This is a genomic window from Falsigemmobacter faecalis, from assembly GCF_003863335.1.
Classification (GTDB): domain Bacteria; phylum Pseudomonadota; class Alphaproteobacteria; order Rhodobacterales; family Rhodobacteraceae; genus Wagnerdoeblera; species Wagnerdoeblera faecalis.
In genome coordinates this window covers 112,506-160,719 of record NZ_RRAZ01000008.1, presented here as the reverse complement: position 1 = coordinate 160,719, position 48,214 = coordinate 112,506, and the positions used below count along the sequence as shown (strand labels likewise).

General features: G+C 63.7%; 37 protein-coding genes and 4 pseudogenes (1 of these 41 running past the window's edge). 15 read left to right on the top strand and 26 right to left on the bottom strand.

The window, feature by feature from the left end:
- Together EG244_RS21640 and EG244_RS07475 are read right to left on the bottom strand one after the other, a co-directional pair.
- A pseudogene (locus EG244_RS21640) lies at positions 1-669 on the bottom strand (IS481 family transposase); the annotation flags it as partial.
- 591 nt (positions 670-1,260) lie between these two features.
- On the bottom strand, positions 1,261-2,331 hold the full coding sequence (locus tag EG244_RS07475; protein ID WP_124964379.1) for a hypothetical protein: 1,071 nt from the start codon (positions 2,329-2,331) through the stop codon (positions 1,261-1,263).
- A 429-nt stretch (positions 2,332-2,760) separates the two neighbouring features.
- Between EG244_RS07475 and EG244_RS07470 the strand changes: the two genes are divergently transcribed.
- From EG244_RS07470 to EG244_RS07460, 3 genes are all read left to right on the top strand, one after another.
- The gene (locus EG244_RS07470) at positions 2,761-5,013 is read left to right on the top strand and encodes a TonB-dependent receptor (protein WP_124964378.1); all 2,253 of its coding nucleotides are present in this window, start codon (positions 2,761-2,763) and stop codon (positions 5,011-5,013) included.
- Between the two features lie 122 nt (positions 5,014-5,135).
- A complete protein-coding gene (locus EG244_RS07465) occupies positions 5,136-5,819 on the top strand; it encodes a Fe2+-dependent dioxygenase (protein ID WP_124964377.1) in 684 nt (227 codons plus the stop codon).
- 5 nt (positions 5,820-5,824) lie between these two features.
- A complete protein-coding gene (locus EG244_RS07460) occupies positions 5,825-6,937 on the top strand; it encodes an alpha-hydroxy acid oxidase (protein WP_124964376.1) in 1,113 nt (370 codons plus the stop codon).
- Between the two features lie 114 nt (positions 6,938-7,051).
- On the opposite strand, the gene EG244_RS07455 is transcribed toward EG244_RS07460, so the two are convergent.
- The 3 genes from EG244_RS07455 to EG244_RS07445 form a co-directional block, all read right to left on the bottom strand.
- Positions 7,052-7,408: a DUF983 domain-containing protein gene (locus tag EG244_RS07455; RefSeq protein ID WP_124964375.1), complete on the bottom strand. Its 357-nt coding sequence runs from the start codon at positions 7,406-7,408 to the stop codon at positions 7,052-7,054.
- 106 nt (positions 7,409-7,514) lie between these two features.
- Positions 7,515-7,760: a hypothetical protein gene (locus tag EG244_RS07450; protein ID WP_124964374.1), complete on the bottom strand. Its 246-nt coding sequence runs from the start codon at positions 7,758-7,760 to the stop codon at positions 7,515-7,517.
- A gap of 343 nt (positions 7,761-8,103) precedes the next feature.
- On the bottom strand, positions 8,104-8,823 hold the full coding sequence (locus EG244_RS07445; RefSeq protein WP_199737864.1) for a GGDEF domain-containing protein: 720 nt from the start codon (positions 8,821-8,823) through the stop codon (positions 8,104-8,106).
- Positions 8,824-10,292: 1,469 nt separating this feature from the next.
- Here EG244_RS07445 and EG244_RS07440 point away from each other — a divergent pair.
- Entirely contained in the window at positions 10,293-11,609 is a 1,317-nt protein-coding gene (locus EG244_RS07440) for an oligosaccharide flippase family protein (RefSeq protein WP_124964373.1), read from the top strand.
- 65 nt (positions 11,610-11,674) lie between these two features.
- Here EG244_RS07440 and EG244_RS07435 read toward each other — a convergent pair whose 3' ends face one another.
- From EG244_RS07435 to EG244_RS07420, 4 genes are read right to left on the bottom strand one after another with little or no spacing between them, the layout of a single operon-like run.
- Positions 11,675-13,489 (bottom strand): ABC transporter ATP-binding protein, encoded by a 1,815-nt coding sequence (locus tag EG244_RS07435; RefSeq protein ID WP_124964372.1) that lies wholly within the window; start codon positions 13,487-13,489, stop codon positions 11,675-11,677.
- Positions 13,489-14,367 (bottom strand): ABC transporter permease, encoded by an 879-nt coding sequence (locus EG244_RS07430; RefSeq protein WP_124964371.1) that lies wholly within the window; start codon positions 14,365-14,367, stop codon positions 13,489-13,491. The genes EG244_RS07435 and EG244_RS07430 overlap by 1 nt, the downstream gene beginning before the upstream one ends.
- The gene (locus EG244_RS07425; protein ID WP_124964370.1) at positions 14,367-15,320 is read right to left on the bottom strand and encodes an ABC transporter permease; all 954 of its coding nucleotides are present in this window, start codon (positions 15,318-15,320) and stop codon (positions 14,367-14,369) included. The genes EG244_RS07430 and EG244_RS07425 overlap by 1 nt, the downstream gene beginning before the upstream one ends.
- 34 nt (positions 15,321-15,354) lie before the next feature.
- On the bottom strand, positions 15,355-17,055 hold the full coding sequence (locus tag EG244_RS07420; protein ID WP_124964369.1) for a peptide ABC transporter substrate-binding protein: 1,701 nt from the start codon (positions 17,053-17,055) through the stop codon (positions 15,355-15,357).
- Between the two features lie 322 nt (positions 17,056-17,377).
- Between EG244_RS07420 and EG244_RS07415 the strand changes: the two genes are divergently transcribed.
- The 3 genes from EG244_RS07415 to EG244_RS07405 all read left to right on the top strand — a co-directional run bounded on the left by EG244_RS07415 (position 17,378) and on the right by EG244_RS07405 (position 19,870).
- A complete protein-coding gene (locus EG244_RS07415; protein ID WP_124964368.1) occupies positions 17,378-17,989 on the top strand; it encodes a cupin domain-containing protein in 612 nt (203 codons plus the stop codon).
- A gap of 46 nt (positions 17,990-18,035) precedes the next feature.
- Positions 18,036-18,380: a RidA family protein gene (locus tag EG244_RS07410; RefSeq protein ID WP_124964367.1), complete on the top strand. Its 345-nt coding sequence runs from the start codon at positions 18,036-18,038 to the stop codon at positions 18,378-18,380.
- Between the two features lie 65 nt (positions 18,381-18,445).
- Entirely contained in the window at positions 18,446-19,870 is a 1,425-nt protein-coding gene (locus EG244_RS07405) for an NAD(P)/FAD-dependent oxidoreductase (protein ID WP_124964366.1), read from the top strand.
- Between the two features lie 56 nt (positions 19,871-19,926).
- Here EG244_RS07405 and EG244_RS07400 read toward each other — a convergent pair whose 3' ends face one another.
- The 9 genes from EG244_RS07400 to EG244_RS07360 form a co-directional block, all read right to left on the bottom strand.
- Positions 19,927-22,074, bottom strand: a complete 2,148-nt coding sequence (locus EG244_RS07400; RefSeq protein ID WP_124964365.1) for a xanthine dehydrogenase family protein molybdopterin-binding subunit — start codon at positions 22,072-22,074, stop codon at positions 19,927-19,929.
- On the bottom strand, positions 22,071-23,036 hold the full coding sequence (locus tag EG244_RS07395) for an FAD binding domain-containing protein (RefSeq protein WP_124964364.1): 966 nt from the start codon (positions 23,034-23,036) through the stop codon (positions 22,071-22,073). Before EG244_RS07395 ends, EG244_RS07400 begins: the two co-directional genes overlap by 4 nt.
- Entirely contained in the window at positions 23,023-23,517 is a 495-nt protein-coding gene (locus tag EG244_RS07390) for a (2Fe-2S)-binding protein (protein WP_124964363.1), read from the bottom strand. The genes EG244_RS07395 and EG244_RS07390 overlap by 14 nt, the downstream gene beginning before the upstream one ends.
- An 8-nt stretch (positions 23,518-23,525) precedes the next feature.
- The gene (locus EG244_RS07385; RefSeq protein ID WP_124964362.1) at positions 23,526-23,783 is read right to left on the bottom strand and encodes a hypothetical protein; all 258 of its coding nucleotides are present in this window, start codon (positions 23,781-23,783) and stop codon (positions 23,526-23,528) included.
- 30 nt (positions 23,784-23,813) lie between these two features.
- Positions 23,814-24,782 carry an ABC transporter ATP-binding protein gene (locus tag EG244_RS07380; RefSeq protein WP_124964361.1) on the bottom strand — a complete coding sequence of 323 codons (969 nt, stop codon included), beginning with the start codon at positions 24,780-24,782 and terminating at the stop codon, positions 23,814-23,816.
- Positions 24,779-25,771, bottom strand: coding sequence for an ABC transporter ATP-binding protein (locus EG244_RS07375; protein ID WP_124964360.1), 993 nt, complete (start codon positions 25,769-25,771; stop codon positions 24,779-24,781). The genes EG244_RS07380 and EG244_RS07375 overlap by 4 nt, the downstream gene beginning before the upstream one ends.
- Positions 25,768-26,637: an ABC transporter permease gene (locus EG244_RS07370; protein ID WP_124964359.1), complete on the bottom strand. Its 870-nt coding sequence runs from the start codon at positions 26,635-26,637 to the stop codon at positions 25,768-25,770. The genes EG244_RS07375 and EG244_RS07370 overlap by 4 nt, the downstream gene beginning before the upstream one ends.
- Positions 26,630-27,625 (bottom strand): ABC transporter permease, encoded by a 996-nt coding sequence (locus EG244_RS07365; RefSeq protein ID WP_124964358.1) that lies wholly within the window; start codon positions 27,623-27,625, stop codon positions 26,630-26,632. The genes EG244_RS07370 and EG244_RS07365 overlap by 8 nt, the downstream gene beginning before the upstream one ends.
- 74 nt (positions 27,626-27,699) lie before the next feature.
- Positions 27,700-29,301, bottom strand: coding sequence for an ABC transporter substrate-binding protein (locus tag EG244_RS07360; protein ID WP_124964357.1), 1,602 nt, complete (start codon positions 29,299-29,301; stop codon positions 27,700-27,702).
- A 153-nt stretch (positions 29,302-29,454) separates the two neighbouring features.
- On the opposite strand from EG244_RS07360, the gene EG244_RS07355 reads away from it, so the two are divergent.
- On the top strand, positions 29,455-30,057 hold the full coding sequence (locus EG244_RS07355; RefSeq protein ID WP_124964356.1) for a cupin domain-containing protein: 603 nt from the start codon (positions 29,455-29,457) through the stop codon (positions 30,055-30,057).
- 361 nt (positions 30,058-30,418) lie between these two features.
- On the opposite strand, the gene EG244_RS21390 is transcribed toward EG244_RS07355, so the two are convergent.
- Entirely contained in the window at positions 30,419-34,174 is a 3,756-nt protein-coding gene (locus tag EG244_RS21390) for a Hint domain-containing protein (protein WP_124964355.1), read from the bottom strand.
- A 1,067-nt stretch (positions 34,175-35,241) separates the two neighbouring features.
- On the opposite strand from EG244_RS21390, the gene EG244_RS07345 reads away from it, so the two are divergent.
- Positions 35,242-35,553, top strand: a complete 312-nt coding sequence (locus tag EG244_RS07345; RefSeq protein ID WP_124964354.1) for a hypothetical protein — start codon at positions 35,242-35,244, stop codon at positions 35,551-35,553.
- A 9-nt stretch (positions 35,554-35,562) separates the two neighbouring features.
- A pseudogene (locus EG244_RS20895) lies at positions 35,563-35,994 on the top strand (NAD(P)H-dependent oxidoreductase); the annotation flags it as partial.
- Positions 35,995-36,101: 107 nt separating this feature from the next.
- On the opposite strand, the pseudogene EG244_RS07335 reads toward EG244_RS20895, so the two are convergent.
- Together EG244_RS07335 and EG244_RS07330 are read right to left on the bottom strand one after the other, a co-directional pair.
- A pseudogene (locus tag EG244_RS07335) lies at positions 36,102-36,807 on the bottom strand (IS5 family transposase).
- Positions 36,808-37,757: 950 nt separating this feature from the next.
- Positions 37,758-39,605 (bottom strand): BapA prefix-like domain-containing protein, encoded by a 1,848-nt coding sequence (locus tag EG244_RS07330; RefSeq protein WP_124964352.1) that lies wholly within the window; start codon positions 39,603-39,605, stop codon positions 37,758-37,760.
- A 459-nt stretch (positions 39,606-40,064) separates the two neighbouring features.
- On the opposite strand from EG244_RS07330, the gene EG244_RS07325 reads away from it, so the two are divergent.
- From EG244_RS07325 to EG244_RS07305, 5 genes are read left to right on the top strand one after another with little or no spacing between them, the layout of a single operon-like run.
- Positions 40,065-40,484 carry a hypothetical protein gene (locus EG244_RS07325; RefSeq protein ID WP_124964351.1) on the top strand — a complete coding sequence of 140 codons (420 nt, stop codon included), beginning with the start codon at positions 40,065-40,067 and terminating at the stop codon, positions 40,482-40,484.
- Positions 40,485-40,507: 23 nt separating this feature from the next.
- Positions 40,508-43,144, top strand: coding sequence for a DUF4344 domain-containing metallopeptidase (locus tag EG244_RS07320; protein ID WP_124964350.1), 2,637 nt, complete (start codon positions 40,508-40,510; stop codon positions 43,142-43,144).
- A gap of 4 nt (positions 43,145-43,148) precedes the next feature.
- Positions 43,149-44,357 carry a hypothetical protein gene (locus EG244_RS07315; RefSeq protein WP_124964349.1) on the top strand — a complete coding sequence of 403 codons (1,209 nt, stop codon included), beginning with the start codon at positions 43,149-43,151 and terminating at the stop codon, positions 44,355-44,357.
- Between the two features lie 4 nt (positions 44,358-44,361).
- Positions 44,362-44,778, top strand: a complete 417-nt coding sequence (locus EG244_RS07310) for an META domain-containing protein (RefSeq protein ID WP_124964348.1) — start codon at positions 44,362-44,364, stop codon at positions 44,776-44,778.
- Between the two features lie 28 nt (positions 44,779-44,806).
- On the top strand, positions 44,807-45,958 hold the full coding sequence (locus tag EG244_RS07305; protein ID WP_124964347.1) for an META domain-containing protein: 1,152 nt from the start codon (positions 44,807-44,809) through the stop codon (positions 45,956-45,958).
- 393 nt (positions 45,959-46,351) lie between these two features.
- Here the strand turns inward: EG244_RS07305 and EG244_RS07300 are convergent, their stop codons facing one another.
- The 5 genes and pseudogenes from EG244_RS07300 to EG244_RS21385 form a co-directional block, all read right to left on the bottom strand.
- Positions 46,352-47,062 (bottom strand): hypothetical protein, encoded by a 711-nt coding sequence (locus EG244_RS07300; RefSeq protein ID WP_233588937.1) that lies wholly within the window; start codon positions 47,060-47,062, stop codon positions 46,352-46,354.
- Positions 47,010-47,309 carry a hypothetical protein gene (locus tag EG244_RS20890; protein WP_233588936.1) on the bottom strand — a complete coding sequence of 100 codons (300 nt, stop codon included), beginning with the start codon at positions 47,307-47,309 and terminating at the stop codon, positions 47,010-47,012. The genes EG244_RS07300 and EG244_RS20890 overlap by 53 nt, the downstream gene beginning before the upstream one ends.
- Positions 47,310-47,329: 20 nt before the next feature.
- Positions 47,330-47,758: a type II 3-dehydroquinate dehydratase gene (locus tag EG244_RS07295; RefSeq protein WP_233588935.1), complete on the bottom strand. Its 429-nt coding sequence runs from the start codon at positions 47,756-47,758 to the stop codon at positions 47,330-47,332.
- Positions 47,748-48,194 carry a TRAP transporter large permease subunit gene (locus tag EG244_RS20885; protein WP_233588934.1) on the bottom strand — a complete coding sequence of 149 codons (447 nt, stop codon included), beginning with the start codon at positions 48,192-48,194 and terminating at the stop codon, positions 47,748-47,750. The genes EG244_RS07295 and EG244_RS20885 overlap by 11 nt, the downstream gene beginning before the upstream one ends.
- Positions 48,104-48,214: pseudogene (locus tag EG244_RS21385) on the bottom strand (TRAP transporter large permease); it runs 759 nt beyond the window's last position. The gene EG244_RS20885 and the pseudogene EG244_RS21385 overlap by 91 nt, the downstream one beginning before the upstream one ends.

Sequence of the window (48,214 nt, the reverse complement as noted above, 5' to 3'; positions counted from 1 at the left end):
CTCCAAACTCCAGGGGGGGTTGGGCTTCGTTCGCCGATGCTCGATGCCGTGCGCTTCGCAGATCATGTCGAAGCGCATCTGCCGGGAATAGCTCTGGTTCCGGTTCCGTGGCTGATCTGCGAATTGGATTCCCTTCGCCATTGGGCTTGAACCAATGGCGCCTCAATGGCTCAGTCAGTGAGGATGGTGTGGATCCGGCAGGGCCCTGCCTGCAAGAGGTTTTCCAGGAACTCCCATGCGGTCTTGCGATCAGCTTTTTCGATCAGTTGGGTCACAGCAAACCTGCTGGTGCGGTCAATGCCCACAAAGAGATACAGCCAATCGTCGGCGATGTCGACATAGAAGAAGCCGATCGGAGTGCGCTTGAACGTCTGCTGCCTGGGCTTGTCGCCGCTGACATCCTCCGGTCTTGAAATCTCATGTCTCTGCAAACAGCGATGAAGGGCCGATCTGCTGAGATGCGGGAGGCTCGGCTGCAGGGCATAGAGGCAGTCGTCCAGCAGCCGTAAAGTATGGCGCCGGAAGGCATGACGATGGTCTCCTCGCCCTCGGATAGCATCGTCGAACGGGGCTCCTTCGGTCCCGTCTGCGCTCCTCTGCCGAGGATCGTTTGCGCCACTTCGCAACCGTCTTCGGATGAATCCCGAAGTCCCTGCTCAGCTCCGCGAGCCCTCAAGGCTGCCTTTGGGCCAATGGCAGGCAGGTTTTCGTCCTGCGATCATTCGGGCCTGCCGTTGAGCCGATGGCGGGCAGGCCCTCAGTATTGCTGCTCGCACGGCCTGCCCTCGCCATGGTCACTCGGACCAATGGCGTGCCATGGCTCGATCGTGGCGCTTCCATGACGAATTTGTCCCATAGGACATCCTTCCATTCCTGCGAAAGGATCACAGCCTCAAACCGTGGGATCAAACACCTAAGCGATGGACACTGCCTGAGCGCCCTTCGTGCGCAATACGCCGGCTCAATCATGATGCGATGCCATGGCCGAAATGTTTGTGAGGACGCTGAAGAGTGCCTGCGTCCCGTTCAAGCCGCTGCCGAATGATTGGTGATTTCCCGGACGGATCGCCGGCTGGTTCCGGCAGGATACTGAAAGCGACAGGCTTTCAGAACGGAGGCTGCGATCACCCCGGGCTTCAGCGCAGATCACATTGTCACCGCGCGCCGCTCCTTTGCCTGCCGACCCCGACAGGGGGGGCAGAACGCATATCTGGCACCGGCGGCGAGGTTTCCGGTCTGTCGCTGTGCCCGCTCAGGGGATCACAGGGTATGCTTTGCGTGCCAATAGGTCTCGAGAGCTGCCTTTTCAGGCGTGCTCAGACTTCCTGCCTTGATCAGCACATCCGCCAGGCGATCCGCGCGCAGAACATCAATCCCCGCCGTGCCATCTGAGGTGACTGACGTATAGCTGACCGCGCCGAGATGGGTCACGAAGGCCAGCTCATAGCCCCCTGCGGGGAGAACGACCGGCAGGCTGTCGCCGTCGTCGAGCAGATGCCAGCGGTCGGGCACTCCGGTCTCAGTGATCTCGGTCGCTGATATCACCCGCTGGTATCCGGCCCGCGCGCCGATGTTGATGTTGATCCGGCCGATCTGCAGCCCGCGTCCCTCAATCCCGGCATAGGCCGGAACCCGGGCGGCTTCGGGATTGTTGTTGACCAGCGCGATGGCAAAGGGCGCGCCTGAGCCAGGCTCGGCCGTGGTCGTTGCCGTCAGAGAGATCAGCCAGCCTTCGCCCTCGGGGGTGATGCTGGTGGTGCAGCCCGTTGCGCGGGCGGTGCCCGTCTCAAGGTTAAAATTGGCGAATTTGGCCGAGCCAAACCATTGGGATCCAAGCGCGATCTGCAGCACAAAAGCCGCTCCGCGTCGCGCCGTCATGCTGATCGTGGCCGCTGTTCCGACCGGACCAAAAGGCACCATCTGGCGCACAAAGGCATTATGCTCTGTCGCAACGGCTTTTTCGGTCAGCGCACCGTCGATGAGATCGACCCCATAGCCGTCCCAGTTGACCCCCGTGGAAGGCGCCTCGGTCTGCCCGGGCATCAGATTGCGCCGCCCGCCTTTTGGCCAGCGCACCAGCAGCGGACGCGCCGCCGGGGTGGGCTGCAGTGCCAGCAGGCTGCCGCTGGCCGAACGCAGCCGCCCGATGGTTTGCCCCGCTGCCATGGCCGGTGTCACGCCGGTATGCTCCTGCCAGAGCCGATGGGCCGCCGGATCAAATCCGCCCGCGCGAAAGACCGGCGAAAGCGCATCCGGGCGCCAGCCCGCGCCGATTTGTGCGCCGAGAACCACCGGGGATACCGGGCTGAGGCCCATGCTGAGAGAGGTCATCTTCACTCCATCCTGCAGAAAATTACGCCAGTCCGATCGGACTGAGCGGGCTTTACATCCGGTCTTCGGTGTCGCGCAGGCAGTTCTGCCTTGCCCCGAACCTTCTGTCGTCCCGCACTCGTCCTTTGGTGCAGCAGCCTGCCTCGTTTAAGTTAACAAACCGCAAAGCCTGCGATCTGACCGGGAAGGGAGGCCTGGCAGCTCGTCAGCTCAGAAGGTGCCGGGCGGAGGTTTTGAAAGCCTTTCGCGGCGCGCGTGCGAATTTTAGCGCGGCGGCCTGAAAGAGCACTAACGGGTGCGTGATAATTGTTGACAAATTTTATCACATACCCTCAAAGAGGGCGATATGCACAGCCAGCCTCCGGGCAAGCCAGCGGGTTGCGATGGTTCGCCGTTGCGCCCGGAAGGGGACAGCCAAGGAGAATTGCTGTGCGACGCCCAGAGATGACCAATGATGACCGTGGCGTGACGGGATCACGCATGCTGCCCACACTGGGCCTTTTGCCGGTGATCGCGGTCAGCGCACTGGCGGCGGGGATGCCTGCCATGGCCCAGGAGGGCACGGTGCTGCTGGATGAGGTTCGCCTCAGCGGCGGGGCAGGGGGCGAAGCGGCCAGTGGCTATCGCACCACATTCGGCTCCTCGCCCAAGCTGCGTAAACCGCTGGCAGAGACGCCGAAAACCATCGCGGTGATCACCCAAAAAGAGATGGAAGAGCGCAATGCCACCTCGGTGCTGGAGGTGCTGCGCACCACCCCGGGGATCACGCTCGGCTCGGGTGAGGGGGGCACGCCGATGGGCGACCGGCCCTATGTGCGCGGCTATCAGGCGGCGACCGATATGATGATCGACGGGGTGCGCAACCTGGGCCGCACCTCGCAGGAGGCTTTTGCCACCGAATCCGTCGAAGTGGCCAAGGGGCCGGGCGGCACCTATTCGGGGCGCGGCGCGACCGGGGGCTCGATCAATCTGGTGTCAAAACAGGCACGTGAGGGCGAGAACTTTCAGCATGCCTCGGGCACGCTCGGCAATGCCGGCCAGAAGCGGCTCAGCTATGACGGCAACTTTGATCTGGGCGGCGGTCTGGCGGCGCGGCTTAATCTGATGGTGCAGGACGGCGGGGTGCCGGGGCGCGATGTGCTGAAAGACGACCGGCGCGGGATCGCTTTTGCGCTGGCCAAACGCTTTGGCGCGTCGAAACTGTCGCTGAACCTCTATCACAGCCGCTCCGATTCCACGCCGGATCTGGGGGTGCCGATGGGCAGCGCGGGCTATCGCCCGGCGTTGAACGGGGGGCTAAGCTTTGGCTCGGGGACGAAAGCGGATCCCTGGCGGCCGATTGAGCTGGCGGCGAAGGAGGCGTTTTACGGCTCGGCGCTGCGCGATTACCGCAGGGTGACCAACTCCAGCGCCCAGGTGAAGCTGGAGACCGAGCTTCGCCCCGGCCTGACCTGGACTTCGACGCTGGCGGTCATCGGCTCTGAGCAGGACTATATCGTCAGCCGCCCCACGGTGGTCACAGGGGCGGCGCAAAGCCCGACGGAGGATCGGGTGCAGCGCGATCTGCGCTCGGGCAACCGTCAGAATTCGGCCGTTGCCTTTCACAGCGTGCTGACCGGAGAGGGGCAGACCGGATCGCTGAAGCACAACTACGCCCTCGGGGTGGAGGTCTCGCGGGAGCGGATGCGCGCGCGCGCCTCCACCGGGTCTCCGGCGGTGGGGGTGACCTCGATCTCCAACCCCAATCCTTACCTGCCGGTCACCGGCACGCCGCTGACCTGGACGACCTGGAATCCCTTTGTCAAAACCGACACTTCGGCGCTTTATCTTTTCGACAGCATGACGCTGAGCGAGAAATGGACGCTTGATCTGGGGCTTCGTTATGACCGCTATGAGGTCAGCGACGGCACGCGGCGCAATGTTGACACCATGCTGAACTATTCCGCCGGGGTGAGCTATAAAATCGCGCCCCATGGCATGGCCTATGTCAGCTTTGGCACCTCGACGAACCCCTCGGGGGAATGCGCAGGCATGGCGGGCGGCGCGGATGGGGCCTCGGCCTGCACGCTTTCGGCGGGCAACGTCAACCTTGATCCCGAAAAGAACCGCAGCTTCGAGCTGGGCACCAAGTGGGAGCTTTATGACCAGCGCCTGCTGCTCTCTGCGGCGCTCTTTCGCACCGAGAAAACCAACGCGCGGGTGACCGATCCGGTCACCGGGGCAGGGGTCGCGCTGGCCGGGAAAAGCCGCGCGCAGGGGATTGAGCTGGGCGTGGCGGGAGAGATCAATGACCGCTGGGGCATTTCGGCCGGATATACCTATACGGATGCGAAATGGATCAATTCGGGCGGCACCCGCGCCGATGACGGCAATGCGCTGCAATTCGTCGGCAAGCATGGCTTCAGCCTCTGGTCGACCTATCAGGTCACCGACCGCGTGACGCTGGGCGGCGGGGCGACCTTTACCGACAGGCGCTACCTGACCACCGATAATACCGCCGTTCTGCCTTCGCAATGGCGCTTTGATGCCATGGCCTCTTTCCAGGTGGCGCAGAACACGGCCCTGCAGATCAACGTCAATAACGTCTTCGACGAGCGGCTTTACGATGCCTCGCATGTGGGCCTCTTTGCCAATCGCGCGCCGGGGCGCAGCATCACGGCGAAGCTTGACTACCGCTTCTGACGCGACGGACTAAGAGAATCCGGGGGCGAAAGGAGACTGCCGCCCCCGGTGCATTTCGATGAACAAACAACAGCGCAGGGGGGCTGCACGTTACGCCAGACCCTCTGCCAAAGGGGCCTGCCATGCTTGTGACCATCCCGGATCTGCTGACAAAAGAAGAGGTGGCTTATCTGCGCCAGGTGCTTGAGCAGACCGAGTGGATCGATGGCCGTTCCACGGCGGGCGATCAGGCGGCGGTGGTCAAGCACAATCTTCAGGTTCCGCAGGACACTCCTCTGGCCGCTGAGTTAAGTGCCGTGATCCTGCGCGCGCTTGGCCGCAGTGCGGTCTATTCCTCCGCCGCGCTGCCGCTGCATGTGCTGCCGCCGATGTTCAACCGCTATGACCCGGGCATGACCTTTGGTGCGCATGTCGACGGCTCGATCCGGGTGGTGCCGGGCACCGCGCAGCGCATCCGGACCGATGTCTCCACCACCGTCTTTCTGAGTGATCCGGACGAATATGACGGTGGCGAGCTGGTCGTGCATGACACCTACGGCAGCCATGCGGTCAAGCTTCCCGCAGGTCACGCGGTGGTCTATCCGGCGACCTCGCTGCATTCGGTCACCCCGGTCACCCGCGGCTCCCGCTGGGGCTCTTTCTTCTGGGCGCAGTCGATGATCCGCGACGACTGGCAGCGCCATATGCTTTATGATCTCGACCAGAGCATCATGCGGGTGCGCAGTCTGGTGCCCGATGATGATCCGGCCGCCACCGGGCTGACGGCGCATTATCACAACCTCATCCGCGCCTGGGCCGAGATCTGAGCGGCATGGCGCAGATCCCCCCCGATGTGGTCTCGCTGGCCGATTATGCCCGCCATGCGGCTTTGATCCTGCCGGAAGACCGCCGCGCCTATATCGACGGGGCGGCGGCGGACGGGCTGACGCAGCAGGCCAATGCCAGCGCCTGGCAGGCCATCCGGCTGTCAGGGCGGGTCCTGAGGGATATGCGCGGCGCCTCCACCGCGCTGGAGCTGCTGGGGCTGCGGCTCGCGCATCCCCTGATCCTTGCGCCGGTGGCCTTTCACGCTCTGGCCCATCCGGACGGCGAACATGCGACGGCCCTGGGGGCCGCTGCCGCTGAGGCGGTGATGACCGTCTCAACCGAGGCCGGACTTTCTCTCGAAGAGATCGCTTCCCGTGCGCAGGGGCCGCTGTGGTTTCAGCTTTATATGCAGCCGCGCCGCGCCGATACGCTGCAGCTCATGCGCCGCGCTGAGGCGGCGGGCTACCGCGCCCTGGTGGTCACCCTTGACGCCCCGGTCAATGGGTTTCGCAACGCAGAGGTCCGCGCCGGCTTTCGCCTGCCCGAGGGGCTGCGGGCCGTGAACCTCGACGGTATGAAGCGCGCTGAGATCCTTGCAAAGCCCGGGCGGGCCGTGACTTTTCTGGGCCTGCTCGACCAGGCGCCCCGGTGGGAGGATCTGCACTGGCTGATCACAGAGAGCCGCCTGCCGGTTCTGGTCAAAGGCATTATGACGCCGGAGGATGCGGTTGTGGCGGCAGAAGCCGGGGCGGCGGGGATCGTGGTCTCAAACCATGGCGGGCGGGTGCTCGATACGCTGCCCGCCACCGCAGAAGCCCTGCCGCGGATCGCCACAGCCCTTGGGGGCCGGATTCCGGTGATCTGCGATGGCGGACTGCGGCGCGGGACAGATGTGCTGAAGGCCCTGGCACTCGGTGCCACGGCGGTGATGATCGGCCGCCCTCAGCTGCATGCGCTGAGCCTCGGCGGTGCGGCAGGGGTCGCGCATATGCTGTCGATCCTGCGGGCAGAACTTGAGGTCGCGATGGCGCTGACCGGCGTGGCACAGCTTTCGCAGGCAGATGCCGGGGTTCTCTGGCCGCGGGGCGCCAGCCAGGGATCTGATCCGACGTTCTGATGGCAGAATGCCTGTTGGACTGGTTTCATCAAAGTGCGCCAGGATCGGGTCAGGCGAATTCATAAAAGGGACAGGCCGTGCCCGCGGGACCACGTTATAGCCGCGGATAGCCTGTCACGCCTGATAATCCCGTCCCGCCCATTGCAGCCCGATGACCGCGCCTTTCACCGGGCGAAGAAGCACCAGGGTGATCGCGGTCATGATCAGCGACAGGACAATAAGCCCGGTCAGGATATGCTCTCCGGCGGCGCGGAAGGTGATGATCTGGGCCGGGATCAGAAGCAGGCAGGTGATGCAGAGAACGAAAAAAGCGGGACCATCGGCGGGGCGGATGCGGGTGAAATCCTCATCGCAGTGGCTGCAGCGGTCGGCTTTGCGCAGATAGCCTGCAAACAGCGCGCCCTCTCCGCAGTTCGGGCAGCGGCTGCGCGCGCCGCGCAGGATGGCCTTCAGGGTGTCGCGCTCGCTCATGGGGAACTCCTTGCCCGGCAGATCAACGCCATTGCAGGCGATCTGTTCCAAAACAAAAAAGGCACCTGCTCAGAGGTGCCTTTTGGGATCGGTCATCAGGGGCGGTTCAGCGGCCGCGCTGAACGCTGATGCGGGCGGGGGCATCGCCTTTGGTGACGGTGATCATCTCGGTGCCGCTCAGACCCAGGGCGCTCAGCTCGCGCGCGGGGAAAACATGATCCGCGGTCACAGAGATCTTCTCACCATAATTAGCGGGACCCGGAATATAGCTGCCCTCTGCCGGGATCGGATTGGCCGAAGCTGCACCGGCAGCGATCAGGGTGGCGGCGGCGAAAGTAGCGAAAACGTTCATCTTTTAAGTCCTTCATACGGCTGTGCAGAGCGTCTCTGCTTTGGATGAAGGATACTTAGGAGGAGGCTCTGCCAGAGAAAACGGCTGCGTTTAGCCCTGCCCTGTGCATCATTGCACATCACAATCCGGTGCAGGCCGCCCGGCCGCGAAATCAGACAAAGGCCGGATTGCCGTGAACCGCGGGGGAAAGACCGCAGGTTCCCTGTAGCTGCATTCGGGACAGATCTGCCGGTGAAGGGCTAATGCGGCCGGAGGACGATTGTGCGAAACTGAGGTGTTTCAGCGCTCCTGCCCGCCGCCGATACCGATGGGCCCCACGCGCGGCGACCGGGCGACCGCGCCTTTATCTCTCAGGCCGGCGGATCTTCTTGCGGTAGAGATCACTGTCGGTCCGCGCCATGATTTCGCGAAAGCTTGAACCGGGCGGGCAGGGCGCCATGCCCACAGAGATCGAGACCGTCACGTCGTCGAGCCTGCTGCGAAGCTTGAAGTCACGGTCCGCCGCTTCATTGATCGCCACGGACATCTGCTGCAGGCTGCGTGCGGCCCCGAGCGGCAGGAAGGCGCAGAACTCATCGCCGCCGATCCTTGCAATCAGACATTCATCCCCCAGAACCTGGGACATCGCCGTCGCACAGGCGAGGATCGCGTCATCGCCGATCACATGGCCGTGCTGATCGTTGATCGCCTTGAGATAATCCACATCCGCGATGATGAATTTGCCCCCTGAGCGGTGCTGCATCGCGCTGTCGAACTGCTTTTCGAAACTGCGCCGGTTGAGAAGCCCGGTCAGCGGATCGGTGCTGGCCTGCCGGCCGAGTTCCCGCACCTCCTTGAGAAGGCTGGCATAGGCCTGTTCAAGCCGCTCAATCCAGGTGAAGGCAATGAAGGCCAGCGGAAACGCGATGATCACCGGCATGATCAGCCGCACGAAGATCGTAATGCCGTCAGATTTCGCGTCATAAAAAAACCGGATCCCCGTCGAGAGGCCGACGGAAACAAAGGTCACCATGCCCGTCAGGATCAGGACGTTTCTCCAGACGAAAGCGGTGGGCTTCTTCACGTGTGGTCCTCGTGCCTCTTTGGATAAGGGTTTCCCCGGTCAGGGGCGCGGGGCGGATCGGATAACAGCTCTGAGCGGCCTTACATCACTGAACTCACTCCCGGCCCTCAGGAGGGGTGCTGAAAATAAGCGCCCTCCCCCCTGGAGTTCGGAGTTTGCAAAGACTAACCATGAGAGCGCTTCGGGGGCAAGTCACGGCGGGGCCTTTCGCGCCAGGCGGACAACAGGCCGCAATGGCTTGGCCTGTGGTGCGGAGACTGCGCACCCGGGCCGGAGGGGCCGCGTCGCTCTCCTGGCCCGCGCTTCAGGGAAACGGCGCGCTGCCCTGATAGAAAACGGAGCCAGCCGTTTCCCTGTGTGACTGAAAGGGCCTACTTTAAAGGCGGTGAAAAACGCTCGGCCCCAGGTGTTTGATCCTCTGTTTTGATGGTGAGGTCCTGTCGGTAGATTGGAAGGAAGCCCTGGGGGACAGGTTCGTCATGGCAGCGCCACGACCACTTCCACCGCGCGAGCTGCACCAATGACGGCTGGCCCGCCATCGGCGCAACGGCAGGCCCGGGTGATCGCAGGACGAAGGTCCTTCCGCCACGGCTCCGATGGCTGGACTGCGTGCTCGCGGAACCAGGCCGCGGGCCCGGGAATGAGGCGGATCAGAAAACGATCCGGGGGATCGTTCGGCGCCTGAACGGTCAAACGCTTCCACGATCACCAGGAGATCAGGGCACATCCGGGCGACGATATCCTGCGTCGGGGTTAACAGTCCACCGGACTGTTCACGGATCCCTCTCCCCTGCAGCGAGGCCCGCCGCTGCAGACCCTGAATGGCCTCACGCCTTATGAATAGATCTGCAAAATCCGGACTGCAGAGCCGGAAGGGGTCATCCTCCCCCAGGTCCGCCGGAGGCCCGGACTGAACAGCTAAGGAAGCGATGACGATGTAAGGTGAAGGTGGCGTTTCGCGAAGATGCGCAGAACCGCGAGGTCACGGCCTTAAAAACAGCGCGCAGTCTGAGGGATAGCTTTAAAGGCATCAGAGGAAGACCACCGCTCCGAGGCGTATGCTGAGACAGCCCCCGGGCTGATGCGCGCAGGCTGGCAATCAGCAGCCCGGGCTGGCCGAGCAGGAATGACGATCTCTGCCCCGCAAAAGGGCTGGGTTTATCTGAGGTTGCTGGAATACGCATCCGGATCGCAGCACGGCCAGGGGCAGGCGCGTTCACGCTTCGGGCCCCTGGCCCCTCTTATATGCCGGCCAATCTCTGGCCTCGCCCCCTTCTGCACGCGTTGCCGCTGGAAACCCGCGATTTGATCTGCAATCATTATACCCGGCCCGCTGTTGCGTCAGACCGGCTGATCCCTTTGGCTGGTCTTTGGCCCGACGCGGCAGCGTCCGGTCCGCAGCGCGGGGGATTGGCAGGATTTGTCCCGGCAGGCTGCATCTGTTGCACGTCCCGGAGTTGGCACATTTCATGTTCAGGTTTCTCACGTCGGTCAGCGGGCGCGGCGCAAGCTGGACCACCATCGGGTTTGTGGCAAGCTATGGCATCCGGCTTTTATCAACGCTGATCCTGACGCGGCTTCTGGCCCCCGATGTCTTCGGGCTGATGGTCCTGGCCTGGGTTTTTATCGGCGCGATCACGATGCTGAGCGACCTTGGCACCGTGCCATCGGTGATCCGAAGTGCGCGGGGGGATGAGAAAGTTTTCCTCGACACGGCCTGGAGTGTGCAGGCCCTGCGCGGCCTGGGCATTGGTGTTCTGACCCTGCTGATCGCCTGGCCGGTGGCCTGGCTCTACGATCAGCCGCAGCTCTTTGCCGTCCTTTGTGCTGCGGCGGTCATTCCGGTGATCAACGGGCTGAACTCAATCTCTATGGCCAGCGTCCGGCGGCATATGCAGCTCGGGCGGCTGACGCTGATGACCACTTTTGTCCAGATTTTTACGGTTTTCGCCAATGTAGGCTTTGCCTGGTGGCTGCAGTCGATCTGGGGCCTTGTGCTCGGCTCGGTTGCGGGGGCGCTTTTCCAGCTGCTGCTGAGCTACCGCTGGCTGCCGCGGTATCATCCGCGCATTATCTTTGACCGCAGCGTGCTCTCAGAGATCCTGGTCTATGGCCGCTGGATCCTGCTGGGAACGCTTTTTACCTATATCGGCGGCCAGGGCTCGACGGCGGTGATGGGGGGCTTTGTGCCGATTGCCACGCTGGGTCTGATCAGCATTGCCATGATTATTGCAAGCGCTCTTGAGGATCTGGTGGGGCGGGTGCTGGAATTCGTGGTGTTTCCGACCCTTGCGCGGCTGCATCGTGAGGGCAAGCCACTAAGGGCGCAGGTCGGGCGCGACAAGCAGATCACGGTTCTGGGGATGCTGCCGGGCTTTTTGTTGCTGAGCTTGCTCAGCCAATGGGTGATCGATCTGTTTTTTGATCCGCGCTATGCGCAGGCGGGCGGTTTTCTGGCGCTTCTGGCGCTGAATGCGGGCCTGCATATCCTGCAGATGCCCTATCAGAACGCCATGCTCGCAGTTGGGAACAGCCGCGGGCATTCGGTCGTCATGGCCACCTATTCTGTGTCGCGGCTGATTTTTATGGTGCTGGGCGGCTATGCCTTTGGCGTCTACGGCCTGCTGGCGGGGATCGCGGTCGGCACACTTGTGACGACCCTGGTCTCTATGGCCATGGCGCAAAAGAGCGGGATCTGCCGACCGCTTTACGACTTCGGCGCAATAGCCGTTCTGCTGCTGGTTTATATCCGGACCCTGCAGAGCCTGCCGCCGATCGGAGTTTGAGCCGCCTGATGACGCCGGACAGCAGGCACTTTGCTGCCCCGGGCCTGCACGGCCCGGGGATCGGCTTAACCTGCCATGACCATATGGTCCGGACCCGCGTGGATATAGCTGCGTTTGGGCGGCTGAAAATCGCGGGGGCGGATCGGGCTTTTCAGCTCTTCTGCCGCAATCGGCGGGCGGGTGTGGCGGCGGCCCGGATCTGCCACCGGCACCGCGCTTAAGAGGCGTCGGGTATAGGGGTGCTGCGGATTGCCAAAGACCGCCTCCCGGCTGCCGATTTCAACGATCTCCCCCAGATACATCACTGCGACGCGGTGGCTGATGCGCTCAACGACCGCCATATCATGGGAGATGAAAATATAGGCGAGGTTCCTCTCGGCCTGCAGATCCAGCATCAGATTGACGACCTGAGCTTTCACCGAGACATCCAGCGCCGAGACGCTTTCGTCGGCCACAATCAGCTGCGGCTCAAGCGCGAGGGCGCGGGCGATGCAGATCCGCTGCCGCTGACCACCTGAGAATTCATGCGGATAGCGGGTGGCAGAGGCAGCCTCCAGACCCACGCGCTCCAGCAGCGCCGCGGTGCGCAGCCGCGCCTCTTCAGGGGTGCAGATTGCGTTCACCAAAAGCGGCTCAGCGATGGTCTCGCCCACACTGCGGCGCGGGTTCAGGCTGGAGAAGGGGTCCTGAAAGATCATCTGCATATGCTGGCGCTGCTGGCGCAGAGCCTCGGGGCTGAGGCCCATCAGATCGGTGCCGTTGAACAAAACCCGGCCCGCATCAGAGGGGGTCATGCGCAGCAGGCTGCGGCCGGTGGTGGATTTACCGCAACCGGATTCACCAACGATTGCAAGGGTCTCTCCGGCCTTCACCTCAAAGGACACATTCTCAACCGCATGAACGCGACCTGCGACCCGACCAAAGAACCCGCTGGTCAGCGCAAAACGCGTGGTCAGCCCTTCCACCCGCAGCAGCGGCTCGGCTTCGGCCAGCGGCGGCAGGCCGGTGTCGGATCCCGGGACCGGAAGGCCGGTGACGGCATCGATGCGCGGAAAGCGCGCCGGGGCCGGGCGGCCCGCCATGGCACCGAGGCGCGGCGCCGCCGAAAGCAAGGCGCGGGTATAGGCCTCGCGCGGGGTTGCGAAGATCTCAGAGGTGGCGGCGGTCTCAATCAGATTGCCGCGCTGCATGACGACGGTGCGGTCAGCGATCTCGGCGACCACGCCCATATCATGGGTAATAAAGAGGACCGACATTCCCTCTTCGCGCTGCAATTCGGCAATCAGATCAAGGATCTGCGCCTGGATCGTCACATCAAGGGCCGTGGTGGGCTCATCGGCGATCAGAAGCTTCGGATTGCAGGTCAGCGCCATGGCGATCATCACCCGCTGGCGCATACCGCCGGACAGCGAATGGGGATATTCCTGAAAGCGGCGCGCCGCATCGGGAATGCGGACGCGGTCGAGCATAAGATGCGCCTCTGCCGCTGCCTGCCGCCGATCCAGCCCGCGGTGAATTTCAAGGCTCTCGGCGATCTGCCGGCCACAGGTCATCACCGGATTGAGCGAGGTCATCGGCTCCTGGAACACCATCGAGACCTCGCGGCCGCGAATGGCGCGCAGCGCCTCTCCCCCGGCGGTCAGCAGGTCGCGGCCCTCCATCGCGATACGGCCGCTGGTGCGGGTGGTCGATTTTGGCAAAAGGCCAAGGACCGACATGGCGGTGACGCTTTTGCCCGACCCGGATTCGCCCACCAGCGCCACCGTCTCGCCTGGGTTCACATCAAAGCTGAGGCCATGGACCACCTCGCGCCAGGCGGTGCGCCCGGTGCGAAAGGCGACCTTCAGATCCTGAACTTCAAGAAGTTTTGCCTGTGCCATCAGTGATCTGCCCGCGGGTCCAGCGCATCGCGCAGCCCGTCTCCGAGAAAGTTAAACGAGGTGACCGCCAGGGTGATCGCAAAGCCCGGGACAATGGCCAGCCAGGGCGCAGAGGTCAGATAGGTCTGAGCGTTGTTGAGCATATTGCCCCAGCTCGGCGTCGGCGGCTGGATGCCAAAGCCGAGGAAACTGATGTAGCTTTCCGCAAGGATCGCATTGGCGACATTCAGGGTCGCGGCCACGATGATCGGTGCAATGGCATTGGGCAGGATCTCTTTGAGCATGATCCGCCCCGGACGCGCGCCATAGGCCGCTGCCGCCACCGCATAATCGCGGATCTTCAGCGAGCGGGTCTGCGCCTCGACCACGCGGGCGACCTCCATCCAGGAGGTGGCGGCGATCAGCAGGATGATCCCGGGGATCGTCGGCGAGGTCAGCGCCGAGATCGCAAGGATCAGGAAGATCGACGGAAAGCACAGCATGGCATCGACAAAGCGCATCAGGGCCGTGCCGATGACGCCGCCGTAAAAGCCCGCGGTCAGCCCGACCACAATGCCGATCCCCATCGAGACCAGCATGGCCGCAAAGCCGATCGACAGCGAGATACGCCCGGCCATCAGGATCCGCGCCAGCGTGTCGCGCCCCATCGGATCGGTGCCCAGCGGGTGCCAGAATTCGGTAAAGGGCACCGTAAAACGCGCCCGCATATTGATCTGGGTGTCGCTGAAAGGCAGCACAAACGGCAGCAGGATGCAGGCGAGCGTCAGAGCCACAATCGCGATCAGACCAAAGGTCGCCAGGCGGTGCGAGAGAAAGCGGCGCACAAGCGGGCGGCTGGTCAGGCGCGGGCGGGGCGGGGAAAGCATAGTCTGGCTCATCACGGCTGCCTTGAAATGCGCGGGTCGGCGAGGCTGTAGCACAGATCGGCGATCAGACTGCCGAGCAGGACCAGCACGGCCGAGAACATCAGAATGCCCATCACCACCGGGTAATCGCGGTAGCTGATGGAATCGAGGAAAAGCCGCCCCATCCCGGGCCAGGTGAAGACCGTCTCGGTCACCAGCGCGCCCGACAGCAGGCTTGGGATCTGAATGCCCGCGATGGTGATCATCGGCAGGATGGCATTGCGCATGGCGTGGCGCATCAGAATGCGCGGCTCGCTGACGCCCTTGGCGCGGGCGGTGCGGATATAGTCCTGGTTGATCACATCCAGCATCGAAGAGCGCATATAGCGGCTCCAGATCGCGGTGGAGACGAGGCCCAGAACAAGGCTCGGACCGATCAGATGGTGGAGCCGGTTCAGGAGCGACCCATCGCCCACCGTGTAGCGGTTGCCCGGCGGCAGCCAGTCCAGACCCACGGAAAAGACATAGATGATGACAAGGCCAAACCAGAAGGTCGGGATCGAAAGTGCGATCATCGCCCCGATGGTGGCAAGGCTGTCAAAGAGCGAATAGCGCCGGATCGCGCCCAGCGTGCCAATGACAATCCCCAGCACCACAGCGATCAGTGTGGCGCTGGCCATCAGCTCAACCGTGGCGCCTAAGTGGCTGGTGATGATGTGCAAAACCGGCTGGCGGTCGCGAAATGAGATGCCCCAGTCGCCGGTCAGCATCCGACCGGCCCAGTCCAGATACTGAACCGGCAGCGGCCGGTTCAGCCCAAGGGTCTCGGCCATGCGGTCGAGATCAGCCTGGGTCATCGAGCCGTCTGACGCGAATTGCGACATTGGCCCGCCAGGGGCGAGATGCAGGATGGTAAAGCCGATGATCGATACGATCACCAGCATCACCATGGCCTGAGTGAGGCGGCGAAGCAGATAATATGCCACGTGATGACCCTGTCTGTGCCTTATGGTCCGGGTGTTACTTCACCCAGTACCAGTCCTTCAGGTTCCAGCCGTTCTGACGCTGGTTGAGGTTCGGGGTGAAGCCGGTGAGATCGCTTTTCACGCCCTCAATCGGGGCATATTGCCAGACCGGCAGGATCGGCAGCTCTTCGCGGACGATCTCCTGAAGACGCTGGTAGATCTCGATGCGGCGGGCCTGGTTGAAGGTTTTCTGACCCTCTTCCATCAGCGCATCGGCCTCGGCGTTTTCCCACTGCATGTAGTTGCCGCCCGAACCGCCCTTCAGCGGGATGGCTTTCGACGAGAAGCGCGCCGCGGGATCAGGATCCACCCCGGTGCGGAAAGCGGTGCCGACGAGCAGGCTTTCGAACTGCGAGCGGACATAGAAATCGCCCCAGATCACCGCCGCCGGCATGTTGTCGATCGCCAGATCCACGCCGAGGACTTTCCAGTCCTCGATCAGCAGCTGCTGCACCTGTTCGCGCAGCGAATTGCCGGTGGTGGTCGAGATCTTAAAGGTCAGGCGCTGGCCGTTTTTCTCACGAATGCCGTCACGGCCTTTGATCCAGCCTGCGGCCTCAAGGATCTCACCGGCGCGCGCCGGATCATAAACATGCGCCGGCAGATCGGCGTTAAAGGCCCAGCTTTCGCGCGGGCTGAAGCTCTCGGTGCCTTTCGGCACGCCGTAATAGATGGCGTCGATGATGATCTCTTTGTTCATCCCGAGATACAGCGCCTCACGGACGGCTTTTTCAGCCAGAACCGGATGCCCCAGGTTCGGCATCACCAGCTCGATGTTCCCCGAGGGCACCACCACGACAGTGCGCCCCGGCAGCTTGATCGCCTCTTCATAGAAGTTATGCGGAATGCCCGAGCCGAGAACGGCATCGACCTGGCCGGTCTGGAACTGCGCATAAAGCGCTGTCATATCGGGGATATATTTGATGACGATCTGTTCCAGATAGGGACCGTCGCCGTAATAGCCCGCATTGGCCACCAGGGTAATATTGTCACCCGGCGTGCGCGAGCCGAATTTGAACGGGCCGGTGCCGACCGGATGGATCGCAAAGTTGGTCTGGTTCTGATCGGCCTCAGCTTCCAGGATGTGCTTTGGCACAATATGGGTATTGGCCAGCAGCGCCAGATAGGGCGCGAAGGCCTCTGACATCTTCCAGGTAATCTCGGTGGGCGAGACCACCGTCACATCGCTGACCAGCGCATGTCCGACCCGCGTGCGCGAGCGAAAGCCGTCACGATTGATCAGATCGAGCGAGAATTTGACGTCCTCAGCCGTGAAGGGCGTGCCGTCATGCCATGTCACATCGTCGCGCAGCCGGACCTTCCAGCTCAGGCCATCGGCCGAGATGCCGCCGTTTTCCACGGAAGGCACTTCCAGCGCCAGATCGGGCGCCAGCGAGCCATCCGGCAGCGCCACCCACATCGACGAAAAGAGGTTGGTCCAGATCGTCTCATCGCATTCCACGCCCGGCATCAGCGGATGGAACACCGTCGGCTCCTGCGACAGAGCCACCACGGCGATCCCGCTGGCTGCGGCGGGCGGCGTGCCCGCGCTTTGCGCAAAAGCCGCACCGGCAAAGCGCGGTGCGAGCGCCCCAAGCGCCAGCGCACTGACACCCCAGGTGAAAAGATTGCGCCGCGTCGGCAGCGTGACGTGAACGGATTCGATCGAATTTTGTTTTTCGGAAGAAGTCGACATGGAAGCCCCCCAGAAGACATTTATATTATAATTGGCTGGCAACGCGTCACATGGACGCGGCTCTTCACGGCAAGACGTCACTATAATGAAGATTCTGTCAATAACTTTTCAATTGCGAGTGAAGGTTTCACCGGAATTGCGGTCTTGCAGAGCTTAAGGAACCTGCCGGAACGGGCGAAACGTAACGATAAAATCAATAAAATATGGCCTTTGACAGGCCTGCCTGAAATTTCGCCGAGTCCGGTTACTTCATATTGAAGATTTTATATTGAAGATGCGCGGATGAATCGCTACTACAATTTCAACATAATGGATTTTCCTTGTGACCGATCAGCCGCCTCTCCCGCCCTCTGCCGAAGACACTGAGGCTGCAAACCGCAGCCGCATGATGGGCAGCCGTCTGCGCACCCTGCGCAATGAGCGTGGCATGACCATCGCAGAGCTTGCCGCCCGCGCGGGTCTGTCCTCGGGGCTGATCAGCCAGATTGAGCGCGGGAATTCCAATCCTTCGGTCAATACGCTCGAAAAGCTCCGCGAGGCGCTTGGCGCCAATATCTGGGAGTTTACCGAGCGCGGGGCAGAAGTCGGGGCGTCGCCCTTTGTGCGCCGCGCCAGTGACCGCCCGAAAATTGCCATTGGCAGCAATGGCTATACCAAAGAACTGCTCTCACCGCGTCCCAGCAATGAGATGCGCTTTATGATCCTGACCCTGCCGAAGGGTGCCAGCAACCCTTCGGTGCTGCTCGGGCCGGGCGATAAGGGGGGCTATGTCATGGAGGGCCGGGTGCGCCTGACCATCGGTGAGGAAACCATCATTCTGCACCCTGGCGACAGCTTTCAGTTTCCCAGCACGCTTTCTCATGTGGTCGAAAACGACGGCGATGAGACCGCCCGTGTGCTTTGGATCATTTCGATCCGCGATGCCCATATGTGACCCTGACTTTGGGGGCATGGACTGACTTCACTTAAGGAATTCAAAAATGATTACCCGCCACGACTCCGGCAGCCGCCTTAGCAAAGTCCTCGTTGCCAATGGCTTTGCTTTCCTCTCCGGCCTGACTGCGAAGAACCGCGATCTCGATGTGGCCGGTCAGACCGCTGATATTCTGGCGCAGGTGGATGACTATCTGGCTATGGCCGGCACCGATAAAACCAAAATCTGCGTTGCCAATATCTGGCTCAAAGACATCGGTGATTTCGCCCAGATGAACGGCGCCTGGGAGAAATGGGTAGACCCCGCCGCTACCCCGGCCCGTGCCACGGTGGAATCGCGCCTCGCTCATGATGCGATCCTCGTCGAAATCCAGGTCCAGGCCCTGGTCTGATCTCTCCCCCCTCCCGGTGCCGCAGGGCACCGGGCTTTTTTCGTCCTGCACTGGGATGTTTTTTCATGAAATCTTCCATTCCCAAACCCGGTGATCCCTCCTGGTGGCTGACCGAGGCGCTTGCGGCAGAGGGCAATATTGCGCCCGCGCCTGCGCTTTCGGGCCGTATTGAAGCGGATGTGGCCATTGTCGGCGGCGGTTTTACCGGCCTCTGGACCGCTCTGGCGTTGAAAGAGCGTCGCCCGGATCTGAAGATCGCTCTGATTGAGGCGAAGATCTGCGGCGCGGGCGCGAGCGGTAAAAACGGCGGTAAAGTGCATGGTTACTGGGCCTCGGTGACCGGGCTTTCCGCCTCGATCGGGCCGGATGCCGCCCTTGCGGTGGCGCGTGCCGGCACGGTGGCGCAGGACGGCATTCGTCAATTTGCCACCGCGCCGGGCCGCGATGTCTGGTGGCGCGAAGAGGGCAATCTGCGCGTCGCAGCCTCTGCCGCCCAGGAACCCGGGATCGCCACCCATATGGCCACGGTGCGCAAACTCGACATCGGCGATACGGCCCGCGCGCTGAGCCAGGGTGAAGTGGCAAACTATGTCCGCTCTCCGGTGTTCCGCGGTGGTCTGTTCATGACCGAGGGGGCCAATGTGCAGCCCGCACGGCTGGCCCGCGCGCTGCGTAAAGCCGCGATGGCGCAGGGCGTTGCAATCTATGAAAATACCGCCATGAGCGGTCTTGACATGGATACGCCCAACCGGGTTCGCACCCCGGGCGGTGAAATCATCGCCCGCGATGTGGTTCTGGCAACCAATACCGCGCTGGCAAAAGATGCTGACATCAAGCCCTATGTCACTGTTTTTTCAAGCTATGCCCTGATGACAGAGCCGGCGGGCGAAGCGCTGGAGCGGATGAACTGGCGCGGCAGCCATGGCATGTCAGACATGCGGATGTTCGTGCATTATTTCCGCAAAACGGCGGATAACCGGATGCTGATGGGCTCTGGCTCGGGTCCGATCAGCTTTAACGGCAATGCCGTCGATCCGGCGCTGACCGGAGATATGGCCTCGGGCCAGCGCGCCGCGCGCGGGCTGCAGCGGCTGTTGCCGGAGGTGGCAAAGGCCGGGATCGCGAAGATCTGGGGCGGCGGGATCGATATTGCCTCGGACCGTCTGCCGTTCTTTCGCACCCGTCCGGGCAGCCGCGTGCATATCGCCGCGGGCTATTCCGGCCATGGCGTGAATCCGACCTATATCGGCGGTCAGTGTCTGGCCTCGCTGGTGCTCGATGAGAAGGATTACTGGCGCAACCTGCCGTTTTGCACCCGCAGCCTGCCGAAACTTCCGCCCGAGCCGTTCCGCACCATCGGCGGCCGCTTTGTGCGCAAGGGCATCATCAAGTGCGAAGAGGCTGAGGAGGATGGCCGCAAACCGGGGCTGATCGACAGCGCCGCTGCGGCAATTCCGCGGGTCTTTGGTCTGAAGATCGGCACCCGCTAAGCGAAAAGCCCCGGTGCATCCCTGCGCCGGGGCTGTTTCTTCCGGGTCTTTCCCGCTCACCCCGTGAGGGCCGAAAGCGGGAAGGGCGTCTGCCGGATCCGGCGGCCGGAGGCGTTGAAAACCGCGTTCCCAATGGCCGCAGCCAGCCCCGGAAGGCCGATTTCACCGAGACCCCTTGCGCCGTCCTCGCCCATCAGCGGATCGGGGATATTGAGGAAATCCACTTCAATCTCAGGCACATCGGCATGAACCGGGATGGCATAATCCGCAAGGTTATCGCTGATCAGACGTCCCGTTGCAGGGTGGCGCAGCCCCTCTTCCATCAGCGCCATGCCGATGCCGAAAATCACCCCGCCCCGGATCTGACTTTCCGCCAGACGCGGATGCAGGATCGTGCCGCAGTCGAGGACGCTGACCACGCGCGTGACGCGCAGCCGCCCGATCTGCTCCTCCAGCTCAACCTCAACGAAATGGGCCCCAAAGGAATAAAAGCTGTGCTCTGCCTGCGGGTCGCGCGGGGCAGAATGGCCCTCAGCGCTGATATGGGGCTGGCCAAGGGCTGCAAGCCGCTGCGCCAGGGTCAGATTGCTGCGCTCCTCCGGTCCCAGCTTTTGCAAAAGCGCGCGCGCGGCGGCGCCTGCTGCAGGCATCACACTGGCGCTCGATTTTGAACGCCCGGCGGTCGGCGCATCCGGCAGCTCTGAGCGGCCGAGCTGCACCTCAATCTCAGCGGGGCTGATGCCAAGGGTATCAGCAACCTTCTGCGCCAGCAGGCTGCGCATGCCGGTGCCGATATCGGTGGCTGAGGTCTCAACCAGAACCGATCCGGTCCCGCGCAGCGTCACCCGAACCGAGGCCGGAAGGATCGGGGCCGGATAGGCCGTAGTTGCCATCCCCAGCCCGACAAGGCGCCCGTCCCGGCGGTGCCTACGGGGCAGGGCGCTGCGGCCGGCCCAGCCGATCCGGGCCGCGCCGCGGGCGTAGCACTCGGCCAGATGGTTCGAGGACCATGGCCGGTTGTGGTAAAGATCCCGTTCAGCGAAGTTGCGCAGGCGCAGCTCAACCGGGTCGATCCCGGCCTGATGCGCCAGCTCATCCAGCGCGGTTTCCAGCGCGAATGAGCCCGGCGTTTCACCTGGCGCCCGAAAGGGCGTCGGCGTCGGGATCGCCCGACGGGTCACCTCATGGCGCACCTCAATGCGCTGTGCGGCGTAAAGCATCAGTGAGCTCAGACCGCAGGGTTCAAAGAAGCCACCGCGGAGTGAGGTCGGGATCTCTGAGTGATGCGTCAAAAGCGCGAGCCGCCCATCGGCATCCGCCTCCAGCCGGATGTGCTGGCGCGTCTCTGAGCGGTGACCGCTGGCCACGCCCAGATCGGCGCGGGTGAGCTGCAGCCGGACGGGCCTTTGAAGGGCGCGGGACAGATGCGCCGCCAGGGCCTGGTGCGGCCAGATCTGGTTCTTCGCCCCGAAACCGCCGCCGACATATTCGGCGTGGATCAGGACGTTTTCCTCAGCAACTCCGAGGCTTGCCGCCACCGCCGTCCGGGTGGCGCGGGTGCCCTGGGTGCTGTCGCGCAGGATCACGCGCCCGCCCTGCCAAACCGCCGTGGTGGCAGAGGGCTCCAGCGGCTGGTGCAGCTGGACCGGGGTTTCATAGCTGGCCTCAACCCGGTGGCGCGGCGCGCCTGCCCGGTGACCGGTGGTAAAAGCATGCTGCATATCGCCCGCGAAGAACGGGCCGGGACGGATCTTTACCGGCTCAGGCGGGGGCAGATCCTCCAGGTTCACCTGCACGGCCGCAAGGCCCTGGCGGGCGGCTTCAATCCCCTCGGCCACGACGATGGCGATCCATTGACCCGCGAACATCACCTCATCCGAGGTGAGCGGGCGGTAGGCGGGCAGCTGCGAGGCCGCATCCTTCAGCGCGGATCGCCCGAGGCCTTCGGCGAAAAGCGCGTCCAGCGCCGGATCTGCGCGCCATCCGGTTTCATGCGCGTTTTCATGGGTATAGACCGCAACCACCCCTGGCACAGCGCGGGCGTTTTCGCAGTCGATCGACCGTATGCGGGCGGGCGCGCGGGTGGCGCGCAGAGCGAAGGCCTGCAAAACACCCTGTGGCTGCAGGTCGGCGGCGTAGTTTGCGCGCCCGGTCACCTTCTCCAGCGCGTCGAGGCGGGGCAGCGGCGGATCGGCCCTGGTCATTTCGTTAACCTTTGCAGGAGATGATGAAGCGCGCCGCGGGCAAGCGGCAGCTTATGCGCGGTGGCCTCCACCGGGGCGGCTGTCGCGAAGGCCAGATCCAGGAAGTCATCGGTCGCGCGGGCGTCATAGCCCTGACCCAGCAGCAGCGCCTCAGCCGCGGGGGTGCGCCAGGGGGTGGTCGCAATGCCGCCAAAGGCGATGGCGGCGCGGGTGATGCGGCCCCGGTCACTCTCCAGCACGGCGGCGACAGAGGCCGCGGCAAATTCATAAGACGCCCGTCCGCGCAGCTTCTCATAGCCAGAGCGCGCGGTGGTAAGGGGCAGGGAAATCGCGGTCACCAGCGCCCCGCGCGGCAGGGCCGTCAGCCCGGCATCCGGCGAGGGCAGCGGGTAGAGATCGGCGAGCGGCATCTCAAACCTCCGCGCCCCGACAAGGCCGTGCAGGCGCGCGTCCAGCGCCAGAAGCGCCACAGCCATATCAGAGGGATGCGCGGCGCGGCAGTGGGCGGTGATCCCAAGGATCGCATCTCCGGGCAACGGGGCCTCGATTGCGGGACAGCCACTGCCTGCGTCGCGGCGGTTGCAGGGCCAGGAGGGGTCGCGGAAATAGGCGCAGCGCAGCGCCTGCAAAAGATTGCCCCCGAGGGTGGCCGCATTGCGGATCTGCCCGGAGGCGCCAGACAGGATCGCCTCTGACAGCGCGGGAAACCTTTGCTGCACCAGGGGCGCGCGGGCAACGGCAGTGTTGCTGAGCCCTGCGTCGAGCAGGAGAGCCCCCTCCTGCACCCGGATCTCTTCCCGGGGCAGCCGGGACAGATCGACCATGGCAGGACCGCTTACGTGACCCAGACGCGCAAGATCGAGAACGGTTGTGCCGCCCGCAACGGCCTGATGTCCGGGCTGCGCCAGGAGATCTGCCGCCTCAGCGGCGGTCTGCGGCCAGCGCCAGTCAGTCGCGGCCATGCGCCACCTCTCTTATTGCGGCGATGATGCCGTTATGCGCGCCGCAGCGGCAGAGGTTGCCCGACATGGCTTCGCGGATCGCAGCCGGATCGCGGGGACAGCCCTCCGAGATCAGCGCAAGGCCCGACATAATCTGCCCCGGCGTGCAGTAGCCGCATTGCAGCGCGTCATGGCGGATGAAGGCGTCCTGCAGCGGATGCAGGCCGCCGTCCGGGGCGCTGACGCCTTCGATGGTGGTGATCGCCGCCCCGTCAAGCTGCACTGCATATTGCAGGCAGGCGAGGCGGCGCTCGCCGTTGATATGGATGGTGCAGGCGCCGCACTGGCCGTGATCACAGCCCTTCTTGCTGCCCGTAAGCCCCAGATCTTCCCGCAAAAAATCGAGAAGACTGCGGCGGGGATCCACCGAAACATGATGCGTGATGCCATTCACGCTCAGGGTCAGCGGGAGGCTTTGGGAGGGATGCGGGCCTGCGCTCATCTCAGGCCTCAGGCGACCAGCAGATCGCGGGCGGTGAGGTATTTTTTCACCGTCTCAAGGCCGCCTTCATAGTCCCAGACTTCAACCGTATCATGCGGGCAGGCGACGAAGAGATGGTCCTCGGTAAACGACAGGATCCGATCAAGTTTGATGACTTTCTCGACGAAATCCTCTTTGCCCGGATCGCGGGAGATGCGGTTCCCTTCGGCGTCATAGCCGATCAGGATGGCGCGGCAGCGGATGCGGGCAGTGAAGTAAAGCGACATGGGAACTCCGTTCAGTCGGTCAAAGTTGCTTCAGGCCGAAGGGCCGGTTGCGAGGTGACAGGCAACGCGGGCGCCGTCGCCCACATCGCTGAGTTTCGGGGCGATCTCACCGCAGATTTTCTGCGCGACGGGGCAGCGGCTGCGAAAGCGGCAGCCCTGGGGCGGATTGATCGGGCTGGGAATATCGCCGCGGATCACCACCCGCTCGCGGCGCGCCACGCTGGGCGGCAGCGGCAGCGAAATCGCCGAGAAAAGCGCCTGGGTATAGGGGTGCAACGGGCGTTGCCACAGCACCGATTTCGGCGCGATTTCAACGATTTCGCCCAGATACATCACGGCAATGCGGTCCGCGAGATAGCCGATGACCGACAAATCATGCGAGATGAAGACGTAAGAGGCCCCCATATCGCGCTGCAGCCGCTGCAGCAGATTGATGATCTGCGCCTGCACCGACACATCAAGCGCCGAGACCGGCTCGTCGCAAACCACGGTCGAAGGCTCAAGCGCGATGGCGCGGGCGATGGCGATGCGCTGGCGCTGGCCGCCCGAGAGTTCATGCGGAAAGCGGTCGGCGAAGCTGGGGTGCAGGCCGACCCGCGCGATCAGATCATCGACCAGCCCGCGCCGTTCGGCCCGGGTGCCGGTGTCATGCACCTCATAGGGCTCGGTCAGGATCTGGCGGATCGAGCGGCGCGGGTTGAGCGAGGCAAAGGGATCCTGGAAAACGATCTGCAGATCGCGGCGCACGGGCTTCATTTCGGCCCGTGACAGCGTGGCGATATCGCGGCCGCGATAGAGGATCTGGCCGGAGGTCGGCTCATGCAGGCGGATGATCGTCCGCCCGAGGGTGGATTTCCCGCAACCGGATTCGCCCACCAGCCCCAGGGTCTCACCGGCATTCAGCGTCAGGTCAATGTGATCGACCGCATGAACCCGGCCCCGGGGGGTGTCATGATATTTCACGAGGTCGCGGATTTCGAGGAGCGGCGTGGCGGTCATCTCAGAACTCCGGCGTGAAAACAGGCAACGCGCGGCCCGGGGGCCGTGCCGGTCAGCGGCGGACGGCTGCTGTGACAATGCCCCGTGGCCTGCGGGCAGCGCGGCGCGAAAGCGCAGCCGGGGCCAAGCTGGTCCATCGGCGGCACAGTTCCGCTGATTTCCGACAGCGGCTCCGGGGTGCCGTCCAGAAGCACCGCATCCGGGCGCGGGACAGAGGCCAGCAAAGCCTGAGCATAGGGATGGCGCGGACCCGAGAAAAAGGTCTCGGTGTCGGCCTCTTCGACCTTGCGGCCTGCATACATCACCATGACGCGCTGCGACCACTCGGCCACCACGCCCAGGTCATGGGTGATCAGGATAACCCCCATGCCAATCTCGGTTTTCAACCGGTCGATGAGTTCCAGCACCTGGGCCTGAATGGTCACATCCAGCGCCGTCGTCGGCTCATCCGCAATCAGCACCTTCGGGCGACAGGCCAGCGCAATGGCGATCACAATGCGCTGTCGCATGCCGCCGGAAAGCTGAAAGGGAAACTGGTCAGCCCGGATCCGCGCTTCGGGGATCCCCACCATCTCCATCAGTTCAATCGCGCGGGCACGGGCCTCGGCCTCAGAGCAGCCCTCATGGACGCGCACGCTTTCCTCAATCTGACGGCCGACTTTCATCAGCGGATTGAGCGAGGTCATCGGCTCCTGAAAGACCATGGAGATCTCTTTGCCGCGCACCCGCCGCATCTGCGGCTCTGACAGCGTCAGCAGATCCTGCCCGCCCAGCCGGATTGATCCCGCGCTGATGCGCGCAATGCGCGGAGGCAGCAGCTGCAGCATGGAATGCGCCAGCATGCTTTTGCCGCAGCCGGATTCGCCGACCACCGCAAGAGTCTCGCCGGCCTGCAGCGTCAGATCGACCTCATTGACCACCGGGAACCAGTTGCGTTTGGGGCCGCGGAATTCGGTGCGCAGGCCCTCGACCTGCAGAACGGGTGTCATCGTTTCGCTCTCGGGTTAAGGGCCTCATTCAGCGCATCGCCGATCAGGTTGATCGCCAGCACCGTCAGCAGCACGGCCAGCCCCGGAATGGTCACCATCCACCAGGCCGTCCGGATAGCCGAGCGGCCCGCGCCGATCATATAGCCCCAGGTCATGATGTTCGGATCGCCAAGGCCAAGGAAGGACAGACCCGCCTCAAAGAGGATGGCCGTGGCCACCATCAGCGAGCCTGCGACGACGATGGTCGTCAGCACATTCGGCAGGATCTGCACGATCAGAATGCGCAGATCGGACATGCCAAGCGACACACAGGCCTCAACAAATTCACGGCTTTTCACCGCGCGCACTTCCGCCCGCACCAGCCGCGCCAGCGGAGCCCAGGAGACAATGGCAATCGCGCCAATAACGTTCGGCAGGGTAGAGCCCAGCACCGCCACGATGACGATGGCACCGATAAAGGTCGGGATGGTCTGGAAAAACTCCGTGACCCGCATCGCGGCAGTGTCGATCCAGCCGCCGTAATAACCCGCAACCGCCCCCACCAGGGTCCCGAGCACCACGATCACAAGGGTCGCAACACTTCCGACCAGAAGCGAGATCCGCGCTCCATAGGCAATGCCTGCCGCGATGTCGCGGCCCAGCATATCGGTGCCCAGCAGAAAGTCACCGGTGAAGGGCGCCTCAAAGGGCATGCCCACCATCTCAAAGGGGTCTTCGGGGAAAAGCAGGCCCGCAAAAACCGCAAGTCCGATGACGAGGCTCAGAAGGGCCAGCCCGATGGCGCCGCTGGGGTTACGGATGAGCTTTCGGGCAAGACCCGGCGGGCGCGGGCGGGCGATCAGGGGAGGGGCTGCGTGATCAGCCATGGCGGCCTCCGGTCAGGCGGATGCGCGGATCGACCATGGTATAGATCACGTCAACAAGCGCATTGGTGACAACCACCAGGATGGAGCTGAGAAAGAAAATACCCAGCAAAAGATTGAGATCGCGGGCAAAAAGCGCCTCATAGGCGAGCAGCCCCAGCCCCGGCCAGCCAAAGACCGACTCGATAATGACCGAGCCGCCAAGCATCCCCGAGACCTGCACCCCGGCCATGGTCAGCACCGGAATGATCGCGTTTCTGAGCGCGTGGTGCATCACGATATGGCTGTTGCCCAGACCCTTGGCGCGGGCGGTTTTGATGAAATCCTGCCCCAGAGTTTCCAGCATCGAGGCGCGCATCAGACGGGTGTAAAGCGCCATATAGAAGAACGACAACGCCACCGCCGGCAGCACCAGATGGTGCAGGACATCCAGACCCCAGGCAAAGCCCGTCACCGGATTGGCGATGCTTTCCATGCCGCTGGTCGGAAACCAGCCGAGGTTCAGCGCAAAGACGATGATCAGCATCAGACCCACCCAAAAAAGCGGCGTCGCATAGGTGATGATGGCCAGGATCACGATGACATGGCTGACAAAGGTGCGGTCCCGGATCGCCGCGATAGCCCCCAAAAGGATCCCGAACCCGATGGAGAGCACCATGGAGGTGATCATCAGGATCGCCGTGGCACCCAGACGTTCGATAATCAGCGAGGCAATCTCGCGGTTGTGCCGGAAGGAGAACCCAAGGTCAAAGACCAGCAGGTTCTTCATATAATTCAGAAACTGCAGCCAGAGCGGCTGATCCAGGCCGAACTGCGCCCGGATCTGCGCCATATATTCTTCCGTGGCAGAACCGGCCTCACCGGCAAGCACCTGGGCGGCATCGCCCGGAGCCAGACGGATCAGGAAGAAATTGACGATCACGATCGCCAGAATAATCGGAATGCCGTGAAGGATCCGGCCCAGCACATATTTGCCGTTGGCTCGCCACATCGGGGGGACTTTCGCTAAGGCAGCTGTCAGGGTCCCGCGCGGGAAGTGCACGGGACCGGCGGGGTCAGCCGGATTTACGGCTGAACCCAGACGTCATAGAGACCGCCGCGCAGACCAAGCGGCGAGGTGATGAGGTCTTTCACCCGATCACGCTGCATGGCGACAAGGTCCATATCCATGATCCAGATGATCGGGCTGTCCTCAACCAGCAGGCGCTGCAGATTGTGGAAATGCGCATTGCGTTTGGCCGGATCGGCCTCGGTCTGTGCCGCCACCCAGAGCGCATCAACCTCGGGGTTCGAATATTGCGAGACGTTGCCGAAGGGCACTTCTTTGTTAATCGTCTTCGTCCAGGTGTTGCGCTGCACGCCCAGGGTGGGATCGGCCATGCCGATTGACCAGGTCGAGGTCATCTGGAAGTCGTAGTTGTTGTGAACTTCGCGCACGAAGGTCGGATAATCGCGGGTGCGAAGCTCGACCTCAATGCCGATGCGGCCGAGCTGCTGGCGGATCACCTCGCCCATGCGGCGCCAGTCCTCGCCAAAGGTCGCGACGTCATGCACGATTTTGAAGCGCTTGCCGTCCGCCCCGGCCGGATAGCCCGCCTCATCAAGCAGCTTCTTTGCGATATCAAGGCGGTCTGCCACCGTGTAATCGCGCACGCCCTCCTCAGTCCAGGCACCGGCGCCTTTTACAAAGGACGAGATCGGACCCCGGGCGGGTTTGCCAAAGCCATACCAGACGGTATCGATGATGCGCTGGCGGTCCAGCGCATAGGCCACTGCCTGGCGCACTTCTTTTTTGTCAAACGGCGCCTGCGCGGTGTTCAGCTCCAGCATCATCACCGGAGCGATGGCCTCATAGCCGCCGTAGGCGATTGAAATCCCGTCGGTTTTCTCCAGGCGGCGCATTTCCACCGGGTTGATGGTGCCGAAGGTCGCAACATCAATCTCGCCGCTTTCGACACCGGCGGCGCGGGTGGCGCTGTCGGCGATGAAGCGGAAGGTCAGCGTGTCGAGATAGGGCAGGCCCGCGCGCCAGTACGCGGGGTTGCGCTCCAGGCGGATATGGCTGCCCTTGGCCCATTCCACAAAGCGGTAAGGCCCGGTGCCGATCGGCGCATTGACCGCCGGATTGGCGCGGTAGTCGGTATTTTCATAGATATGGCGCGGCACGATGGGGGCTTCGAGCGACGAAAGCCCTTTCATCAGCGGCACATAGGGATGTGCGAGGTTCAGCACCACGGTCAGCTCATCCGGCGTGTCGATGGTTTCGACCGGACCAAGGTTGCCCTTGCCGCGCGGGTGGTAGTCTTTCACCACTTTCAGCAGCGAGAAGGCCACATCGGCAGAGGTGAAGGGCGCGCCGTCATGCCATTTCACGCCCGCACGCAGCTTGAAAGTGACGGTTTTGCCATCTTCACCGATCTCCCAGCTTTCGGCCAGCGAGGGCTTCGGGTTCAGATCCATGTCATATTCAAGCAGGCCGTCGAAGATCTTGGTCGCGATCTCTGCCGTCGTCGGGGCAGAGCTCAGCGCATTGGTGATCAGCGAGGGTTCAGGCGTGGTGGTGATGACGATGCCGCCCCCCTGTTGCTGCGCCTGGGCCTGCCAGCCGGTAAAAACAGCGCTCAGCGCAAGGGCGCTGGTCAGAACGACGGATTTCACGGAAAACATATGTCACTCCCTGAGAATGGTTTTGCCCGGAGGGGCTGAAATTTTCCTATCTTTTATATCCATATTATAATTTAGCAACGAAAATTATAATATGGATAGTCGTTGGGGTTCCTGACTATAACCTGCCTGAAATCAGGGCGGTACGAGTGAGCCATGAATGAAAATATCGGCGAGGCATCGCAGGACGGGATGTTGCAGGGTCTGGGAGAGCGGATCCGCGGGCTGCGCCAGCAAAGGCAGCTGACACTGCAGGAGCTGTCGGGCCTTTGCCAGGTCTCAGTGGCCATGCTCAGCCATATCGAACGGGGCCGCGCGACGCCCTCGATCCGGGTGCTCGATCGCATCCGGCTGGCGCTGGATGTGCAGTTTGGGGCCTTTTTCGACGAAGATCCGCCGCTTTCGCGCGAAACTGAGGCGCGGATCGTCACGCGTGCCGAAGAGCGCCCGGTTCTGCGCTTTGAGGAGACCGGTCTTGTTAAGGAGCTGCTGTCGCCTGCGCGGGGCAGTCAGCTGGAGATGATGGTCCTGCGCCTCGACCGCGGCGGCCATTCCGGCGATGAGCCCTGGCGGCGGGTCGGCGAGAAATGCGGCCTGGTGCTGGAGGGCAGCTTTGAGCTGACGCTGAACGGACAAAGCTACGCCCTGCGGCGCGGCGATGCCTTTCAGTTCGACAGCGCATTGGCGCATAGCTTCAGAAACACCGCTGATGGGGAAAGTCAGATCCTGTGGATTATACTCTCAAGAGAATCTGGCTGAGCGGAACCATCGGGTTGCTGCAGCACTTTGGGCCGGGGGCTTGGGCTCACCGCAATTTGTGCCCCTCCGCTGTCCTGAATGAGCCGATCCCCTGAGCGCCTTTCACAAGGCGCACTGCCGATGGCGGGCCGTCCGCATTTCAGGACGGACGGTCCCGGGACTGGCGTCTTGCCTGATGCCGAACAGCCGGCGAAACGACGGTAGACGTAAATGCCCGCCGGTTTTAGGCGCACCGCTTCCGGATGGTACATTCGCTCCGCCATAAGCGGGCCCGCTTCGCCTGCGAACCAGGGTCCGGGCCTCGCCGAACCGGAGGCGCGTCGACATCGGTTCGCGACTGAGCCCTTGGCTTTACAGGATATCAGAGCGGGGCAAAGGCGGAGGTCCGAAGGGCGCCCGGGGCATCCTGTCCCGGCAGGGCCGCAGAGGTGAGCTGAGGTTGACCCTGTAACGGCAGACCCATTTGCACGTGTTGACGAATGGCCCGCCGTGCCGCATGGGCGCGCATCTCCGGGCGGGCAAGCGGGGCCGGAGTGCGAACCAGATCCGGACAGGACGTGACGAGGCTTCGCCGCTCACTCAGCGGCATTAACCGGGGCAGGGCGGGCCCGAGATAGAGGCTTTCACACCAGCTCCCCTCTGCCTCGATGAGGTGATGGCGGTCCAGAAGCAGATGATAATACCGCTGCGCGGCCTGCTGATGGCACTCCGCAATGCCAGCGCTGCCGCAGAAATCTTTGGCCGGGATCAGAGCGCCCGCGCCGGACGAAAACAGGATGCGGTGCTGGCGGGTGACATAGAGATCCCGCCCAGGCATCCCGCCGCCGAGAGATCCCGCCGGGATCCGAACCGGTTTGAGCTGCGGCTGATCCTGAAGTTCCCGCTTGGACACCCCCTGTGAGGAGGTCCAGCGCAGCGGCTGCCATCCTGCATCGCGCGTGGCCAGCAGATCGCCAACGCGCAGCTCCTCGACCGCGATCAGCCCGCGCAGGCTGCGGATCCGGGTGCCTTGGGCAAAACAAATCACCCCGGTGTTCGTGATGTTCAACAGGAAGGGATCTACCGGCGTGCTGCCATCTGATGTGATCCGCAGGCCGCCTGCGGCATGAAGCACGCCGCCCGCCTGCTCAGCGCGAAGCCATGAAAGCGGGGTGGTATGGGGCGCATCTGCGCGCGCCTCATTATAGCTCCGCAGGGTGTCGCCGTTGTAATAGTGTGATAAATCAACGAAGTCGCTCTCTCCGGGAGAGGTCTGGAAATCTGCCACCAGATCGCCCGCCGTGACGATAAAGGTATCGCTGCCCGCGCCACCATAAAGCGTATCCGCCCCCTCGCCGCCCTGTAGCGTGTCGGCACCGGTTCCGCCATACAGCAGATCATTCCCCGTGCCGCCGTCGAGAAAATCATCGCCGCTGTCGCCAAAAAGCGTGTCATTTCCGGCGCCTGCGTGAAGGGTGTCATTTCCGGCCCCGGCTTCAATGCGGTCGTTGGTCAAAGGACGGCCGGGCAGGTCGCGCTCGGGATCGTCAATCCGGTCCCCCTCAGGGTCAGCCAGATAGCTGCTGTCCATCAGATCGTCGCCATCGGTGCCGCTGACGATGCCGTTCTGCCCCAGAACAAAGGTTTCGGCAGAGGTCAGGGGCGGCTCAGACTGCGGGTTGAACCCCTGGAGCGTCAGCACCGGGCCGGCAAAATCGGTGCCATTGAAGGTGATCCGCGCATCGCCGGACAATGGATCAAACTGCGCAGTGACATGATGGTTCAGCGCGTCGAGGGGGCTAAGAAATGCCTGATTTGTCAGTGCGTTATAGGTTGCAAGCGTGTCGGGATTGAAAAGCGCGCTCAGATCAACGCTGTCTGCATCGGTCCCGCCGGGGCCACCGCGGAAATCGGTGATGATGTCATTGCCGCGATCCGCACCCTGCCAGACGAAACTGTCAGCGCCGCTGCCCCCGGTCAGGACATCATCGCCTGCGCCCCCCTCCAGCCGGTCCTCCCCCGCACCGCCAAAAAGGCTGTCCGCGCCGTCATTGCCAAAAAGCAGATCCTCGCCGTCATCGCCGCTGAGGCGGTCGTCCCCCTCTTCGCCCCAGAGCGAGTCATTGCCCGCGCCGCCGAAGATTTCATCCTGGCCAAGGCCACCGTAAAGGCTGTCATCCCCCTCATCGCCGCTGAGGGTATCATCGCCGAGGTGGCCAAACAGATGATCCGCGCCGGTCCCGCCAAAGAGCTGATCGTCGCCTGCTCCGCCGGTGACGCTGTCCTGGCCGTCACCGCCGTAGAGCGTGTCGTCCCCCTCATCGCCGTTCAGGTTGTCGTCGCCCTCCTCCCCCAGGATCAGATCGGCATCGCCGCCGCCGTAGATCTCATCACCCCCCGCTCCGCCTTTCAGTGTGTCATTGCCATCCTGACCGAAAAGGCTGTCCTGGCCCGCGCCACCGTAAAGGCGGTCATCGCCCTCGTCGGCATAAAGAGCGTCATTGCCCTCGCCGCCGGAAAGCACATCATCCCCCGCGCCACCGGAGAGAAAATCATCTCCCGCCCCGCCATCGAGCGTGTCGCCGCCATCTGCACCTGAGAGGTAGTCGTCGCCGTCACCGCCCTCAAGGCTGTCATCCCCCTCGCCGCCGTAAAGCACATCGTCGCCTGCGCCGCCATAAAGCTGGTCGGCTCCGTCCCCGCCAAAGAGGCTATCGTTATCTGCGCCCCCCGACAAAAGATCATCGCCGGCCCCTCCGTTCAAAAGATCGCGCCCGACGCCCCCCTCCAGCGTGTCGTTGCCCGCTTCTCCGTAAAGGCTGTCATCGCCCTCACCGCCAGAGACCCGGTCGTCGCCCGCCCCGGCCATGACGATATCATCCTGCCCGCCGCGCCCGGGAGAGGCATTGCCGCCGCCGTCCACACGCTCACCATGGGGGTCTCCGGTGTAATCGGCATCAATCAGATCGTTTCCGGCGCTGCCGGTCACCACCCCGTCCCCATCAGAGACGAAACTTTCCTCATAACTCAGCGGACCATCGCGGCTGATCTTCAGCCCCTGAAACGTCAGAACAGGCCCGCTGTTGTCGGTGCCATTGAAGGTCAGGCGCGTGCTGTCCGAAGAGCCGCGATAATTCACCGTCAGATGGTGGTTCAGCGCCTCCAGCGGGCTCGAAAAATCTGTGCCATTCAAGGCGTTGTAATTCGGCAGCGTCGCATGGCTGAAGTAATCCGACAGATCAATCCGGTCGGTATTGCTGTCATCACCGTCCTGCGCGCTGCCCGAATTTCCGGTGCGGAAATCCGTGATGGTGACATTCCCCCGCTCCGCCCCCGTCCATACGAAGAGATCATCGCCGCCGCCCCCGGTCAGCGTGTCGTCGCCGGCGAGCGCAACAAGGGTGTCATTCCCATCGCCCCCAAGCAGGCGGTCATTGCCGCCGCCGCCAAAGAGGCTGTCGTCCCCCGCGCCGCCACTGAGCGTATCGTTGCCCTGGCCACCATCCAGCAGGTCATCACCCTTGCCACCGTCAAGTACATCGTTGCCCGCGCCGCCATAAAGGCTTTCATTGCCCTCCCCGCCGTAGAGGGCATCATTGTCCGCCCCCCCGAAAAGCTGGTTCGCGCCGCTCCCGCCAAAAAGGCTGTCCTTCCCCTCGCCGCCATCGAGCAGGTCATCTCCGTCCCCGCCCGAGAGATAGTCATTGCCCGCGCCGCCATAAAGGCTGTCTGCGTCGGCATCGCCATAAAGAAAGTCATTCTCCGCGCCGCCGAAGATTTCATCCCGCCCGGCCCCGCCGTGAAGCAGGTCATTGCCGCTGCCCCCCTCCAGGCTATCATCGCCGATCCCGCCGTAAACGGAATCCGCCCCCGCGCCGCCATCGAGGGAATCCGCGCCATCGCCACCGTAAAGCACATCATTGCCACCGTCGCCGCGCAGGGTGTCGCGGCCCGCATCGCCAGAGAGGGTGTCCGCCCCCTCGCCGCCAAACAGCAGGTCATCACCCTCCCCACCGTATAAAACATCGCCGCCGCCCGCGCCCAAAAGTGTGTCCTGGCCCCCTTCGCCGCTCAGCGTTGCGGATCCGGCCGGGGCTGTGAGCTTATCGTCGCCCGCGCCACCATTGATGCTCACCATGCCAGACCCTCCCCGCAACACGCCAGCCCGGCATCTTCTGCGGGCGGCTGCAAGGGTGACACAGCTGCGACTGGTCTGAAATAATTGAATACATAGAATTTTATTCGCAAGCGCCGTATTCCGGGGGGCTGTCTGCCGGAAGTGGGTTTCGCGCTGACCCGTGGTTTTTCAGCGGGCGCAGGTGTCGGGAACCGCAGACATTTTGTAGAAGACCTTCGTGCCTGCAGGTCAGGGCGTTAAGAGTTTTGACCATATGAGCAGGCCTTCCTACAGCTTCCGGTCTGAGGAAGCCGTCACGGGGCAGGCCTGTCTGACCGGCCGGGCAAGGATCCAACCTGAAGGATCTCTCTTCGGGGCCAGGCAGCAAAAAGACCGACGGCCTCAGCCCGCCATGACCCGGGCCCGAGGCCGGATGGCCCCATTCGCTGCCCTCCTCCCAGGGGCATCAGATGTTCACTCCCGTCTGATCCGGGCGGGGTCTCCAGACGAGGGGGGCTGCAGGGGAGCATCGCATCACCCGCCAGCGCCTTTTGGGCTGATACTCAGGGCGTCGAAAGACGGGACGCTGTGTCTTCAGACAGAACCGGTCCTTCAGGGAGAGGCCCGGCCAAAAGCTCTGGTGACCAGACCTTACCTTTCAGCGACGCGAGGCAGACGGCCGTGAACACACCCGGCGATCCTCCTGCGGTCCCGCTGCAGCATGTCGGCTGAGACCGCTCCTCTGCGGGACAGACAGGGGAGTTGACAGGCGCAAGGCCGGGCTCCTTTATAAAACGGATGACTGGACTTATTATATCGGCAGGCTTCGGACATGGCTTATTTGCGCATTGCCTATGACCGCGATTGTCCGGGCAACGCACTCCCTGCCTTCCGCAGCGGGCTTCGCCGCGATGCTGTCAGCGAAATCCAGCCCAATGCCCCCCGCCGGGGGATATGTCAGAGCTGTTCTTCGACCCTGTCGCGGTCCCTGCGGGCAATCTGCCGGGCGAAGCGTTCAGACCCTTTTCGCGCGGATGAAGCGCGGGCGGCTGCAGCTTTCGGCGCAGTGCATCGGCAGGATGGAGCATGTGAAAAGCTGCGCCGCCTGTCGCGGCAGTCTGTGGGATCTGCAGATGATCCGGCATGAGATGGCGGAACCCGGCGCGGCGAAGCTGAGCGTCTGTCACGCGGTCCGCAGGAAAGCCCGCAACGAGGGTACCCGGCCTGAGACCTCGCTCATCAGGGCCGGCCTGCCGCAGCTGATGACGCGGGGGATTGACGGTGGCCGCAGGCTGTATCCGCCGCACCGGGATGAAGCGGCTTTGGCGCGACAGGCGGCCCCTTCGCCGGGCGGCGGTGCCAGGGCCGGGATGTCTGACAAAATCGCTAAGCTGCTGTGAGGGCTGAAGATGAACGTGCTGATCGTCTGCGCACATTTTGATGCAAATTCTTTCAACGCCTCGCTGCTCGCGGCCACGACGCGCCGTCTTGAGGCGTTTGGCCATAAGGTCCGGGTTTCGGATCTTTATGCAATGCGATTTCAGCCGGTGACCCTGCCGGAGGATTTTTCCGATCCCGAAAACCCCGCTCATATCCGCTATGACACCGAGCAGCGTCACGCCGCGGCGAAAGGAAGGCTGCCCGCTGATGTTGTGGCAGAGCTGGAAAAGATCGACTGGTGCGATCTGATGATCCTGCAGTTTCCCTGGTATTGGTTCGGGCTTCCGGCGATCCTGAAGGGCTGGGTCCACCGGGTATTTGCCATGGGCGTCGCCTATGGCGGCGGTAAATGGTATGAGCGGGGCGCGTTCAGCGGCAGGAAAGCGATCCTGAACTTCTCCACCGGCTGCTTTCCGGGCATGTGCGGTCCGGATGGGATTAGGCTCAGGGCTGATAACCAGAACAGGACCGTTGCGGCGAGGATTATAGCGTTGAAGAAGGCTTTGGGTCATCGGTCATACCGGGTGGCGCCTCGCCTCCAGTCCTTCAAGCGCCCGAACATCCTCTCGATGCGGCTGCGCCGCCGGTCGCGGCGCCTGTCATATTTGACGGGCGTTTCCCGTGTTTTCCTGCCTGGGATGCAGGGCGTTATACCCTTATTTTTAAGTACATATCTGAAGCAGTCGGCATCATAGCCACGATCTGCCAGCAGAAAATCTGCTTCGGGAAAAGCACTCAACAAAGCCGCCGCTCGCGTATAATCGCTCACCTGGCCGGCACTCAGGAAGAAGCGCAGCGGCTTGCCATTTCGGTCAGTCAGAGCATGCAGCTTCGTGTTCAGCCCACCTTTGGTTCGTCCGATCAGACGTCCTCGCCCCCTTTTTTGACCCGCAGGCTTGACGCGATTCGGTGGGACTTCAGGTAAGTTGCGTCTGTCATCAGGGTGGACGGATCGGCGCCCACATCTGCCAGGCCCCGCATCATACGGGCGAACACGCCCATCCTCACAGGCTCACTCGAACGCATGGCGTTCGCCTGTTCGACCCCATCGCTTCCAGCGGTTATAAAGGGTCTTCGCAGGGCCGTATTCCGCAGGCGCATTGCGCCAGCGTAAGCCATTGTGATTGATGAAGAGTATGCCCCCTCAGGATGCGGCGATCGTCAACGCGCGGCTTACCGTGGGACTTCGGAAAGAACGGTTCAAGACGCGCCATTTGCTCATCGCTGAGCCAGGCAGATCATTCATCAATCAGGCCTCCTGGCAGAGGCTTGAATCATAAAATCATTATGTAATCAATAGGTCCCGGCCCTATCTTGCTGAAACGGGCGCCATTGCCCGCAGGGCGAAACCCGGAGACACCGGGCCTCATGGAAATTCTCACAATGCATTCGGGCGTGTTCCGGTCAGTTTCCCCCTCAGCGTCCTCAGCACGATCCTGGTTATCAACAGCCCAGAGCGCCGGGGTCTTCTCCACGGGGCTGTCGACAGCGGCGGGGGGGAGGCAAAGTCTCTCAGACCATTGCGCGTCAGGGTATCGCACTGGTTATGCCGTTCGTGACCAAGTGCCAGGACAGCCCTTCGGCGGAGGGCGGGTGGCGAATGATGTGTCAGGACGACAGACCAGGGCGGTAAAAATCTCCACCGGTGCGACCCGCGATGCTGTGGTTCTGCAGGACCCTTGTCGCCCGGGTGAGAGGCGAGGCCCTGCGGTTTCCCGCGGGTGTCACGAGGGAAGTATTGCCGGAGGCCCTGGCGTGGGTCAGCCATTCCCTGGGCCTGTACGGCTTCCGCCAATGCCACACACGCGACTGAGCCTGGTCATAAAGCCGGGCGATCGGACGTCCGCATTTTCAAAGACATCGCCGGGAGGTGAGATGGATCAGGACACAGTTCCGGCCCCAGACTTCCGATGCGGCCATGACCTTTTCTCAGGCTGCCCCGGACAAGGTCGCCTGGCCGGAGGCTGCTAAGGACCCGCGCCCTTAGCGCGCCTCAGCCCCTGAAGGGCCGGGTGTGCACCTGTTGCAGGCTCTTAAACCGAAAAAAGGCCGCCTCATCGAAAGCCGGTTGAGGCGGCCGCGTCTTGCGACACACCCCAAACCGGATCCCGATGCGGCAGCCCGCCGGTCAGACCGGCAAATCGCTCACTCGTTCCGTAAATCGTCAGGCGAGGCTGGCATCCTCTGTCGAAAGATCGGCCATGCTGTGTGGCTGATCGCTCAGCAGACCATCGCTCAGCCCGCCCAGCAGTCCGCCGGTCAGCCCGCCCGTCAGATCCTCCACGATGTCCAGCAGCCCGCCCGCAAGGGTCGTCACCGCCCCCTCAGTGCCGATCAGCTGATCAAGGAGCCCGTCCTCGCCGGGCAGCCCGCCAGGCAGACCTTCATCACCCAGGATGCCTGCCAGCAGATCGTCGCCCGCCCCCCCGGTCAGGCTGCCGAGCTTGCCGCTGACACCATCCAGCAAGCCGCCCGCAAGGTCAGTCACTCCGGACAAAAGCCCGTTCTCAATGCCCGCAAGACCACCCGGAAGGCCGTCTGCGCCGCCCCCGAGCAGATCCGAAATGCTGCCCGTAAGGCCGCTGACAAGGCCGTCGCTTCCACCGAGCAGTCCGCTCAGAAGGCCGTCGTCGCCTCCCGTAAGGCCGCCGCCCAACAGATCGCCGACGGTTCCGGTCACGCCACCGAGCAGCCCGCCTTCACCCCCGAGCAATCCGCCCCAAAGCCCGTCATCACCGCCGGTGAGACCAGCCAGAAGGCCGCCATTGCCGCCGCCCGTAAGACCGCTCACGGTGCCGGTCAGACCACCGAGCAGCCCACCTTCACCGCCCAGAAGACCACCAAGCAGCCCGCCTTCGCCGCCGAGAAGGCCGCCGTTTCCGCCGCCCGGCAGCCCGCCGACAGTGCCGGTCACGCCGCCGAGAAGGCCGCCTTCGCCGTTCAGGCCGCCACTGAGAAGGCCACCCTCACCGCCCAGAAGTCCGTCCACCAGCCCGCCAACCAGGCCATTGCTGCCCTCCACACCGCCGCCGAGAAGCCCGGTGCCAAGAAGCTCGCCCACAAGGCCGTCAGCCCCGGTTACCGGTGCCAGAAGTCCTTCATCGCCAATGAGTTGACCCAGAAGCCCATCAGAGCCGGTCACCGCACCCAGGAGGCCCTCATTGCCGGTCACGGCGCCCAGAATGCCACCATCACCGATGACGGGGTCAAGAACCCCCTGTCCGGCGGCGCCCGGACCCGCGCCCAGCAGCGGAGCACCGACGAGAGTTCCGGTCAGCCCGCCCAGCGGACCTGCGCCGCCCAGAAGACCGCCGACCACGCCATTCGCGCCGGTCAGACCCCCCAAAAGCCCGGTCGTGCCTGTGACCGCGCCGAGCAGGCCGTCGTCTGCAAGCACGCTGTCGAGCAGGCCGGTGGTTTGCAGAACTTCCGTCCCATCGCCCGGGTCGGTCCCGTCGCCCGGGTCGGTGCCGTCACCCGGATCGGTGCCATCGCCCGGATCGGTCCCGTCACCCGGGTCGGTCCCATCACCCGGGTCGGTGCCGTCACCCGGATCGGTCCCATCGCCCGGGTCGGTCCCGTCACCCGGGTCGGTCCCGTCACCCGGATCGGTCCCATCGCCCGGATCGGTCCCATCACCCGGATCGGTGCCATCACCGGGGGGCGTGTCGGCCAAAGCGCCGCCACCGCCACCGCCGCCTGCAGCGATCAGCCCGGCGCCGAGGCCGGCGGCGCCAAGCGCCAGAAGCTCTTCATCCGCCAGACCGACGACGGCGCCTGCGCCGCCCGCGGCCTGCTCAGGATCTTCGATGACCGTGCCATCGCCAAGGATCAGGCGGTGGGGCGCGCCGCCCGGAGGGACGGCATAATAGCCCTGCACGACGATCTGATCGCCGCTTTTCATCGCAACGATCAGATTATTGCCGGACTTGGCGTAGGTGCCGATCTGCGCCGCAGTGGCGTGAATCGGGATGTCCTGAAGGGCGCCCGCTTGAATGATGCTCTGTGCCATGACGGTCTCCGCAGTTGGTGGCTCTGGAGGTTGCAAAAGCGGCAGGGCGGACCATACCACGACTATAAACAGGATACACGTACAAAGGTATGTGTCAACGAGTTTGATCCGAAAGTATACATACTTTTGAACTTGCCCTGACCGGAGATTTCGGCTGAGATCGCCGCAGCGGCCGTGAACGGCAAAAAGGAAGACGGATCTTTGGCCGGCTGTCGGTCTGCAAAGGCGGTTTGACCGTGCAGCCTGCCGCGCCTCTCAGGGTGGCACCCCACCGCGGGGCGCGAATTTTCGAAAACGGGAGGTCTCCGGATGGCGTCCCCGGCGTTGGCCCCGGCGGGCGGCATCTCAAAAAGGTGAGCCGCGCGTGATTTTTTTCCAAAGCGCTGCCAGGATCCGTCCGCGCAGCCGCGTCACAAGATATAAGACGGGGAGACGGCTCCCCGAAAACCGGAGGGATAGATGCCAAAACCGCTGCGCCTGATGAGGACGGCCTGTCTGTCGCTTGCTCTGATCCCGGGCGCCGCGCGTGCCGAAGGCTGTGGCAGCGGCGATCTCCCGGTGTCTTTCAGCGAATTTGTCTGCTCGGTGGCGGTGCAGGAAGCGGCGACCGCGGATCCGCGGACCTGGCGCAGCCTTGAGAGCGGCGATCCCGAGCCTGTCGCGACCACCAGAGAGGTGCCGCTGCGCGATGTGGAGTGGCCGGTGGTGCGCAGGCTTTCCGGTCCGGAAGCGGCGGGTCATGAGCTGATCCGGGAGAAATCCGGCGCGGATCTCGAAAGTCTTCAGATCAGGGGCCGCGACAAAGGGCTGAACATTCGCTATATTTCCCGACATGCGCCCTGCCGGACGCTGATTGAGAGTGACGATGCCTCGCTCTGACGTGGCTGTGAAGGGGTGAGGTGATGGGTGAATTCGCAGGTTTTCTGCCAGGGCTGATACTTGCCCTTGTCCTGCCTGCAGGGCTGGCGAAAGCGGCTGATCTGGGGCCGCTGAACGGGGCGCTGGCGCAGCAGGTGCAGGGCTGGCAGCAGTCTGAGCAGGACGGGATTGTTCTTCTCAGCAGTGACGGCAGCACGGATCGCGGCCGGTTTTTGCTCTGGGATGCGGGGCCCGCGCCGCAGCCGCTGCGCTCCTCGCTTTTGACCTTCACCTACCAGGGCCGCGATGCGCGCTCTTCGCTGAATTTCCTCGTTGGCAATATCGACACCGGGGAAAGCTGTTTTCTGGCGGTCTATCCAAATCGTGATGTCGCCCTGAATTGCATGAACGATCAGGGCGCGACCACGCTCGCCCGCCATGAGGGGCTGGCGAAGCTGGACGGCAGCGACCGGCTGCAGGTGATCGAAGAGGCGGGGGCGGTCACCTTCTATCTCAACGATGCCCAGGTCGCCCGGATTGCGGGCCACCCCGCTCAGGGCGGCGACATGGGCGTGGCACTTTTCGGGGCCGGCGATTTCATGCTTGGCCATTTCAGCGTTGTGGTGCCCGATGGCACCGCGCCCGCCACCAAAGCGCCCGCTGCAGGCGGCGTGGCAGAGGCGCCCGTGGCTGAGACCGGCAATCGCCCCCCGGACGACACCCACAATGGCCGCGCGCTTCTCGATCAGGTCTTTGCCAATGCCCCCGCCCCGCGCGGCTGGCAGGTTCAGGACCGCGAAGAGGGCTGGCAGGTGCAGAATGCGGACAGGGCGGGGGCGGAATATCTGCTGCCTCTGGGCCTGCCCGCGGCCAATGAGGCGCGCCGGGTGGTCTCGGTTGATGTGATGCTGGCCCCCGCAGGACAGGCGCAGATGAGCGCGCGGGCGGCGGCGGGGATCTTCTGGGAGAACCCGCGCAACGGGCAGTCCTGCTCGGTCCAGGTCACCTCTGCGGGCGACGGGCTGATGGTCTGCTTTTCCGCCTCAGGTCGCGCGGTTGAGGTTGGACGGCTGCCCGGAGTGGTCTCGGGCCCAGGTCCCCATATCCTCGCGGTGATAGAAAACGGCTCGGAACTCACCGGCATGATCGGCACCGACGAAATCGCCACGCTGAAGGGGCATCCCTCGCTTGGCGGCACTCTGGCGCTTTATGCCTATGAGCGGGGCGCTTTCACTTATTCCGATCTGGTCATTCAGACCCTGGGGGCGCCCACCACCTCCGCCCCCGTGGAGACGCGGGTCCCCGAGAAGACCATGGGGACGGGTCTCAGCGGGCCGCTGCCGCAGTTTGGCGGCGATGCCGACCGGATGGCGGCGGCCTATCTTGGGATCTCGCGGTCGATCTTTCTGCATGAACTCGGCCATGCGCTGATCGGCGAGCTGGCGGTGCCCTCGACCGGGCCGGAAGAGGATGCGGTCGATATCTATTCCGCGCTGCAGATGGCCGATGCCACGGTGACCCCGGCGGGCCATGCGCTTCTGGATCGCACCGCGCCGATGGCTGCGGGCTATGCGGCGCTGGCCTGGTATTACTCGGGCCGTGTCAATGAGCAGGCGCCGCAGAGTGACGGGGCCTGGCAGGATGAACACACCGCCGATCTGAAGCGGTTTCGCAATATGTTCTGCGTGATCTATGGCGCAAGCCCCGCGAAATTCAGCTCCCTGGCCGCGGTGGTGAAGATGGAAGAGCGCACGCTTGCGCGCTGCGAAGAGGAGTTTCGCAAGCAAAACCGCGCCTGGCGGGCGATCCTTGCGCCCTATAGCCGGATCAGCGCGGAAAACCCCGAGGGGCTTTTGCCCGCCACCGCACCGGGGGCTGAGGTGGAGGTGGAGTTGAAGCCCTCCGGCCGTCAGGTTGGCGAATTCCTGCGCCAGAGCTATGGCGATGTGCTGCGCGAAACCGCGCTCTCTGTGGGGCGGGCCTTCGCGCTGCCGCGACCGCTGAAGATCACCTATCAGGACTGCGATGTGGTGAACGCCTGGTATGCCCCGCGCGAAGGCTCAATCACCATGTGCTATGAAATCATTGAGCATTTCGCCGTGCTGATCTCGGATATCGAAGAGGGCACCCGCGACGGCTATGAGCAGATGGCCTCTGCCGGGACCCCTGCGCGCAGTGCGCCGACGCCGGGTGCCGCCCCTCAGACAGCCCCGCAAAACACGGCTGCGGCTGTGGATGAGCTGGCCGATGCCGGGGTCCCGGCCACTTTGCGCCTGTTCACCGCTCCCTATCGCGGCGGCACGCCCAACAGCCATCCGCGCGCCGTGCTGACCACCACGGAGCAGCTTTCTCAGATGCTGCGGCAAAACCCGCCCCCGGCGCTGCTCGACATCCGCCCCGGCGAGGGGCTGCAAAGCCTGCCGGGGGCGGTCTCTGTGCCGGGCCTCGGCGATGACGGCGGGCTGAGTGACGGGCTGCAGACGCGGGTTGAGCGGTTTGTGCGCGGCTTTACCGAAGGGGATCCGGCGCAGCCTCTGGTGATCTTCGGGGCAGGGCCCGAGGACCGTGCGGCCTATAACGCAGCGCTGCGGGTGGCCAGCACCGGGCAGAGCACCTTCTGGTATCGTGGCGGAATCGCGGCCTGGACGGCCCTTGGCCTGCCGCTCGCGGCTGTGGAGTAAGATCATGCTGAAATCGCTTCTGAGTGTGACGCTCGCAGTTCTGGCCGCCTCGCCGATGGCAGCAGCCGCGCCGCGCCTGTTGCCGCTGGGCTCTGACGGCCCGAAGGCCCCGCTTTGCACCGCCGACCGCAGCTATTGCAGCGCGCTGATCGGGGCGGACACGCTTGAACTCAGCTATAAGGGCCAAAGCGTAAAGATCACCGGCCTGCCGCTGCGCCCGGGTGAAACGGCAGAGCCAGATGCCTCGCTGATTGAACTGTCGCCCGGGCATCTGCTGGCCGGGGTGATCATCGCCCGGGATGAGGGGATGGACTATGGCCGCTTCCGCCGCCGCGATCTGCTGTTGTGGGATGTCAATCTGACCGACGGCTCCATTGTGGGCCCGGTGTTCGATTTCCCGGTCCATGGCCTGGTGAATACGGAGTATGACTGCCGCAACTGGCCGCAGGACAAGCGGCCCGACTGCAGGGCGGAATATGAGTTCAACACCCGCTTTGACTTTGCCAGCGCCGAAACCGAGGGCTATCCGGTCCTGACCTACAGCACCGCAGCCGTCATGACCCCAGGCGGTGCCTCGCGCGAATATGGCTGGGGCGGCGGCGCGCTGATCGGCTCGTCTCCGATGGGGATGGATCAGGACTGCACCTTCCGCCGCAGCATCGTGTGGAACCCGCTCAGCGGGCGCTATCTGATGGACAGCCCGATGCCCGACTGCGACCAGTATCTTGAGCGCCATCTGCTGCCGCGCCGCGGCGGCACCGAGGTGCGGGAAGTCTGGATGCGCCCGGCCACCGAAGCGGAGCTGCGCCGCTATGTCTCGCCCGAAACGCAGACCCGCAATGCCACCGCCCTCAAAGCGCCCCGGTATGAACTGGGCTGGATTTATAATGAGATGTTCAGCGGCAATGACATCGTGCTGCTGCGCATCTCGGACGGCGGGCGCTGTGAGGAGGGGAACTGCGATCTGCATTTCTTCGCCACCGGCAATTGCGTCGATGCCTCGCTTTGCACCACCCGCTGGCTCGAAAGCCGTCGCGGCAACCGCGTTTACACCACCGCTGAGCCCGAAGACCCGCTGAGCGGCAGCTGCCCGCAGTCGCAGGTCCTGATCCCCGTCGGTGCGGATCGGGGGCAGTATTGCCTGACCCATAAAGGTCTGCAGTCTGACGCCGCTTTTCCCGCTGATTTCGCCCGGCGTTTTCCGAAAGAGTAAGACCATGAAATACATTGCCGCCACCGCTCTCAGCCTGCTGACCGCTCTGCCGCTGGCCGCGCAGCAGGCCGTGCCGCTGAGCCGGGATCTTTTTGAGCTGACCTGGTTTGTGACGGAATATGAAGGCATCAGTGCAGAGCCGGGGAGCCTTCCCACGCTGCGCTTCAGCGATGAGATGATCAGCGGAACCCTGCATTGTGAGGGCGAATGGAACGCCGCCGCCAGCCTTGCCACGCTGCCGGACTATCAGATTTCCAGCCCCTGGGCCGCGCCCGACCGCGCGACCTGTGCTGAGGCGGCGCAGGAAGAGGTTTTTCTGAAGGCCATCGCGGGGGTTGTTCGGGTCGATACCACTCCCGAGGGGCTTGGCTTTTTTGCCGCTGACGGCCGCCGCCTGGTTCTCGCCGTGGCCGGCGGCTGACACCTGACATCAGACCGGAGAGAGAGAGATGAAAATCCTGTCAGTTTCTGCGGCCCTTGCGCTGCCGCTGCTCGTTTTACCCGCGCTGGTGCAGGCCCAGGCGCAGACCCATCCGGTGGTGATGGGCCGGCATGAGGTGATCTTTCGCAGCCCCTCAGATCAGCCGGGTGTTTTTTATATCGACACCACCTCCGGCCAGTCGCTGGAGGTGGAGGGGGTGTTTCCGCCCGACCCGGTCATGCGCAATCCGGATGGCAGCAATCTTTTGCTGAAGATCGCGACAACCACGGCGCGCTGCCCTGTGCAGTTCGCCTGGCTGCAGACCGGCGGGCCGCAGATCCGCATGACCGAGAGTTTCGGCACCTGCTCCATGTCCTATCAGCCCGATCCCGCAGGTCTGGCGATTGAGCAGCCCGGCATGGGCCAGGAGGTGAACCAGATCCGCTTTGCCCTGTCCGGCGAGCGCGTGACGGTGAGCGATGCGGGCCCCCTGGCTCTCGGGATTGATCTCTCTGACCCCGCCTCGCTTGCGGGCCAGTCGCCCCGAGCGGTGCTGACCGCCGCTGAGACGCGTGAGAGGTTCCTCGCGATCCTGCCGGGCGACAGCCTCGGCTGGCTTGCCGCCGCGATTGAGGCCGATGCCCCTGAGGGCATGGTGGTCGCAGACGGCTGGCTGGTGGGGACCGGGCAGCACGCAAACCCGGCTTTGGAGGACAGGGCAGCGATTGCGATCTCGCTTGCGGACGGGCGGGTGATTGCGGCGCATTGGGCGGCGGATGGGGGGCAGTGGTTTGGCCGTGGCGCGGATCTGGTGCTGGCCGATCCCCGCGGCCCCGTGGGTGCCGGCTTCCCGAAGCCCGAGGATCTGAGCGGTGTTTGGCAGGTCACATTGATGCGAAATCAGCCGGTGACCCCAGGGGTGACGGTCGATTTCAGAGCCGGTGGCAGCATCGGCGGCGAAGCGCAGTGCAATTTCTACAAGGGCGATTACCAATTGCCCGCGCCTGGAGAGATCACGATCAGCAGCCTTGGCGCGACCCGCCGCGCCTGTCCCGAACTCGGCGCAGAGCAGCAGCTTTTGATGCTGTTGCAAAGCATGACCCAGGTGAAGTTCAACGACCCCGGGATCTGGCTGGGCAATGACAGTGGCGACAGCCTTGAGCTTGAGCGCGCGCAGTAACGCCCCGCGCCTCTTCCAGACCTGGCACGGGTGCCGGGACGCCTAATCCTGCACGCCCGGAGTGCAGCCGGCAGTTTTGATATGGCGCTCTGCGCTGAGCGACCGCCCCCGCCATGCGGGACGTCAAAAGTGACAGCTGGCCCATCGGGGCGCTCAGGTATTGGGTGCAGGCATCTGGCGGATCGCCTTCTGATCCGCTTCAGTCCCGAGCGCAGGGCGCAACTCAGCGAGTACTCAATGGATCAATGGCGGAGGGACCTTCGGGCTGCCCGCCTTTGGGCCTGCCATTGATCCGATTGCGGGCAGGGCTTCAGTCTTGCTGCCCGGATCTCCGCGCTCGCTGAGGGAAAATGTGAGAGGCTGCCAGAGGGGGAAACGCCGTCCCCCTGCCTCTCAGGCTGTGAAACCGCAGCTGCGAACATCCGGCGCAATAATTTCAATTGAGATGAAACCGATCGGAGCGCGGGCAACCCGCCTGTCCACAAAGATGCCCCTGGCCAAGACAGTGTGGATCGGCGGGCAGGGGGGGGGCATAGTGGCGACATGCGCAAGCATCCGGGCGCGATCGGCCCTGCGTCCGGTGAACAGCTCAGACGCCCGGGCTGCCTGAAAGACTGCCATGCCGCCACCATCCAGCCTGCGGCAGCCAGGCGCACGGGCAAGGCGCAGCAACTCGGTCTCCAGCGGAAAACAGACGATTTCTGCCACCCGGTGCCGTGGATCAAGGAGCGCAGGATCAGGGGCTGTGCCCTGGTGGTCAGCCATGCCCATGGGGGTCGCGTTGATCAAACCGCTGATCCGGCGGGTGACCTCGGCAGCATGGCCAATGGCTTGCGCGAAAGGGCGCCCGGCGCGGGTGTTGAGATCCTGCGCCAGTTGCGCCGCGCGTCCCGGGGCCGCATCCGGCAGATAAAGCCGCCCCACACCGAGGGCGGGACAGGCCTGCGCTACGGCAGCCCCCGCGCCGCCCGCGCCCGGTTGCAGCACCTCTGTCAGAGATGCCCCGGGAAGGCCGCGACGGAAGCTTTCATAAAAACCGGACCCGTCGGAGTTATGCCCGATGCGTCTGCCGTCCCGAAAGACCTCCGTGTTGACCGCACCCAGGGCGCGGGCATCGGGGGAGATGCGCCGGAACCTGCTGCTTGCAGGGAGGAGTGATATTCACCCCGGCCAGTCCGGCAGCCTCCGCCTCGGCCAGAAGATTTGGCAGGGCGGCGGCGGTCAGCCCCCGCGCCTGCAGATCAATCAGCGCATCATCGAGGCCGAAGCCCTGGGCGCGCGCCTCTGCCATATGCAGCGCCGGGCTGCGCGAACCTGTGATCCCCGCCCCGATCAACGCGATCTTCCGCATGGCTCAGCCAATCATCCCGGTCAGCGCGCGCACGGCATGGATATAACCGCCGGCCCAAGCCCCGCCATGACAGCCGTCACAACCGGAGACATCAGGGATTTGGGATAGACGGCCCTGCGCGGGTGGAGGTTGGAGAAGTGAACCTCAATGATCGGCCCGGGGAACATCTTCAGCGCATCCATGATCGGGACGGAGGTGAAGGTCAGGCCTGCCGGATTGATCAAAATGGCCGTCGCGCCGCTGTCGATGGCCTCATGGATCCAGGCGACGATCTGGCCTTCGTAATTGCTTTGCCGGAATTCAACCGGGGTCTCTCCGGCGGCATCGCGGCACCAGGTCTCAATCTCGGCCAGGGTGGCATGGCCGCAGATCTCGGGCTCGCGTTTGCCAGGGCGGTTCAGGTTGGGGCCGTTCAGAATATAAAGTCTCTCACTCCGCTCAGCCGCCATAGCCCGCAAGGCGCGGCAGCCAGAGGACCAGATCCGGGAAACAGGTGATAAGGGCAAGGCAAAGGACCATCCACCCAAGGAAGGGCAGGCCGTCGCGGATGAGATATTTCATCGGCGTGCCCGTAATATTCGTCATGTTAAACAAAAGGATGCCATAGGGCGGCGTCACCAGACCCGGCAGGATACTGACGACGACCATGACACCAAAATGCACCAGATCAATCCCAGGCGCCTGGGCGGCAGGGATAAAGACCGGCACGATGATCAGCAAAACCGCCATCCCCTCCGGCACGCAGCCAGAGACCAGCACGATCACATTGACCAGCAGCAGAAACTGCAAAGCTGTCAGCGCCCGGCCCTGCAGAACCGCGCGCAGGGTCTCGGGAATAGTCCCGATGGTGACGACATAGTTAAAGACCAGCGCCCCCCCGACCATCCTCCCGATCGAGGCCGAAG

Excerpts from the sequence above, each read along its gene's own strand:
- EG244_RS07475 (WP_124964379.1), bottom strand. The coding sequence starts at position 2,331 with ATGACCTCTCTCAGCATGGGCCTCAGCCCGGTATCCCCGGTGGTTCTC.
- EG244_RS07465 (WP_124964377.1), top strand. The coding sequence starts at position 5,136 with ATGCTTGTGACCATCCCGGATCTGCTGACAAAAGAAGAGGTGGCTTAT.
- EG244_RS07460 (WP_124964376.1), top strand. The coding sequence starts at position 5,825 with ATGGCGCAGATCCCCCCCGATGTGGTCTCGCTGGCCGATTATGCCCGC.
- EG244_RS07455 (WP_124964375.1), bottom strand. The coding sequence starts at position 7,408 with ATGAGCGAGCGCGACACCCTGAAGGCCATCCTGCGCGGCGCGCGCAGC.
- EG244_RS07450 (WP_124964374.1), bottom strand. The coding sequence starts at position 7,760 with ATGAACGTTTTCGCTACTTTCGCCGCCGCCACCCTGATCGCTGCCGGT.
- EG244_RS07440 (WP_124964373.1), top strand. The coding sequence starts at position 10,293 with ATGTTCAGGTTTCTCACGTCGGTCAGCGGGCGCGGCGCAAGCTGGACC.
- EG244_RS07435 (WP_124964372.1), bottom strand. The coding sequence starts at position 13,489 with ATGGCACAGGCAAAACTTCTTGAAGTTCAGGATCTGAAGGTCGCCTTT.
- EG244_RS07430 (WP_124964371.1), bottom strand. The coding sequence starts at position 14,367 with ATGAGCCAGACTATGCTTTCCCCGCCCCGCCCGCGCCTGACCAGCCGC.
- EG244_RS07420 (WP_124964369.1), bottom strand. The coding sequence starts at position 17,055 with ATGTCGACTTCTTCCGAAAAACAAAATTCGATCGAATCCGTTCACGTC.
- EG244_RS07410 (WP_124964367.1), top strand. The coding sequence starts at position 18,036 with ATGATTACCCGCCACGACTCCGGCAGCCGCCTTAGCAAAGTCCTCGTT.
- EG244_RS07405 (WP_124964366.1), top strand. The coding sequence starts at position 18,446 with ATGAAATCTTCCATTCCCAAACCCGGTGATCCCTCCTGGTGGCTGACC.
- EG244_RS07400 (WP_124964365.1), bottom strand. The coding sequence starts at position 22,074 with ATGACCAGGGCCGATCCGCCGCTGCCCCGCCTCGACGCGCTGGAGAAG.
- EG244_RS07395 (WP_124964364.1), bottom strand. The coding sequence starts at position 23,036 with ATGGCCGCGACTGACTGGCGCTGGCCGCAGACCGCCGCTGAGGCGGCA.
- EG244_RS07390 (WP_124964363.1), bottom strand. The coding sequence starts at position 23,517 with ATGAGCGCAGGCCCGCATCCCTCCCAAAGCCTCCCGCTGACCCTGAGC.
- EG244_RS07385 (WP_124964362.1), bottom strand. The coding sequence starts at position 23,783 with ATGTCGCTTTACTTCACTGCCCGCATCCGCTGCCGCGCCATCCTGATC.
- EG244_RS07380 (WP_124964361.1), bottom strand. The coding sequence starts at position 24,782 with ATGACCGCCACGCCGCTCCTCGAAATCCGCGACCTCGTGAAATATCAT.
- EG244_RS07375 (WP_124964360.1), bottom strand. The coding sequence starts at position 25,771 with ATGACACCCGTTCTGCAGGTCGAGGGCCTGCGCACCGAATTCCGCGGC.
- EG244_RS07370 (WP_124964359.1), bottom strand. The coding sequence starts at position 26,637 with ATGGCTGATCACGCAGCCCCTCCCCTGATCGCCCGCCCGCGCCCGCCG.
- EG244_RS07365 (WP_124964358.1), bottom strand. The coding sequence starts at position 27,625 with ATGTGGCGAGCCAACGGCAAATATGTGCTGGGCCGGATCCTTCACGGC.
- EG244_RS07360 (WP_124964357.1), bottom strand. The coding sequence starts at position 29,301 with ATGTTTTCCGTGAAATCCGTCGTTCTGACCAGCGCCCTTGCGCTGAGC.
- EG244_RS07355 (WP_124964356.1), top strand. The coding sequence starts at position 29,455 with ATGAATGAAAATATCGGCGAGGCATCGCAGGACGGGATGTTGCAGGGT.
- EG244_RS21390 (WP_124964355.1), bottom strand. The coding sequence starts at position 34,174 with ATGGTGAGCATCAATGGTGGCGCGGGCGACGATAAGCTCACAGCCCCG.
- EG244_RS07330 (WP_124964352.1), bottom strand. The coding sequence starts at position 39,605 with ATGGCACAGAGCATCATTCAAGCGGGCGCCCTTCAGGACATCCCGATT.
- EG244_RS07325 (WP_124964351.1), top strand. The coding sequence starts at position 40,065 with ATGCCAAAACCGCTGCGCCTGATGAGGACGGCCTGTCTGTCGCTTGCT.
- EG244_RS07320 (WP_124964350.1), top strand. The coding sequence starts at position 40,508 with ATGGGTGAATTCGCAGGTTTTCTGCCAGGGCTGATACTTGCCCTTGTC.
- EG244_RS07315 (WP_124964349.1), top strand. The coding sequence starts at position 43,149 with ATGCTGAAATCGCTTCTGAGTGTGACGCTCGCAGTTCTGGCCGCCTCG.
- EG244_RS07310 (WP_124964348.1), top strand. The coding sequence starts at position 44,362 with ATGAAATACATTGCCGCCACCGCTCTCAGCCTGCTGACCGCTCTGCCG.
- EG244_RS07305 (WP_124964347.1), top strand. The coding sequence starts at position 44,807 with ATGAAAATCCTGTCAGTTTCTGCGGCCCTTGCGCTGCCGCTGCTCGTT.
- EG244_RS20890 (WP_233588936.1), bottom strand. The coding sequence starts at position 47,309 with ATGCGGAAGATCGCGTTGATCGGGGCGGGGATCACAGGTTCGCGCAGC.
- EG244_RS07295 (WP_233588935.1), bottom strand. The coding sequence starts at position 47,758 with ATGGCGGCTGAGCGGAGTGAGAGACTTTATATTCTGAACGGCCCCAAC.
- EG244_RS20885 (WP_233588934.1), bottom strand. The coding sequence starts at position 48,194 with ATGGTCGGGGGGGCGCTGGTCTTTAACTATGTCGTCACCATCGGGACT.